The 56,016-nt window shown below is 70.8% G+C and carries 55 protein-coding genes (2 of these 55 only partly in view); 24 read left to right on the top strand and 31 right to left on the bottom strand.

Going from position 1 to position 56,016, the window contains the following annotated elements:
- Nucleotides 1-14 carry the beginning of a thiamine pyrophosphate-binding protein gene (locus BMH31_RS05740; RefSeq protein ID WP_099723673.1) on the bottom strand. The gene continues 1,759 nt to the left of window position 1, outside the view, so 14 of the gene's 1,773 nt are visible here — the first part of the coding sequence; it begins with the start codon at nt 12-14; its stop codon lies off the left edge, out of view.
- Between the two features lie 169 nt (nt 15-183).
- On the bottom strand, nt 184-753 hold the full coding sequence (locus BMH31_RS05735; protein ID WP_099723674.1) for a TetR family transcriptional regulator: 570 nt from the start codon (nt 751-753) through the stop codon (nt 184-186).
- A gap of 169 nt (nt 754-922) precedes the next feature.
- Here BMH31_RS05735 and BMH31_RS05730 point away from each other — a divergent pair, with 169 nt between their 5' ends.
- The 4 genes from BMH31_RS05730 (at nt 923) to BMH31_RS05715 (ending at nt 4,714) form a co-directional block, all read left to right on the top strand.
- A complete protein-coding gene (locus BMH31_RS05730; protein WP_099723675.1) occupies nt 923-1,402 on the top strand; it encodes a DUF3237 domain-containing protein in 480 nt (159 codons plus the stop codon).
- Between the two features lie 34 nt (nt 1,403-1,436).
- Nucleotides 1,437-2,708, top strand: coding sequence for a flavin-dependent oxidoreductase (locus BMH31_RS05725; protein WP_099723676.1), 1,272 nt, complete (start codon nt 1,437-1,439; stop codon nt 2,706-2,708).
- 32 nt (nt 2,709-2,740) lie between these two features.
- A complete protein-coding gene (locus BMH31_RS05720) occupies nt 2,741-3,217 on the top strand; it encodes a DUF3237 domain-containing protein (RefSeq protein WP_158234954.1) in 477 nt (158 codons plus the stop codon).
- Between the two features lie 120 nt (nt 3,218-3,337).
- Nucleotides 3,338-4,714: an MFS transporter gene (locus BMH31_RS05715; RefSeq protein WP_099723678.1), complete on the top strand. Its 1,377-nt coding sequence runs from the start codon at nt 3,338-3,340 to the stop codon at nt 4,712-4,714.
- Nucleotides 4,715-4,739: 25 nt separating this feature from the next.
- Here the strand turns inward: BMH31_RS05715 and BMH31_RS05710 are convergent, their stop codons facing one another.
- Nucleotides 4,740-5,459, bottom strand: a complete 720-nt coding sequence (locus BMH31_RS05710) for an IclR family transcriptional regulator (protein ID WP_099723679.1) — start codon at nt 5,457-5,459, stop codon at nt 4,740-4,742.
- 191 nt (nt 5,460-5,650) lie between these two features.
- On the opposite strand from BMH31_RS05710, the gene BMH31_RS05705 reads away from it, so the two are divergent.
- Nucleotides 5,651-7,558: an FAD-dependent monooxygenase gene (locus tag BMH31_RS05705; RefSeq protein ID WP_099723680.1), complete on the top strand. Its 1,908-nt coding sequence runs from the start codon at nt 5,651-5,653 to the stop codon at nt 7,556-7,558.
- Nucleotides 7,559-7,623: 65 nt separating this feature from the next.
- Here the strand turns inward: BMH31_RS05705 and BMH31_RS05700 are convergent, their stop codons facing one another.
- Nucleotides 7,624-9,312 carry a thiamine pyrophosphate-binding protein gene (locus tag BMH31_RS05700; RefSeq protein WP_099723681.1) on the bottom strand — a complete coding sequence of 563 codons (1,689 nt, stop codon included), beginning with the start codon at nt 9,310-9,312 and terminating at the stop codon, nt 7,624-7,626.
- A 129-nt stretch (nt 9,313-9,441) separates the two neighbouring features.
- Between BMH31_RS05700 and BMH31_RS05695 the strand changes: the two genes are divergently transcribed.
- The 4 genes from BMH31_RS05695 to BMH31_RS05680 all read left to right on the top strand — a co-directional run bounded on the left by BMH31_RS05695 (nt 9,442) and on the right by BMH31_RS05680 (nt 13,825).
- Nucleotides 9,442-10,140, top strand: coding sequence for a GntR family transcriptional regulator (locus tag BMH31_RS05695; RefSeq protein WP_099723682.1), 699 nt, complete (start codon nt 9,442-9,444; stop codon nt 10,138-10,140).
- Nucleotides 10,137-11,675, top strand: coding sequence for an MmgE/PrpD family protein (locus tag BMH31_RS05690; RefSeq protein ID WP_099723683.1), 1,539 nt, complete (start codon nt 10,137-10,139; stop codon nt 11,673-11,675). Before BMH31_RS05695 ends, BMH31_RS05690 begins: the two co-directional genes overlap by 4 nt.
- Complete coding sequence (gene prpB, locus BMH31_RS05685; RefSeq protein ID WP_099723684.1) at nt 11,675-12,586, top strand: methylisocitrate lyase; 912 nt, start codon at nt 11,675-11,677, stop codon at nt 12,584-12,586. The genes BMH31_RS05690 and prpB overlap by 1 nt, the downstream gene beginning before the upstream one ends.
- 108 nt (nt 12,587-12,694) lie before the next feature.
- Nucleotides 12,695-13,825 (top strand): bifunctional 2-methylcitrate synthase/citrate synthase, encoded by a 1,131-nt coding sequence (locus tag BMH31_RS05680; RefSeq protein ID WP_099723685.1) that lies wholly within the window; start codon nt 12,695-12,697, stop codon nt 13,823-13,825.
- A 77-nt stretch (nt 13,826-13,902) separates the two neighbouring features.
- Here BMH31_RS05680 and BMH31_RS05675 read toward each other — a convergent pair whose 3' ends face one another.
- The 5 genes from BMH31_RS05675 to speB all read right to left on the bottom strand — a co-directional run bounded on the left by BMH31_RS05675 (nt 13,903) and on the right by speB (nt 18,976).
- Nucleotides 13,903-15,258: an NAD-dependent succinate-semialdehyde dehydrogenase gene (locus tag BMH31_RS05675; RefSeq protein ID WP_099723686.1), complete on the bottom strand. Its 1,356-nt coding sequence runs from the start codon at nt 15,256-15,258 to the stop codon at nt 13,903-13,905.
- Nucleotides 15,259-15,366: 108 nt separating this feature from the next.
- Complete coding sequence (locus tag BMH31_RS05670; RefSeq protein ID WP_099723687.1) at nt 15,367-16,047, bottom strand: cyclase family protein; 681 nt, start codon at nt 16,045-16,047, stop codon at nt 15,367-15,369.
- A gap of 4 nt (nt 16,048-16,051) precedes the next feature.
- Nucleotides 16,052-17,506 carry a cytosine permease gene (locus BMH31_RS05665; protein WP_099723688.1) on the bottom strand — a complete coding sequence of 485 codons (1,455 nt, stop codon included), beginning with the start codon at nt 17,504-17,506 and terminating at the stop codon, nt 16,052-16,054.
- Entirely contained in the window at nt 17,503-17,925 is a 423-nt protein-coding gene (locus BMH31_RS05660) for a nuclear transport factor 2 family protein (protein WP_099723689.1), read from the bottom strand. Before BMH31_RS05660 ends, BMH31_RS05665 begins: the two co-directional genes overlap by 4 nt.
- Nucleotides 17,926-18,025: 100 nt before the next feature.
- Nucleotides 18,026-18,976, bottom strand: coding sequence for an agmatinase (gene speB / locus BMH31_RS05655; RefSeq protein ID WP_099723690.1), 951 nt, complete (start codon nt 18,974-18,976; stop codon nt 18,026-18,028).
- A gap of 147 nt (nt 18,977-19,123) precedes the next feature.
- Between speB and BMH31_RS05650 the strand changes: the two genes are divergently transcribed.
- The gene (locus BMH31_RS05650) at nt 19,124-19,705 is read left to right on the top strand and encodes a helix-turn-helix transcriptional regulator (RefSeq protein WP_099723691.1); all 582 of its coding nucleotides are present in this window, start codon (nt 19,124-19,126) and stop codon (nt 19,703-19,705) included.
- Nucleotides 19,706-19,780: 75 nt separating this feature from the next.
- Here the strand turns inward: BMH31_RS05650 and BMH31_RS05645 are convergent, their stop codons facing one another.
- Nucleotides 19,781-20,992 (bottom strand): MFS transporter, encoded by a 1,212-nt coding sequence (locus BMH31_RS05645; protein WP_099723692.1) that lies wholly within the window; start codon nt 20,990-20,992, stop codon nt 19,781-19,783.
- A gap of 184 nt (nt 20,993-21,176) precedes the next feature.
- Nucleotides 21,177-21,962, bottom strand: a complete 786-nt coding sequence (locus tag BMH31_RS05640; RefSeq protein ID WP_099723693.1) for an ROK family protein — start codon at nt 21,960-21,962, stop codon at nt 21,177-21,179.
- 266 nt (nt 21,963-22,228) lie between these two features.
- On the opposite strand from BMH31_RS05640, the gene BMH31_RS05635 reads away from it, so the two are divergent.
- Nucleotides 22,229-23,278, top strand: a complete 1,050-nt coding sequence (locus BMH31_RS05635; protein ID WP_099723694.1) for a hypothetical protein — start codon at nt 22,229-22,231, stop codon at nt 23,276-23,278.
- 19 nt (nt 23,279-23,297) lie between these two features.
- Here BMH31_RS05635 and hrpA read toward each other — a convergent pair whose 3' ends face one another.
- Nucleotides 23,298-27,350, bottom strand: a complete 4,053-nt coding sequence (gene hrpA, locus BMH31_RS05630) for an ATP-dependent RNA helicase HrpA (RefSeq protein ID WP_099723695.1) — start codon at nt 27,348-27,350, stop codon at nt 23,298-23,300.
- 54 nt (nt 27,351-27,404) lie between these two features.
- Nucleotides 27,405-28,031 (bottom strand): ankyrin repeat domain-containing protein, encoded by a 627-nt coding sequence (locus tag BMH31_RS05625; protein WP_099723696.1) that lies wholly within the window; start codon nt 28,029-28,031, stop codon nt 27,405-27,407.
- Nucleotides 28,032-28,248: 217 nt separating this feature from the next.
- Between BMH31_RS05625 and BMH31_RS05620 the strand changes: the two genes are divergently transcribed.
- The 3 genes from BMH31_RS05620 (at nt 28,249) to argG (ending at nt 31,640) form a co-directional block, all read left to right on the top strand.
- On the top strand, nt 28,249-29,085 hold the full coding sequence (locus BMH31_RS05620) for an aldo/keto reductase (protein WP_099723697.1): 837 nt from the start codon (nt 28,249-28,251) through the stop codon (nt 29,083-29,085).
- Between the two features lie 96 nt (nt 29,086-29,181).
- Nucleotides 29,182-30,165 carry a malate dehydrogenase gene (locus BMH31_RS05615; RefSeq protein ID WP_099723698.1) on the top strand — a complete coding sequence of 328 codons (984 nt, stop codon included), beginning with the start codon at nt 29,182-29,184 and terminating at the stop codon, nt 30,163-30,165.
- A gap of 53 nt (nt 30,166-30,218) precedes the next feature.
- Nucleotides 30,219-31,640, top strand: a complete 1,422-nt coding sequence (gene argG / locus BMH31_RS05610) for an argininosuccinate synthase (protein WP_099723699.1) — start codon at nt 30,219-30,221, stop codon at nt 31,638-31,640.
- 228 nt (nt 31,641-31,868) lie between these two features.
- Here the strand turns inward: argG and BMH31_RS05605 are convergent, their stop codons facing one another.
- A complete protein-coding gene (locus BMH31_RS05605) occupies nt 31,869-32,117 on the bottom strand; it encodes a WhiB family transcriptional regulator (protein ID WP_046455255.1) in 249 nt (82 codons plus the stop codon).
- Between the two features lie 191 nt (nt 32,118-32,308).
- Between BMH31_RS05605 and BMH31_RS05600 the strand changes: the two genes are divergently transcribed.
- Nucleotides 32,309-32,725 carry a hypothetical protein gene (locus BMH31_RS05600; RefSeq protein ID WP_099723700.1) on the top strand — a complete coding sequence of 139 codons (417 nt, stop codon included), beginning with the start codon at nt 32,309-32,311 and terminating at the stop codon, nt 32,723-32,725.
- Between the two features lie 58 nt (nt 32,726-32,783).
- On the opposite strand, the gene bcp is transcribed toward BMH31_RS05600, so the two are convergent.
- The 3 genes from bcp to aroA are packed head-to-tail and all read right to left on the bottom strand — an operon-like array spanning nt 32,784 to nt 35,831.
- Entirely contained in the window at nt 32,784-33,257 is a 474-nt protein-coding gene (gene bcp / locus BMH31_RS05595) for a thioredoxin-dependent thiol peroxidase (RefSeq protein ID WP_099723701.1), read from the bottom strand.
- Nucleotides 33,258-33,267: 10 nt separating this feature from the next.
- Nucleotides 33,268-34,350 (bottom strand): ribosome small subunit-dependent GTPase A, encoded by a 1,083-nt coding sequence (gene rsgA / locus BMH31_RS05590; RefSeq protein WP_099723702.1) that lies wholly within the window; start codon nt 34,348-34,350, stop codon nt 33,268-33,270.
- Entirely contained in the window at nt 34,347-35,831 is a 1,485-nt protein-coding gene (gene aroA / locus BMH31_RS05585) for a 3-phosphoshikimate 1-carboxyvinyltransferase (protein ID WP_099723703.1), read from the bottom strand. The genes rsgA and aroA overlap by 4 nt, the downstream gene beginning before the upstream one ends.
- 112 nt (nt 35,832-35,943) lie before the next feature.
- Here aroA and BMH31_RS05580 point away from each other — a divergent pair, with 112 nt between their 5' ends.
- Nucleotides 35,944-36,699: a sigma-70 family RNA polymerase sigma factor gene (locus tag BMH31_RS05580; RefSeq protein WP_241898159.1), complete on the top strand. Its 756-nt coding sequence runs from the start codon at nt 35,944-35,946 to the stop codon at nt 36,697-36,699.
- The gene (locus BMH31_RS05575; protein ID WP_046455260.1) at nt 36,696-36,938 is read left to right on the top strand and encodes a zf-HC2 domain-containing protein; all 243 of its coding nucleotides are present in this window, start codon (nt 36,696-36,698) and stop codon (nt 36,936-36,938) included. Before BMH31_RS05580 ends, BMH31_RS05575 begins: the two co-directional genes overlap by 4 nt.
- A gap of 63 nt (nt 36,939-37,001) precedes the next feature.
- Here the strand turns inward: BMH31_RS05575 and BMH31_RS05570 are convergent, their stop codons facing one another.
- The 9 genes from BMH31_RS05570 to BMH31_RS05530 all read right to left on the bottom strand — a co-directional run bounded on the left by BMH31_RS05570 (nt 37,002) and on the right by BMH31_RS05530 (nt 45,407).
- A complete protein-coding gene (locus tag BMH31_RS05570; RefSeq protein WP_099723704.1) occupies nt 37,002-37,808 on the bottom strand; it encodes an ATP-binding cassette domain-containing protein in 807 nt (268 codons plus the stop codon).
- A complete protein-coding gene (locus tag BMH31_RS05565; RefSeq protein ID WP_241898158.1) occupies nt 37,805-38,587 on the bottom strand; it encodes an ATP-binding cassette domain-containing protein in 783 nt (260 codons plus the stop codon). The genes BMH31_RS05570 and BMH31_RS05565 overlap by 4 nt, the downstream gene beginning before the upstream one ends.
- A complete protein-coding gene (locus tag BMH31_RS05560; RefSeq protein WP_199068421.1) occupies nt 38,584-39,456 on the bottom strand; it encodes an ABC transporter permease in 873 nt (290 codons plus the stop codon). Before BMH31_RS05560 ends, BMH31_RS05565 begins: the two co-directional genes overlap by 4 nt.
- Nucleotides 39,453-40,406 (bottom strand): ABC transporter permease, encoded by a 954-nt coding sequence (locus BMH31_RS05555; protein WP_099723705.1) that lies wholly within the window; start codon nt 40,404-40,406, stop codon nt 39,453-39,455. Before BMH31_RS05555 ends, BMH31_RS05560 begins: the two co-directional genes overlap by 4 nt.
- Nucleotides 40,403-41,938, bottom strand: a complete 1,536-nt coding sequence (locus tag BMH31_RS05550; protein WP_099723706.1) for an ABC transporter substrate-binding protein — start codon at nt 41,936-41,938, stop codon at nt 40,403-40,405. The genes BMH31_RS05555 and BMH31_RS05550 overlap by 4 nt, the downstream gene beginning before the upstream one ends.
- Nucleotides 41,939-42,143: 205 nt before the next feature.
- Nucleotides 42,144-43,106, bottom strand: coding sequence for an alpha/beta hydrolase (locus BMH31_RS05545; protein WP_241898157.1), 963 nt, complete (start codon nt 43,104-43,106; stop codon nt 42,144-42,146).
- Nucleotides 43,107-43,154: 48 nt separating this feature from the next.
- Nucleotides 43,155-43,505 (bottom strand): Fe-S oxidoreductase, encoded by a 351-nt coding sequence (locus BMH31_RS05540; RefSeq protein ID WP_241898156.1) that lies wholly within the window; start codon nt 43,503-43,505, stop codon nt 43,155-43,157.
- Entirely contained in the window at nt 43,502-44,398 is an 897-nt protein-coding gene (locus tag BMH31_RS05535) for an arginase family protein (protein WP_099723707.1), read from the bottom strand. The genes BMH31_RS05540 and BMH31_RS05535 overlap by 4 nt, the downstream gene beginning before the upstream one ends.
- 163 nt (nt 44,399-44,561) lie before the next feature.
- Entirely contained in the window at nt 44,562-45,407 is an 846-nt protein-coding gene (locus tag BMH31_RS05530) for a DUF3097 domain-containing protein (RefSeq protein ID WP_099723708.1), read from the bottom strand.
- Between the two features lie 115 nt (nt 45,408-45,522).
- Between BMH31_RS05530 and BMH31_RS05525 the strand changes: the two genes are divergently transcribed.
- Both BMH31_RS05525 and BMH31_RS05520 read left to right on the top strand, forming a co-directional pair.
- The gene (locus tag BMH31_RS05525; protein WP_241898155.1) at nt 45,523-46,851 is read left to right on the top strand and encodes an MFS transporter; all 1,329 of its coding nucleotides are present in this window, start codon (nt 45,523-45,525) and stop codon (nt 46,849-46,851) included.
- A gap of 49 nt (nt 46,852-46,900) precedes the next feature.
- Nucleotides 46,901-48,046 carry an enoyl-CoA hydratase/isomerase family protein gene (locus BMH31_RS05520; RefSeq protein WP_099723709.1) on the top strand — a complete coding sequence of 382 codons (1,146 nt, stop codon included), beginning with the start codon at nt 46,901-46,903 and terminating at the stop codon, nt 48,044-48,046.
- Here the strand turns inward: BMH31_RS05520 and BMH31_RS05515 are convergent.
- Complete coding sequence (locus BMH31_RS05515) at nt 48,043-48,762, bottom strand: helix-turn-helix domain-containing protein (protein ID WP_099723710.1); 720 nt, start codon at nt 48,760-48,762, stop codon at nt 48,043-48,045. The two genes, BMH31_RS05520 and BMH31_RS05515, sit on opposite strands and share 4 nt — an antisense overlap.
- The gene (locus BMH31_RS05510; protein WP_099723711.1) at nt 48,759-50,162 is read right to left on the bottom strand and encodes an aromatic amino acid lyase; all 1,404 of its coding nucleotides are present in this window, start codon (nt 50,160-50,162) and stop codon (nt 48,759-48,761) included. Before BMH31_RS05510 ends, BMH31_RS05515 begins: the two co-directional genes overlap by 4 nt.
- A 162-nt stretch (nt 50,163-50,324) precedes the next feature.
- Here BMH31_RS05510 and BMH31_RS05505 point away from each other — a divergent pair, with 162 nt between their 5' ends.
- Genes BMH31_RS05505 through BMH31_RS05490 form a run of 4 tightly spaced genes read left to right on the top strand, consistent with a single transcriptional unit; the run spans nt 50,325 to nt 53,782 of the window.
- Nucleotides 50,325-51,428, top strand: a complete 1,104-nt coding sequence (locus BMH31_RS05505) for an ATP-binding cassette domain-containing protein (protein ID WP_241898154.1) — start codon at nt 50,325-50,327, stop codon at nt 51,426-51,428.
- Complete coding sequence (locus BMH31_RS05500; RefSeq protein ID WP_241898153.1) at nt 51,425-52,072, top strand: ABC transporter permease subunit; 648 nt, start codon at nt 51,425-51,427, stop codon at nt 52,070-52,072. The genes BMH31_RS05505 and BMH31_RS05500 overlap by 4 nt, the downstream gene beginning before the upstream one ends.
- Nucleotides 52,069-52,815, top strand: a complete 747-nt coding sequence (locus BMH31_RS05495; protein WP_099723712.1) for an ABC transporter permease — start codon at nt 52,069-52,071, stop codon at nt 52,813-52,815. Before BMH31_RS05500 ends, BMH31_RS05495 begins: the two co-directional genes overlap by 4 nt.
- A gap of 58 nt (nt 52,816-52,873) precedes the next feature.
- On the top strand, nt 52,874-53,782 hold the full coding sequence (locus BMH31_RS05490; protein ID WP_099723713.1) for an ABC transporter substrate-binding protein: 909 nt from the start codon (nt 52,874-52,876) through the stop codon (nt 53,780-53,782).
- Nucleotides 53,783-53,833: 51 nt separating this feature from the next.
- Here the strand turns inward: BMH31_RS05490 and BMH31_RS05485 are convergent, their stop codons facing one another.
- A complete protein-coding gene (locus tag BMH31_RS05485; protein WP_099723714.1) occupies nt 53,834-54,187 on the bottom strand; it encodes a VOC family protein in 354 nt (117 codons plus the stop codon).
- Between the two features lie 109 nt (nt 54,188-54,296).
- Between BMH31_RS05485 and BMH31_RS05480 the strand changes: the two genes are divergently transcribed.
- The gene (locus BMH31_RS05480) at nt 54,297-55,232 is read left to right on the top strand and encodes a site-specific DNA-methyltransferase (protein WP_241898152.1); all 936 of its coding nucleotides are present in this window, start codon (nt 54,297-54,299) and stop codon (nt 55,230-55,232) included.
- Here the strand turns inward: BMH31_RS05480 and pdxT are convergent.
- Nucleotides 55,229-55,996, bottom strand: a complete 768-nt coding sequence (gene pdxT / locus BMH31_RS15535; protein WP_241898151.1) for a pyridoxal 5'-phosphate synthase glutaminase subunit PdxT — start codon at nt 55,994-55,996, stop codon at nt 55,229-55,231. The genes BMH31_RS05480 and pdxT overlap by 4 nt on opposite strands.
- Nucleotides 55,993-56,016 carry the final stretch of a pyridoxal 5'-phosphate synthase lyase subunit PdxS gene (gene pdxS, locus BMH31_RS05470; RefSeq protein ID WP_099723715.1) on the bottom strand. 897 nt of this gene lie beyond the right edge of the window, so 24 of the gene's 921 nt are visible here — the last part of the coding sequence; the start codon falls outside the window, past its right edge; it ends in the stop codon at nt 55,993-55,995. The genes pdxT and pdxS overlap by 4 nt, the downstream gene beginning before the upstream one ends.

Genomic DNA, 56,016 nt, shown 5'->3' with positions numbered 1-56,016 from the left:
GCGTGCTGAGACATGCTGAGCTCCGGAACGTCGATGTGCGTGGAACTGTATGTCTCGCCGATGCCGGTTCAGCGCCCCTTTTTCGAGCGCCTTCCGCGGAGACCCGGTCTGCGTCGCCGACCGGTCGCGGATGGACGAGCAGATCATAGCGCCGAATCCGGGCGGATCGCAATGCGCTCGGCGTCAGAGCGTCGATATGAGCGCGTCCGCCGCCTGTCGTGCGCGTGCGGTCCGTGCGGGATCGGGGTCGAAGTCGCCGAGGAACACGTTGCCGAGCGCGGCGGCGAGGACGCCGTCGGCGACCATCGCGCAGGACTCCGACGGCGCGTCGGGACGTGACGCGTGCAGGAGCCGCGCGAGGGCGGCTCGGGTCTCGGAGTACGCCTCCGCGAGGATCCTCGCGATCTCGGGCCGGGTGCGCGAGCTCTCGACGAGGCCCAGCACGACCGCGTTCTCGGCGTCGGCCGTGGTGAATTCGAGCCCGAAGAGGTAGTCGAGCGCGGCGTCGAGGGTCCGGGTGCCCCGCGGCAGGATCGTCGGGTTCCCGTCCTCATCGGAGAACACCTCGCGGGCGGTATCGGCGAGCAGCTGGTCGCGGTTTCCGACGAAATGCCGGACGTGCCCGCGCGACATGCCGGCGGCCTCCGCGATCCGGTCGAGCGTGGCGCCGCTGACGCCGTGCAGCGCCATGGTGCGCTGCGTCGCGTCGAGGATCTGGGCACGGCGCTCGGCGGCGACGGTCGGACGGGCCATCGGATCTCCCCTCGGTCTCCTGCGCAGGATAGCGCGGCGATCGATGCACCGCCTAGTCTAGTCGGACTTGACTAATAACTCGGCGAGACCTAGCCTGGCTCCTGCCGTGCCCGAGGCGCCGCGCGGCACCCGTGCACCACCTCAGAGACGAGCCCGAAGGGGGCACCCCATGACCCGCGCACTCCTCGACCCCGGCTTCGACTACGCCTTCGAACTGCGGGTCGACGTCGAGGACGCGGTGCCGGTCGGCGGTGCCGTTCCCGACGAGGGGCTGCACTTCGCGCCGATCACCGGGGGTGACTTCGACGGTCCCCTGCTGAGCGGTACCGTCCGCTCGGGCGGCGGCGACTGGTGGGTCGGCGCCGGGCCCGTGGCCCGCCTCGATGCGCGGTACCTCATCGAGGCGCGCACGAACGACGGCGTCGCGGCGGTCGACGTGGTGAACCGGGGGTACTGGCGCATCGCCGAGAGCGCGGTCGCGCGCCTCGAAGCGGGGGAGCACGTCGGCGAGGACGAGCTCTACTACCGCACCGCCTTCGTCTTCCAGACCGAGTCCGCCGAACTCCGGTGGCTGACCGAGTCGCAGTTCATCGGATACGCGCGCCCCGAGCCCGGCCGCGTGGTCATCCGAGTCTTCCGCCTGCGCTGAGCGCCGACCCACGAATCGAACCAGAGGAACCACCATGCAGATCATCATCGCCGGGGCCGGAATCGGCGGCCTCATCACCGCGCTCAGCCTCGAAGCCGCAGGATTCCGCGACATCGTCGTCGCGGAACGGAGCCGCGAGATCCGCGGCCTCGGGGTCGGCCTCAACCTGCTGCCGCACGCGGTCCGCGAGCTCACCGAGCTCGGCGTCGCCGATCGGATCGCGGAGCTCGGCGTCGAACCGGGCACGCTCGCCTACTTCAACCGGCACGGTCAACCCATCTGGAGCGAGCCGCGCGGGCGCGAAGCGGGATACGCCTGGCCGCAGCTCTCCGTTCACCGGGGGCGTCTCCAGCTGCTCCTGCGGGATCTGGTCGAGGAGCGGCTCGGCGACGTGATCCGCCTCGGCCGCACGCTGGTCGATCTCGATCCGGGCGACGCCGGACGTCGTGCAGTGGCGATCTTCGAGGTCGAGGGCGGCGGTCGCGAGGAGCTCGCGGGCGACGCGATCATCGCCGCCGACGGCATCCACTCGGTCGCGCGTGCGCTGCGATACCCCGCCGAGGGGGCCCCGCGCTGGGGCGGACTCACGCTCTGGCGGGGGACCGCGGTGGTCGATCCGTTCCTCGACGGGCGCACCATGATCATGGCGGGTGACGCCGAGCAGAAGTTCGTCGCCTACCCGCTGAGCGGGCCGCTCGCCGACGGCAGGATCCGCGTCAACTTCATCGCGGAGCGGCGCGGCGGAGGGCTGCCGAACGCCGACTGGAATCGACAGGTCGAACGCGCACCGATCGCCGAGCTGTTCGCCGACTGGCGCTTCGACTGGCTCGATATCCCGGGAACCATCGCCGACGCCGAGGAACTGCTCGAGTACCCGATGGTCGACCGCGACGCGATCCCGCAGTGGACCTTCGGGCGGACGACCCTGCTCGGCGACGCCGCGCACGCCATGTACCCGAACGGCTCCAACGGCGGATCCCAGGCCACGCTCGACGCGCGCACGCTGGCGTACCGTCTCGCGCTCGCGGGAACCGCCGACGGGGTGCCCGCGGCGCTCGCGGCGTACGAGCGGGACCGGCGTCCCGCGACCGCCCGGCTGCTCGAGCTGACGCGGCAGACCGGACCGGAGCGGGTCATGCAGCTCGCCCGCGAGCGCGCGCCCGAAGGGTTCGCCCACGTGCACGATGTGATCTCGCCGGAGGAGCTCGCGGAGATCGCCGCGGAGTACAAGCGTGCCGCCGGGTTTCATCCGGCAGAGCTCGCGGAGCGCCCCTCGCTGAGCGCCGTGACGGGCAACGCGCAGTGAGCCGCTCGGCCTCGGATGATGGGGCGGCGCCCGTGCACACGCCGGCGTCTGCACCCCCGCTGCGCCCGGTCGCCGAGATCCTCGTCGCGCTCGGCGAGCCGCTCGACTTCGGAGGGACGCGCGACGGGCGTCGCCGGTTCACGCCGATCCTCGGCGGCACGTTCCGCGGTCTGCCCGTCGAGCCCCGCGGCCCGGGCTTCGCCTCGGCCGTCGCCGCGATCGACGCCGAGATCCTGCCGGGCGGCGGGGACCGGCAGCTGCTGCGCTCCGATGGTGCGGTGGAGATCGACGCGAGCTATGCGGCGCGCACCGGGGCGGGGACGCTGATCGGGATCCGCGCGAGGGGGATCCGGGTCCCGCACCCGACGGGAGGGCGACCGTACTTCCGGGTCCACCTGCGCTTCGAGGTCGCGGCGCCCGAGCTCGCGGCGCTGCAGTCGATGCTCTTCGTCGCCGACGGTGTGCGCGAGGCCGACGCGGTGCGGCACACGGTGTTCGCGGTGGGGTGAGCGGAGGTCGGCGCCGAGAGCCGCACCAGGGCGTGTTAGGGTGATGTCGCACGAGTGGTGTTCAAATAACGCACAAGTTATTCATTACTTGGATCGACGACAAAGGAGTCCTCCACAGCCATGTCTTCCGCACCCGCAACAGCGTCCTCGCCGCGCGAACTGCGCAGGGTCGCCGCCGCGACCGTCATCGGGACCACCATCGAGTGGTACGACTTCTTCCTCTACGCCAGCGCGGCCGGCCTCGTCTTCGGCGAGCTCTTCTTCAAGCCCGCCGGCCCGCAGGCCGCGACGATCATCTCGTTCGCGACGGTCGGCGTGAGCTTCCTGTTCCGCCCGCTCGGTGCGTTCCTCGCCGGACACTTCGGCGACCGGGTCGGACGCAAGGCGATGCTCGTCATCACGCTCATCCTCATGGGCGCCGCGACGACGCTCATCGGCGTGCTGCCCACCTACTCGCAGGTCGGCATGCTCGCGCCGGTGCTCCTCATGCTGCTGCGGATCCTGCAGGGGCTGTCGACCGGCGGCGAGTGGGGCGGAGCCGTGCTCATGGCCGTCGAGCACGCGCCGAGCGGCAAGCGCGGCCTGATGGGCGCCTACCCGCAGATCGGGGTGCCGATCGGCCTGCTGCTCGCTTCGGGCGTGCTCGCGCTCATGACGGGCGTCGTCTCGCCCGGTGCGGCGTTCCTCGAGTGGGGCTGGCGCATCCCGTTCCTGCTGAGCTTCGTGCTCGTCGTCGTCGGCATCTTCGTGCGCCGGGCCGTCGAGGAGAGCCCGGTGTTCACCGAGATCTCGGAGCGCAAGGAGCAGACGAAGATCCCGATCGTGCAGCTGTTCAAGAAGCACTGGCTCCTCGTGATCCTCGCGGCCCTCACCTTCGCCGGCAACAACGCCGCGGGCTACATGACCACGGGCGGCTACATCCAGAACTACGCGACGACGCCGGTCGCCGACGGCGGCCTCGTCGGGATGGAACGCACCCCGGTGCTGCTCGCGGTCGCGGGCGCCTCGGTCGTCTGGCTCGCCGTCACCTTCTTCGCGGGCGCCATCTCCGACCGGATCGGGCGACGCAATACGTACATCGCTGGCTGGATCGCGTTCCTCGCGGTGATCTTCGTGCTGTTCCCGCTCGTCAACACGGGCGATGTCTGGCTGCTGTTCCTCGGGCTCGCGCTGTTCGCGATCGGCAACGGGCTCACCTACGGCCCGCAGGCCGCGTACTTCGCCGAGCTGTTCCCGGCCTCCATCCGCTACTCGGGCGTCTCGATCGCCTACGCAATCGGCGCGATCCTCGGCGGCGCATTCGCGCCCATGATCTCGGCCTGGCTCGTCGCCGAGACGGGCACGGCGGTCTCGGTCGCCTTCTACATCGCCGGTGTCATGGTGATCGCGTTCGTCGCGACCCTGCTGCTGCGCGATCGCACCGGGATCCCGCTCGGCCCGGAGCACGAGGAGCTCCAGCAGCGCGGGCACTTCGTGTGGGAGAAGGCCGCCGCCTGATCCGGCGCGGAGCCTGAGCCGCTGCTCAGCCGGCGGCCCGGACGATCCGGGCCGCCGCGCTGCGCATCTCGCGCCCGAGCTGGTCGAGTTCGTCGGGGATCCCGATGTGGACCACGGCGAGAGCGGCGGGCGGCTCGCCCTCGAGCCGCAGCGGCACCGCGATCGAGGTGAGCCCGCGGATCACTTCGTCATGGCTGAGCGCGTATCCGTCGATCCGGCTCTGCTCGGCCCCGTCGCTGAGCGGCGCGCCGGCGAAGACTGCCGCGTGCTCGGCGGGCGAGAGCGACGCCTCGATGGCGTGGCCGGGCGCGCCGGCCGAAGCCGGGTGACGGGTGCCGGGGCGCTGCGCCACGGTCGCGTGGCTGCGGCGCGGCTCGACGCTGACCAGAGTGATGACTTCCGTGCCGTCGAGGACGGTCACGAACGCGGTCATGCCGACGGCGTTCGCGAGCGCGGTGAGCTCGGGGAGCGCGGCCGAGTGCAGCGTCGATGCGGCGCCGCGTCCGAGCGCGGCGAGGCGCGGGCCGAGCCGGATCAGGCCGGCATCGTCACGCAGCACGAAGCGGTGCTCTTCGAGCGTGCGCAGGATCCGGTAGGCGTTCGAACGGTGCACGCCGAGCTCCTCGGCGAGCTCGATGATCGACATGGGGCGCTCGGCGTCGGCGAGCGCTTCGAGCGCGCGGAGACCGCGGTCGAGGGTCTGCGAGCCGGCGGTGCCCGCCGGCGTCTCAGCGGGAGAAGCCATGCGACCATTGTGTCGGATCGGCGGAGTTCGGTGCCGTGCCGCCGCGGGGTGGCGGCGGCGTTGTCATCCGGACCGCGCCGACATATGATGTGTGTGCGATATTCAAACATCGTGTTCATATAGTGAACAAGACTTGGGGAGTGGGCCTCCCGAAACCCGGCCCGGCGTCACAGCGCAGTGAAGGAGAAGCCATGCAGTTCCACCACCACGGGTACGTATCGGGAGACCCGCGGATCGCCCCCGCGGCCGGCGTCGGCCTCGATCGGCCGGAGGAGCTCCCGAGCGAGATCGATGTGCTCATCGTTGGGTCAGGCCCCGCGGGCATCGTCGCGGCCGCGCAGCTGGCCCAGTTCCCGAACGTCGTGACCCGGGTGGTCGAGCGTCGCGACGGACGCCTGGTGCTCGGCCAGGCCGACGGTATCCAGGCGCGCAGCGTCGAGACATTCCAGGCGTTCGGTTTCGCGCAGCAGATCATCCAGGAGGCCTACCAGATCACCGAGACGAGCTTCTGGACCCCCGACCCGGAGCAGCCGAGCAACATCGTCCACAGCTCGACCACGCCCGACGATCCCCACGGCATCAGCGAGTTCCCGCACCTCATCGTCAACCAGGCGCGCGTCATCGACTACTTCGCCGACTACGCCCGCCGGGCGCCGGCTCGCGGCGACATCGACTACGGCACCGAGTTCGTCGACCTCGAGGTGGGCGAGGGGGAGTACCCCGTCACCGTGACGCTGCGCAGGGTCTCCGGCTTCAGCGGGGCCGGCATCAACACCGAGAAGGCGGCGGGCGACGGTGTCGAATCCGAGATCACCGTCCGCGCCAAGTACGTCATCGGCGCCGACGGTGCCCGCTCGGCGGTGCGGCGCTCCATCGGCGGGTCCCTCGCCGGTTCGACCTCGTTGCACGCGTGGGGCGTCATGGACGTGCTCGCGGTCACCGATTTCCCCGACTTCCGCAAGAAGTGCATCATCCACTCCGAGGCGGGGTCGATCCTCCACATCCCGCGCGAGGGCAACCACCTCGCCCGCATCTACGTGGACCTCGGCGAGACCGACGAGAACGACGGCGGGCAGGTGCGCAACACCCCGCTCGACGAGGTCATCGCCCGGGCGAACGCGATCATCCACCCCTACACGCTCGACGTGCGCGACGTGCCGTGGCACAGCGTCTACGAGGTCGCCCACCGGCTCACCGACCGCTTCGACGACGCCGCGAGCTCGCCAGACGGCAAGGGACGCGTGTTCCTGATGGGCGACGCCTGCCACACGCACAGCGCGAAGGCCGGCCAGGGCATGAACGTCTCGATGCAGGACGGCTGGAACCTCGGCTGGAAGCTCGGCTACGTGCTCGAGGGGCGCAGTCCGGAGTCGCTGCTCAAGACATACTCCGACGAGCGGTGGGTCACCTCCAAGAACCTCATCGACTTCGACCGTGAGTGGTCGACGCTCATGGCGAAGAAGCCGGAGGAATTCGACTCGCCGTCCGAGCTGGAGGACTTCTACGTCGCGACCGCCGAATTCCCCGCCGGCTTCATGACCCAGTACACGGAGTCGATGCTGACGGGCAACGCCGAGTACCAGGAGCTCGCCTCGGGCTTCCCGCTGGGCAAGCGCTTCAAGTCGGTCATGACGACGCGGGTCGCCGACGCGGTCCCCGTGCATCTCGGACATCACCATCGCGCCGACGGCCGGTTCCGTGTCTACGCGTTCGCGGATGCGTCCGGCGAGCGTCTGGAGCGCTGGGCTCAGTGGATGCTGGAGGATCCGGCATCGCCCGTGCGTCGCTTCACGCCGGAGGGTGCCGATCTGGACGCGCTGCTCGACGTGAAGGCGGTCTACCAGCAGGCGCACGACCAGGTCGGTCTGGCGGCGGTGCCGAAACTCTTCCTGCCCGCGAGCGGTCCGTTCGGGCTCACCGACTACGAGAAGGTGTACGCCGCGCAGCCGGGCGACGGCGACATCTTCGAACTGCGCGGGATCGATCGCGACGGCGCCGTGGTCGTGGTGCGCCCCGACCACTACGTGGCCGCCGTGCTGCCGCTCGATGCGCCCGAGCTGGTCGCCGACTACTTCGCCGGCGTGCTGCTCGAACGATAGGCGGGCGAGCTCGTCGTGTCCGGCTTCGCAGCCGGACGCGGCCTCGGCTGTCGGCGTTCTTCGATCTAGCGGGTGCGCGGAACGTAGCTCGGCACGGTCGGGGAGACCCGGCAGTCCAGCAGGATCGTGCCGGTGCCGCCGGCCGCGCTCCACTCGGCGAGCGCGTCGAGGTGCGCGAGTTCGGTGACCGACACCCCCTGAGCTCCGAGCGCGTGCGCGAGAGCGGCGAAGTCGGCGGCAGAGGATCCGTCGTTCCAGACGACGATGACGCAGCGCCGGGCGGTGCGGATCGCGGTCTCGACGTCGTCGAGCGCCTGCAGGCCGGGGTCGCTGCCCGTCGACAGCACCGCCGTGGAATCGGGCGCGGCTGCGGCCACTCCCGCGATCGACGCGCAGCCGAGTCCGATCGCGCGGAACGCCGAGCCGACCATGATGGAGCGGGCGGGCGAGGCGACGGGCCAGTACCGGCCGGACCAGGCGATCGCGGAGCCGCCATCGGTGGCGACGTAGCGGTCGGCCGGGAGCAGCTCGGCGAGGCGCGCGGCGACCGAGCGCGGGTCGAGGAGCCCGTCCGCGCAGATGCCCAGCGGGTGCTCGGCGAAGCCGGCGTCGCGCACGCGCAGCGCGCCACCCGGCTCGAGGCCCGGAACCCGCTCGCGCCAGCCGCTCGAAGCGGGACGGGAGAGCGCGAGGGTCTCGCGCAGCTCGCGCAGCACGGTCGTGGCGTCGCCGCGGAGTCGGTGCTGCACGATCTCGTGATCGGCCTCCGGGGCGGGGACGTCGTCCACGTCGATGCGCACCAAGGTGGTGTGCGGGCCGAACAGCGTGCCGCCGGCCGTCGTGAAGGAGTTCAGGCTCGCGCCCACCACGAGCACCGCGTCGGCCTCGGAGATGAGCTGCATCGCCGCGTCCTGGCCGAGCCCGCCGACCACGCCGACGTCGAAGTGCGCTGCGGGGAAGATGCCGCGCGCGAGCGCGGTGGTCGCGGTGATGGCCCCGAGGGCGTCGGCCATGAGACCCAGCTCGGTCGCCGCGCCCGAGAGCCAGGCCCCGCGCCCGGCGATGATCACGGGGCGCATGGCAACCGTCAGCGCCTGCACCGCCGAGGTGCGCTCGACCGGATTGACCCCGGTGGGCGGGTGGGGGATCGCCACCGGACGCGGCGCGGACGCGCTCGGCAGCGTCGCCGCGCTCAGGGAGCGGATGACCGCCGGATCGGACAGGTCGATGCCACGGGAATCGGTGAGCGAGGCGGGCGCGCCGATGATGTCGATGGCGACCGACAGCACGACCGGGCGGCGCGTGCGCAGGGCGGAGTCGACGGCGCGGTCGACGATCGCGTCGATGTTGTCGGCCGTGACGGTGAGGGTGCGCACTCCGAGAGCCGCCGCCAGCATCTCCTGATCGACGTCCCAGGGGCGGTTGCCGGTCGTCGGGGCATCGGCGGCGAGCACGATGAGCGGAACGCGCGCCCGGGTGGTCTCGGCGAGCGCGGTCAGCGCGTTGGTGAAGCCCGGCCCCGTGGTCGTGACCGCGACGGCGAGCGTGCCCGTCGCCCGCGCGAAGGCGTCGGCGGACGCGATCGTGGCCACCTCGTGCCCCACCAGGGTCACGCCGATGCCGTGCTGCTCGAGATCGGTGACCAGGGTGGTGTTGACCCGCGCGATGCGGGCGAAGCCCTGCGCCGTGTGGCGGGCGAGCGCGCCCGCGAGCGCCGCGGAGACGGTGGGGGTGGCGAGGTCGATCTGCGACATGGCCGAAGTCTAGCGAAGGGCACCGACATCGGCGGCTCCGGGCATGCGCAGCGCCCCGATTCTGCATGCAATGCGTGCATCTGAAGCGGAATGCTTGCCCGACGGGGTGCTTGAGTGTATACATAAGGCATGGCGGTGAACACTTCGGGACGGACCACGGCCGTTGACCGCGCCTACTCGGCGCTCCTCGCCGAGATCCAGACCGGCGCGCTCCCGGCCGGCGCGGTGCTCGCCGAGGTCGAGCAATCGGCACGTCTCGGCATCAGCCGCACGCCGCTGCGCGAAGCGCTCGTGCGGCTCGCCGCCGAGGGCTTCGTGGTCCAGCAGTCGCCGCGGGTCACCGTGGTCGCCGGAATCGATGAGAAAGACATCCGCAGCCTCTTCGAGCTGCGGCGCGGGCTCGAGGAGCTCGCCGTCCGGGCCGCGGCGGAGCGCGGCGACGCGGCCGTGTTCACCGCGCTCGCCGAGTCCTTCAGCGCAGCCGCGACCGCGAATCCGGGGCTCGCCGACCCGGCGGCGCACGCGGGCTACTACGCGCTCATCTCCGCCTACGATGCGGCGGTCGGCGACGCGATCCGCAACGACTACCTCGCGTCCGCGCTACGCACCGTGCATACCCATCTCGTCCGGGTCCGCCAGCTCGCGAAGGACAACCCGGAGCGCCTCGTCGTCTCCGCCGGCGAGCACGCGCTGATCGCCGGTGCGATCGCCGAGGGCGACGCGGCTCTCGCCGCGCACGCCACCCATGTCCACCTGCACAACGCGCTCATCTCGATCCTGAGCTCCATCGCGGGCTCGTCCCAGACCTCCACGGAAGGCACGCCATGACCGTCACCCACCATGTCCGGGTCCACACGAGCGAAGAGGAGCTGCCCCGCGAGGGCCAGCTGGCCTGGAAGATCGCGGAGGTCGCGACGGACCCCGTCCCGGTCGACGCAGACGTCGTCGACATGATCATCAATCGTGTGATCGACAACGCCTCGGTCGCCGCGGCATCGCTGAACCGGGGGCCCATCGTCGCCGCACGCGCGCAGGCGCTCGCCCACCCGGTGTCGACCGGCGGCGCCGGCGCTTCGATCTTCGGACTGCCGAGCACGGGCGCGGGCGCCGAGCTGTCGAGTCCCGAGTGGGCGGCATGGGCGAACGGGGTCGCGGTGCGCGAGCTCGACTACCACGACACCTTCCTCGCCGCCGAGTACTCGCACCCCGGCGACAACATCCCTCCGATCCTCGCGGTCGCGCAGCACGTCGGCAGCGATGGCGCAGCGGTGGTTCGGGCGATCGCGACCGGATACGAGATCCAGATGGACCTCGTGCGCGCGATCTGCCTCCACCGGCACAAGATCGACCACGTCGCGCACCTCGGCCCGTCCGCCGCCGCGGGCATCGGCACCCTGCTCGGCCTCGAGACCCCGGTGATCGCGCAGGCGGTCGCCCAAGCGCTCCACACCACCACCGCGACGAGGCAGAGCCGCAAGGGCGAGATCTCGACCTGGAAGGCGCACGCCCCGGCGTTCGCGGGCAAGATGGCGGTCGAGGCCGTCGACCGCGCCATGCGCGGTCAGACCGCTCCGGCGCCGATCTACGAGGGCGAGGACGGCGTCATCGCCTGGATGCTCGACGGCCCCGACGCGTCGTACGACGTGCCCCTGCCCGCCCCGGGCGAGTCGAAGCGCGCGATCCTCGACAGCTACACCAAGGAGCACTCGGCCGAGTACCAGGCGCAGGCCTGGATCGACCTCGCGCGCAAGCTGCACGGCGCGCACCCCGAGACGGCCGACCCCGCGAACGTCGCGTCGATCGTGCTGCACACCAGCCACCACACGCACTACGTGATCGGCTCGGGCGCGAACGATCCGCAGAAGTACGACCCGAAGGCCTCGCGCGAGACGCTCGACCACTCGATCCCGTACATCTTCGCGGTTGCGCTGCAGGACGGCGGCTGGCACCACGTCGACTCCTACGCACCGGAGCGCGCGGGACGCCACGACACGGTCGAGCTGTGGCGCAAGATCACCACCGCTGAGGACGCCGAGTGGACCCGCCGCTACCACTCCGAGGACCCCGACGAGAAGGCGTTCGGCGGTCGCGTCGAGATCACGCTCCTCGACGGTACGACCATCGTCGACCAGATCGCCGTCGCCGACGCCCACCCGCTCGGCGCGCGCCCCTTCGCCCGCGAGAACTACATTGCGAAGTTCCGGGTCCTCGCCGAACCCGTGCTCGAGCCGGCCGAGATCGAGCGGTTCCTCGAGCTCGTGCAGCGCCTGCCCGAATTGACCGCCGACGAGGTGCGCGAGCTCAACATCGTCGCCGCGCCGGGCGTCGTCGACCTGGCCGCCGCCCCGAAGGGACTCTTCTGATGCTGTACGCGAAGACCACCGCCGAACAGAAGCGCCTGGCGCTCCGCGAACGCCTCGCGAGCGGTGAGCTGCTGCGCTTCCCGGGTGCGTTCAACCCGCTCTCCGCACGGCTCATCGAGCGCAAGGGCTTCGACGGCGTCTACATCTCGGGTGCGGTGCTCGCCGCCGACCTGGGGCTGCCCGACATCGGGCTCACGACGCTGAGCGAGGTCGCCGGTCGCGGGGAGCAGATCGCCCGCATGACCGAGCTGCCGGCGATCATCGACGCCGACACCGGGTTCGGCGAGCCGATGAACGTCGCCCGCACGGTCCAGAGCCTCGAGAATGCCGGGATCGCGGGATGCCACATCGAGGATCAGATCAACCCCAAACGGTGCGGGCACCTCGACGGGAAGGCCGTCGTCGACGTCGACACCGCCGCGAAGCGGATCCGCGCGGCGGTCGAGGCGCGCCGCGACCCGAACTTCCTCATCATGGCGCGCACCGACATCCGGGCGACCGCCGACGGTCCGATGGGACTCGATATCGCCGTCGACCGCGCGAAGGCGCTCGTCGACGCGGGCGCCGACGCGATCTTCCCGGAGGCCATGCGCACGCTCGAGGAGTTCGAGACGATGCGGGGCGCGGTCGACGTGCCGCTGCTCGCGAACATGACCGAGTTCGGCAAGAGCGAGCTGTTCAGCGCGCAGCAGCTCGCCGACATCGGCATGAACATCGTGATCTGGCCCGTGTCGATGCTGCGCATCGCGATGGGCGCAACCGGTCGCGCCCTCGACGCGCTGAACGACGAGGGGCACCTGCGCGGCAGCCTCGATCGGATGCAGCACCGGGCGGACCTCTACGATCTGGTCGACTACGAGGGCTACAACCGATTCGATTCCGGGGTGTTCAACTTCGAGGTCGAGCGCTGACGCGATCCTGCGACTCCGACGCATCGCCGGAGTCGCAGGATCCACCGAGCACCGCATGAGATCCTGCGACTGCGCAGGACGAGCCGAGACGCGACGAAGGAGTCGAAGATGACCGACACGGAGATCAAGAAGGGCCTCGCGGGCGTCGTGGTCGACACGACCGCGATCTCGAAGGTTAACCCCGAGAGCAACAGTCTGCTGTACCGCGGATACCCGGTGCAGGAGCTCGCCGCGAGCCAGCCGTTCGAGGCGGTCGCGTACCTGCTCTGGCACGGCGAACTGCCGACCCCCGAGCAACTGGCATCGTTCGAAGCGCTGGAGCGTTCGCTGCGGCCGCTCGATCCCCGCACGCTCGCGCTGCTCGGCACGATCCCGAGCGACGCGCACCCGATGGACATCGTGCGGACGGCCGTGAGCCAGCTCGGCACCTTCGATGAAACGCTCCACCGGCCCGGCGGCTGGACCGACCGCGAGCTCGACCTCGGGCGCTCCGCGTACCTCTTCGCGCAACTGCCGACCATCGTCGCCGCGGTGCAGCGTCGCCGACGCGGGCAGGAACCGATCCCGCCGCGCGACGACCTCGACTACGCACGCAACTTCCTCTGGATGACCTTCGGCGAGCTGCCGTCCGACGCGGCGGTCGACGTGTTCCGCGTCTCGATGGTGCTCTACGCCGAGCACTCCTTCAACGCCTCGACCTTCACCGCTCGCGTGATCGCCTCGACGACCTCCGATCTCTACTCCGCGGTGGTCGGCGCGATCGGGGCGCTGAAGGGGCCGCTGCACGGCGGGGCCAACGAAGCGGTCATGCACATCTTCGACGAGATCGGATCCGCCGACGCGGTCGACGCCTGGCTCGACCGCGCGCTCGCCGAGAAGCGCAAGATCATGGGGTTCGGTCACCGGGTCTACAAGCACGGCGACTCCCGCGTGCCGACCATGGACCGAGCCCTCCGGGTACTGCTCGACGAATCGGGGGACACCGGGCTCTCCGAGCTCTACGAGACGCTCGAGCGTGAGTTCGTCGCGCGCAAGGGCATCTACCCGAACCTCGACTACCCGTCGGGCCCCGCATACCGCCTGCTCGGCTTCGACACCGAGATCTTCACGCCGCTCTTCATCGCCGCTCGCGTGACGGGATGGACCGCGCACATCATGGAGCAGGCGGCGTCGAACGCGCTGATCCGCCCGCTGTCGGCCTATGACGGCGTCGACGAGCGCCACGTGCCGGGCGCCTGACGCTCGGCCGATCCCGCCGGGAACACGCAGAGGGCCCGGGATCCGTCAGGATCCCGGGCCCTCTGCGTGCGAGTGGGTTACTCGGCGAAGCGGAAGAGCTTCTTGTTGGCGAACTCCAGCATGCCGCCCTTGCCGAGCTCGCGGCCGTAGCCCGACTTCTTCACTCCGCCGAAGGGCACGTCCGCGCCCTCGAGGCCGGCGCCGCCGATGAACACCATGCCCACGTCGAGCTGGTTGCCCACGCGCTCGGCGCGCTCGAGATCGTCGGCGATGACCACGGAGCCGAGGCCGTACGGCGACGAGTTGGCGAGGCGGATCGCCTCTTCATCGCTGGACACCTTGTAGAGCTGCGCGACGGGGCCGAAGAGCTCCTGACGGTAGACATCCATCTCGGGGGTCACGCCGCCGATGACGGTCGGGGTGTAGAAGTTGCCCTCGGGAGCGTTGTTGCCCACGAGCACCTCTGCGCCCTGATCGATCGCGCCCTGCACCTGAGCCTTGAGGGTCTCGGTGGCCTTCTCGGACGAAAGGGGGCCGTAGTTGCCCGCCTCGAGCGACTGGCCGGCGATGGCCTCCTCGAACTTCTTCGAGAACTCGTCGTAGACCGTGTCCAGCACGACGATGCGCTTCGAACCGTTGCAGGCCTGGCCGGTGTTCTCCATGCGGCCGCCGACCGCGTGCTCGACCGCGTGGTCGATGTCAGCGGTGTCGAGGACGATGAAGACGTCCGAGCCGCCGAGCTCGAGCACGCACTTCTTGAGGTGCTTGCCAGCCTGCTCGGCGACGATCGAACCCGCGCGCTCCGAGCCGGTGAGCGAGACGCCCTGGGTGCGGTCGTCGGCGATGATGGTCGAGATCTGGTCGTGCGTCGCGAAGACGTTGACGTAGGCGCCCTTGGGGAAGCCCGCGTCGAGGAAGATCTGCTCGAGCGCGAGCGCCGACTCGGGGCACTGCTCGGCGTGCTTCAGGATCACGGTGTTGCCGAGGATCAGGTTCGGGACCGCGAAGCGGGCGACCTGGTAGTACGGGTAGTTCCACGGCATGATGCCGAGGATCACGCCGATTCCCTGGAAGCGGAAGAAGCTCTTCAGGCCGTCCTCGACCTCGAGCTGCTCGTCGGCGAGCCACTTCTCAGCGTTCTTGGCGAACGCCTCGGTGATCGCGCCCGAGAACTCGGCCTCGCCGATCGACTGGTCGAGCGGCTTGCCCATCTCGCGGTTGATGATGGCGCCCAGCTCGTCCTTGCGCTCTTCGAAGAGCTCGGCCGCGCGGTGTGCCAGGGCGGCGCGCTCGGCGACCGTGGTGGTGCGCGACCACTCCTGGTAGGTGCGCTGCGTGCTCTCGAGCGCGCTCTCGATCTCCGCCGCGGTGGCGTCGGGGTACTCCTTGACGGTCTCACCGGTCGCGGGATTGATGACGGCGTACTTGCCCATGGATGACACACTCCTTGTGAACTTCGTCGTTAGCGTGGTTGCAGCCAGTTTGGCACACCCGGACGGGGAGCACTAGCTCCGGATTCCCGCGCGGGTCACCGGTTCTGGCTACGGATCCCGAGGGTTCGGGGGCTGGACGGCTTCGGAAACCGTCGTTTCTGCGATGGCGCGGATCGGGGAACCGTCGCCGCCGAAGATCCGGAGCGGCAAGAGCGAGATCCGCACGTTCGCTGGGAGCTGACCGAGCCCGCGCAGATTCTCGACGATGGCGCCGCCGCGCCCCAGCCAGTGCTCGTGCACGGGCAGCCCCTCGCCGGAGACGGCGCGCGGCGTCGAATCCGGGCTCAGCGTGTCGACGCCGAGCACGCGGGCTCCGGCGGCCCAGAGCTGCTCCGCGAGGTCCGCCGCGGCGAACGGATGGGCGAAGGCGGCGTCGGAGCCGAAGTGCGTGTCCCATCCGGTCGCGATCAGGACCGCCGGCGGCAGGCGCTCGGGGAGGGGCTCCGCGAGATCGTCGATCCCGTACGCGGTGTCGGCACGGGGGTCGGCGACGCGCAGCACCCGCGCGTCGCCGACCAGCCACTCCAGCGGCAGCTCGTCGACCGTCGCTCCGCCGACGATCGAGTGCGCGGGCGCGTCGATGTGGGTGCCGGCGTGCGAACCGAGGTCGAGCCGCGCGACCGCGACGCCGTCCTCGGGCACCGCGAGCGCCGGTTCGATCCGCACTTCGGGGTCGCCGGGGAACACCGGCATCCCGGTCTCGATCGGGTGGCTCAGGTCGACGAGCATCGCGTCACTCCGGCCGCGGGTCGCGCGTCGTGCCGGGATCCTCGAGGCGCAGCGCGCTCGTGGCGTCCGCGCCGTCGAGCAGGTGCCCGGTCGGCTCCGCGTCGCGCGGGTCGCGCAGCCCCAGGCCGCGCACGCCGCCGAGGCCGTACATGAGGCCGAGGTAGAGCAGGAAGCTCAGGATGAATGCCGGGATGTTCGCACCGATCGGGCTCGGGACCACGTACGACATCAGGTACGACGCCGCTGCGCCGATGACCCAGACGATCACGGCCACCCAGTTGACGCCGCCCGAGTACCAGTACCGGCTCTCGCGCCGCTCGTGCAGGATCTGGCGGGAGTAGCCGCGCCGCTTGAGCAGGTAGTAGTCGGCGATCATGATCGCGAACACCGGCACGAAGAAGGCGCTGATGACGAAGAGGAAGTCGGTGAACTGGTTCAGCAGGCCGAGGAACGTGGAGCCGATGACCGAGATGATGCCGAGCACGATCGCGGTCGGCAGGAAGCGCAGATGCCAGCGGGACTGGGCGTTGACCACCGAGGTCACCATGCCGAAGACGACCATGGTGTTGGTCGCCATGACCGACAGGAAGATCGCGATACCGAGCGGCCAGCCGAACTCGCCCACGATGACCGCGGGATCGAATGCGGTGGCGTCCCCTCCGCGCAGCAGCACGGTGCTGAACGCGACGAGTCCGAGCAGCATCGCGATGCAGGTGGACAGGGTGTAGCCGATGCCGGATCCGACGATGCCGGCGGTGCTGCTCTTCGCGTGACGGTTCATGTCGGCCGAGAGGACGGTCCACGAGATGGCGGTCGCGAGCACCATGTCGAGCGTGATGAACGGGGTGCCGCCCAGGCTCGTGTCGACGGGGAGCGCGGCGAACTCGGAGGGGCTGAACGCGCCGAAGGCCGCGGCGAACACGAAGCCCATCACGATGAGGATCAGGAGCGCCAGCCAGGGCTCGACCCGGGAGATGCCCGTGTGGCCGAAGATGGCCAGCACCACGACGATGCCCTGGCAGATGGCGGAGAACAGCGCGGGGTTCGAGAACCCGGTGGCCTCATGGACGAGGTAGTTCACGGTGACGCCGGCCAGCATGGCCTGCACCCAGCTCCAGCCCATCAGGATGATGAGGTTCGCGGCCGCGGGGATGATGCTGCCGCGGATTCCGAACGACCCTCGGGTGAGCGCCATGGTGGGGAGCCCGGTGCGGGTGCCCATGTTGCCGACCAGCACCAGCACGATCACGCCGAGCAGGGTGCCGACGAGGATCATCGCGCTCGCGGTGCCGAACGACACGGCGGGGACGAACAGCGTGCCCGTGAGGAGGGTCGTGACCACCAGGTTGGCGGCCAGCCAGATCATCCCGATCCGGAGCACGCCCTGGGTGCCGCGGACCGGGCCCGCGGACTCGTCCTCGCCGTCGAGGTTGACGGCCATCGTCTCCGGGCTGCTCATGCGTCGGCGCTCGTCTCGGCGCTCGCGTCGGGCACGGTCGAGAGGTGTTCGTGGATCGCGACGAGGCCGCCGTCGGCCTCGGCCCGGAAGATGATGCTCTCGCGCTCGACGTAGGAATCGGGGCCGTCCGCGGAGTCGATGCTCGTGGCGACGGTGTGGCTGAAGACCGCGCCGCCGTCGAACACCTGCACCAGGCGGTCCGTCGAGCTGCAGGAGGTGACCTTCCAGCCGCTCTCGACCCAGCCGGCCCACAGCGCCTCGTACTCGGCGCGCGAGTTCAGTCGAGCGGGCTCGGGGTGGAAGATGAAGCTCGCGTCGGCGGAGAAGCCCGCGAAGTAGGCGGTGGTGTCGGTCGCCGCGAACGCGTCGATGATGGCGTCTGCGGCGTCGAGCACGGCCGCTTCGGTGGGAGTGGGCATGTCGGGTTCTCCTATGAAGGGGTGCTGCGGGAGCTGCTGCGGTGCGGAGGGAGGGAAGCGGAACCGCCGGCCTCGCGGAAGCGGGACCGGCGGTCGGGGATCAGGCCTCGCGGCCCGCCATGGCGCTGACGAGCTCGTAGACCACGTGGCTCGCGGCGACCGCGGTGATCTGCGCGTGATCGTAGGCCGGAGCGACCTCGACCACGTCGGCGCCGACGATGTTGAGGTCGGCGAGACCGCGGATCAGGCGGAGCATCTCGCGGCTGGTGAGGCCGCCGGCTTCGGGGGTGCCGGTGCCGGGCGCGTGGGCCGGATCCAGGACGTCGATGTCGATCGAGATGTAGAGGGGCTTGTCGCCGACGCGGGTGCGGATCCGCTCGAGCGCGGCGGGGACGCCGTTCTCCTCGATGAACTCGGAGGTGACGATCTGGAACCCGAGCATCGCGTCGTCGGCCAGGTCCTGCTTGCCGTACAGGGGGCCGCGGGTGCCGCCGTGCATGGAGGCCGTCATGTCGATGAGGCCCTCCTCGGACGCGCGGCGGAAGGGGGTGCCGTGCGTGGTGGGCGCGCCGAAGTAGGTGTCCCAGGTGTCGAGGTGCGCGTCGAAGTGCAGCACCGCGACCGGGCCGTGCTTCTTGTTGATGGCGCGCAGCAGCGGCAGGGCGATGGTGTGGTCGCCACCGATGGTGACGATCTTGTCGACCTTCTCGCCGAGCTCGGTCGCGGCGGTCTCGACCTGGTCGACGGCCTCGGTCAGGTTGAACGGGTTCGCGACGATGTCGCCGGCGTCGACGACCTGCTTGAGCGCGAACGGCGACACGTCCTGCGCCGGGTTGTAGGGGCGGAGCAGGCGCGAGGCCTCGCGCACGTGCGAGGGGCCGAAGCGGGCGCCCGGGCGGAAGCTCACGCCGGTGTCGAAGGGCACGCCGACCACTGCGATGTCGGCCGAAGGCACGTCCTCGATGCGGGGGAGCTTGGCGAAGGTGGCGATCCCGGCGTAGCGCGGCGTGAGGCTCGCGTCGACGGGACCCTGCGGCGTGTGATCGGTCACGTCGGGTCCTTTCGTGAAATCTGTCTTTCTGTGTTTACCTGTGGTAAACATGTGAAGCGTGGAGGTGAACTCCACCTCGACTATAGGTCCGCGACCGGCGCACGGTCAACGCGAGTCGATTGCGATCACGACACGAAACGAGGCGCCATGCGAGCGGTGAATCCCGAAGCCGGGTCCGGCGACATCAGGATCGGAGCCCAGCTGCGCGCCTGCCGTCTCGCCCAGAACCTCACCCTCGAGCAGCTCGCCGAGGCGACCGGCGTCACCCGCGGGTTCCTCAGCCGGCTCGAACGCGACGCCACCTCGCCGAGCCTCGCCACGCTGCTGCAGATCTGCGAAGCGCTCTCGATCTCGATCGGCAGCCTGTTCGAGCCCCCGGAGGTGCAGCGGATCGCGCTCGACGACGCCCCGCGCATCAACATGGGCGGGCAGGGCGCGCTCGAGCGGCAGGTCACGCCCCGCTCGGAATCGAGGGTGCAACTGATTCGCTCCTCGCTCGCGCCGAACGCCAGCGGGGGCGAAGCGCTCTACACCGTCAACTGCGACCTCGAGGTGCTGCACGTCGTCTCGGGTGCGCTGCACCTGCGGCTATCGGACCGTGAAGAACGGCTCGTCACGGGCGACACGCTGACGTTCCCCGGGCGCTCGCCGCACACCTGGACCACCGGCACCGACGGCGCGGAGGTGCTGTGGGCGTTGATCCCGGCCGCCTGGAGCGGATCGAACTGAACCTGCCGAAGCCCGGTGTCTGGCGTCTGGTGCCCGGTACCCGGTACCCGGCTTTTGCCGGGTACCGGGCAGCGATCAGCTCGCGTCGGGAAGCTGCACCGGCTCGGTGTCGGGCAGCGGGCTCGCGTCGCGACCGCGCAGATCGGGGATCCAGGGCACGCTGATCGCCGCGGTGACCGCGGTCAGCATCAGCAGGATCGCCGATACGAGGATCGCACCGTTCGGCCCCGCCTGGTCGATCGCGATGCCCGCGAACGCGGAACCGAGCGCGACGCCGACGAGCTGCCCGGTGCCGACCCACCCGTAGGCCTCCGCCGACTCCGAGAACTTCACGGTCGAGCTCACGATCGAGAAGATCGCGGTGAACGTCGGCGCCGTGCCGAGGCCGCCGACGAAGAGCACCGCGGCGAGCCACCACGGGTTCAGCGCGACGAGGCAGAGCGCGGTGCCGAGCGCCACGATCAGCACGCGCCAGAACAGCGACCACTTCGAGATGCTGCGGTGACCGATGAGCAGGCCGCCGACAATCGATCCGGCCGAGAAGATCGCGAGCAGCACGCCGGCTTCCACGCCCTCGTGCCCGAACGCGGCCACGATCCCGGCCTCGATCGCGGCGAACGACGCGACGAAGAAGAATCCGGTGACGGTCGCCACGATCACGGTGGGGCGGAACAGGATCGCGCCGAAGCGCCGCCGCGCACGCGGGATCCGCACGCGTCCCACTTCAGGGCTCAGGATGAACCAGAGACCGCCGCCGAGCATGAACGCCGCGGCGGTGAGCAGGCCGAGCGTGGTGTTCAGCTGCGTCGACACGAACACGGCGACGACGGGGCCGATGATCCAGATGATCTCCTGCGCGGAGGCATCCAGCGAGAAGAGCGCGGTCAGCTGCTTGCCCGGCACCATCTTCGGGTAGATGGTGCGGACGGCGGGAGTGACCGGGGGTGTAGTGAGCCCGACGAGCAGCGAGAGCACGGTGACGATGCCGAGCGGCAAGTGGGTCAGCGCGATCACGGTGAGGAACGCCGAGCAGGCGAGCGTCGTGACGGTGAGCACCGGACGCATGCCCCAACGGCCCATGAGACGGCTCGTCAGCGGGCCGGAGACGGCCTGCCCGACGCTCTCGGCGGCGAGGATGACGCCGGCCGACGTGTAGTTGCCGTAGCCCAGTTGAATATGCAGCAGCATGGTGATCGACAGCATCCCGAACGGGAAGCGAGCGGTCAGCTGCGCCATGAGGATGCGGAAGACTCCGGGGCTGCGACTCAGATCACGATAGATGCCCACCAGCAGATTCTAGTGGTGGGGGTGGGGGTCGGCGCCAGAGCGATCTTCGGGTTCTCGCAGAACGTATCGTCCGAGTGAGGCGTATATCGGTGCGGAATCCGCTGCTTCGAAGTGGAAACACCTCGTGATCCGGAGTTCCTCGGTGCGCCCTGGCCGGCCCGCGTCTCTGGGCTCTGGGCCGGTGTCAGTGCGCCTGCGCGGCGAGTCCCGCGGCGCCCACGATGCCCGCGTTGTTGCGGAAGTGCGCGGGCACGACGGGGACGTTCACCTTCGCGAACGGCAGGTACTCGTCGGACGACTTGGAGATGCTGCCACCGATCACGAAGCGGTCGGGCCGAGTGATGAACTCGAGGTGCTCCAACAGGCGCTCCGCGCGTTTCGCCCACTCCTGGATCGTGATGCCCTCGCGCTCGATCGTCTTGGGGGACGCGAAGCGCTCGTACGGGTGATGCCCGTCGAGCTCGATGTGGCCGAGCTCGAAGTTCGGGACGAGGCAGCCGTCGTGGATCAGCGCCACGCCGATGCCGGTGCCGAAGGTCAGCACCATGGTCACGCCGTCGACGCCGTGCGCCGCGCCGAACGCGGTCTCGGCGATGCCCGCCGCATCCGCGTCGTTGACGACGAGGCAGTGGAGCCCGGTCGAGTCCGAGAAGAGGCGGACGGCGTCCGTGCCGATCCAGCTCTTGTCGATGTTGGCGGCGGTGCGCGCGATGCCGTGCTGCACGACCACGGGCAGCGTGATGCCGACCGCGGGCGCCGTCTCGCGGGGGAGCGCACCGTTCGCGGCGAGCTCGTCGCGGATCCCCGAGACCATGACCGCGACGGCCGCCGCGATGTCGCCCGGGTGCCCGCCCTCGGGAGTGGGGACGCGATGGCGGCGGGTCAGCATCTCGCCGGTGGCCGTGTCGATCGCGGCGCCCTTGATGCCGGTGCCGCCGATGTCGATGCCGATCGCTGGGGCCTGCTGCATGCAGAACAGCTTAGCCCGGTTCGGAAGGGCGGTCGGCGCGGCTGTCGAGGAACGGTGCAGCTGTCGGGAGCCCGGGCAGAATCGGCTGAGCCGAGGGCTCTCTCGAGAGCCCCACCGTCCTTCGACAGTTCGGCCGTTCCTCGATGACCACCGGGGACGGGCGGGTTTGCCGCGCACACCGAGTGGTCGTGCGGGGGCGGACGCGTCGGCGCTCGCCAGCCTGTGGACGAGCGGCCGAAACTGTACGACGCTGCGACGCTGCTGACATGAAACTTCGCAATCATCTCGCCGAGACCCGGGTCGAGCTCAGATCGACCGAGCGCCTGTTGCACGAGGGCTGGACCTTCGCATCGTTGCGCCGGGCACGAGTCTCCGGGCACCTGTTCCGGGTGTCGCACGGCGTCTACACCCGACTCGACACTTGGAACAACTGGAGGTCGGAACAGCAACTGCTGGCGCGCGTGTTGGCGCTCGCGCCGAGGCAGGGGCCGAACGCCGTCTGGTCGGGGACTTCTGCGGCGGTCCTCCACGGGCTTCCGCTCTATCGTCCTCCCGACCTTCGAGCCGAGATCATTCTTGCGGGCGCTCGCAGCGCGGAGAACTCATCGCTCCTGCGGCGCAGCCGCGCACGGATCCGCTCCGCCGAGATCATCGAGGTCGAGGGGATCCGGGTGACGACTCTCGATCGCACCGTCACCGACCTCGCTCGCCGGCACCGACCGGAGCTGGCGCTCGCCGCGGCCGACGCTGCTCTCCGCGCTCTCGTCCCCGCCGAGTCTCATTCGGCGCTCGAGCCGGGACCGCACGTTCACGAATGCAGGGAACGGTGGTTGGCGCGGCTCGCGGACAGCATCGACCGCAGAGGCGTCGATCGTGCGGCGAGGCTTCTGCGGATCACCGACTGCGGTGCTGAATCGGTGGCGGAGAGCGTGAGCCGGTACCGCCTGGTCACCCTGGGATACGACGTCCGCACGCAGGTCCGGGTCGCTGCGCCAGGCGGGGGCCACTACCGGGTCGACTTCGAACTGCTCGATGTCGGGGTGCTCGGCGAGGTCGACGGGAGGCAGAAGTACACGGACCCGGACCTGCTCGGTAGCCGGAGCGCGGATGACGCGCTCTACGACGAGAAGCGCCGCGAGGACTGGATCCGTGGCCGTACGACCAAGCGACTCATCCGCTGGAGCCCGAGCGACACCGTCTCCCTCTCGACCTTCGAACGTCGGCTTCGCGCGTTCGGAGTCCCGCCGCCGCCGCTGCGCAACCGGCGGCGATTCTCGTTCTGCGGAGGAGGTGCCCGTCGTGCCGGGGCCGACTGAGCGAGTGCGCTCGCGCGTCCTATCCGTCCCGCAGCACCTTCAGGATCCGTTGAGCGGACACCGGCTCCGACGTGCGCAGGCGCTGCGCGAAGAGGCTGACGCGCAACTCTTCGATCATCCAGCGCACCCGCTCCATGCGTTCCGGAGCGTCGACCGGCAGGGGCAGCATGCCCCCGGCCTCGGCGTACGCGGCGGAGACACGGTCGATGTCGTTCTGCCAGGCCCGGTCGCGTCCCGCGTTCTCGGTCAGGCCCTGCATGCGCAGCACGACCGCCTCGAGGTAGACGGGGAGGCGTTCGAGCTGCGTGAGTCCGGTGCGCGAGACGAAACCGTCGAACACGAGCGCATCCACCTGGGCGGCCGCTCCGGCGACCTGCCCGAGCACCTGGATCGACTTCGCACCGTCGATCGCCTTGCGCGCGAGCCTGGCTCCGTCGAGCACCCGTGCGGTCAGGGCGATGGCCCGGTAGATCTCGTCGATCAGCGCGCGCGAGTAGTCGTCGGCGATCGCTTCGAACGCGGCGGCGCTCCAGACGAGCCCGTCGGGGGCGTGCCTCCGGATCACCCGGTCGGCCACCGCAAGAGAGACATCGGCGATGGCCTGGTCGAGCGTTCGGTAGGGGCCCGCCCCGAGCAGGAGCTTCTCCTGGTTCGAGAGGTGCTCCCGCACATAGCTGGCGGGCGACGGCGAGCTCAGGGCGAGCAGTCGGCGGATTCCGCGTCGCGAGAGCCGGGCCTGCTCCGCGGGGTCCGCGACGAGCTTGAGATCGACCGAGGTGCGGCGATCCACGAGCGCGGGGTAGGCGCGCACCACTCCCGCTCCACGCCCGGAGCCGCGTCCCGCGGCGAAGGCCGTGTCGACATGCTTCGGGATCTCGCCGAACGCCCACGTCGTCGCTCCGCTGCGCTCCAGTTCGCTCTTCGGCAGGGCAGCCTGCGCGACTCGCGCAACACCGGACTCCGCGCGCGAGCGGTGCGCCTGCTGCAGCGCGGCGAGGTCCTTCCCGCTGCCGATCGTGCGGCCCCGGCCGTCGACCACCCGGAAGGTCGGGGTGAGATGCGCGGGCAGGCGGGCCGGGTCGAAGTCGTCGGCCGAAACCCGCACGCTGGTGCGCCGCTGGATCTCGGAGGCGAGCAGCTCGGTCAGCGAACCGGCGTCGGCGCCGGAAGCAGCAGCGCCGTTCCTGCCGTCTCCCGTCGCCGTGCTGTCGAGCCGGGGGCCGATCGCGGCCAGCAGGGTGCGCGCCCAGTCGGCCGCGGGCACCACGTGCTTGCGGATCGCCTTCGGCAGCGTCTTGATCAGTGCCGTCGTGAGCTCTTCGCGCAGGCCGGGGACGAGCCGTTCGAACTCTCCGCCGTCGAGCCGCGGCAGCAGGGGGAGCGGCACGGTCACCGTCACGCCGTCGTCGTCGGCCGTCGGGTCGAAGCGATAGCGCAGGCGCAACGTCTGGTCCCCGCTGCGCCACTCGCGCGGGAACTCGCGCTCGTCCACGCCCGCGGCGTCGGAATCGTCGAGCAGGTCCTCGCGGCGCAGATTGAGCAGCTTCGGCTGATCCCGCTGCGCGCGCTTCCACCAGCCCTCGAAGCTGCGCGTCGAGGTGACCTCGGCCGGGATCCTGGCGTCGTAGAACTCGAAGATCGCCTCGTCGTCGCTCACGATGTCGCGACGTCGCGTGCGCTCCTCGAGCTGTTCGAGCTCGCGACGCAGCTGCCGGTTCGCGCGGTCGAAGGCCTGCGGCGAATCCCAGTCGCCCTCGACGAGCGCGTGCCGGATGAACAGTTCCCGCGCGTGCACCGCGTCGAAGCGTTCGAGCGCGACGCGACGGCGATCCACGATGGGCACGCCGAACAGCGTGACCCGCTCGTACGCGGCGGCAGCGCCGAGCTTGCGCGACCAGTGCGGCTCCGAGAGCTGCCGCTTCGCGAGAGGCCCGGCGAGCTCCTCCGCCCAGGCCGGATCCACGACCGCGTTGGATCGCGCGAAGAGGCGCGAGGTCTCGACGAGCTCGACGCTCATCACGACCTCCGGCGGCTTCTTCGCGAGCACCGATCCGGGATACAGCACGAATCGGGTACCCCGGGAACCCACGTACTCCTGCGCAGGTTTGCGCTTCGCCGATCCCGCGGCACCACGCCCGCGGGCGGGAGCGCTGCGATCCTGGCGATCGTCGCGCACACCGAGCTGCGACAGCAGACCCGCGAGGATCGACCGGTGGATCGGCTCGAACGGCGCGGAAGACGCGAACGCGGCGTCTGCAGACAGCGCGGGGTCGGCGGTGGCCGCAGCCTGCGCTCGGTGCGAGCCCGATTCCAGCTTCGGTGCCTTCGCGATGCGCGAGAGCTGACGGAACAGATCCATCCATTCCCGCACGCGCAGGAAGTTCAGGAACTCGTCGCGGCAGAGCCTGCGGAACGCGCTCGACGACAGTTCCTGCTGCCGCTCTCGCACGTAGTTCCACAGATTGAGCAGTGTCATCAGATCGCCCTGCGGGTCCGCGAAGCGGGCGTGGAGCTGGTCCGCGCGGCCGCGCTGCTCGGTCGGGCGCTCGCGCACGTCCTGGATCGTGAGCCCCGCCACGATCGCGAGCACCTCCGGGACCACGTCGTGCGTGCGGGCCTCGACCACCATGCGCGCGAAGCGCGGCTCGATGGGCAGCCGGGAGAGCTCCCGCCCGATCCGGGTGATGCGGTGCGACCCCTTCGCTCGACCAGCCCCGCGGACGGACTCGCCGCCGCGCCGCGAACCGCGCCCCGCGTCCCGCGTCGAGATCGCCTCGACCGCGCCCAGTTCGGTGAGCAGACCGAGCCCGTCGGCGATGCCGCGCTGATCCGGGGGCGTGAGGAAGGGGAACTTCGCGATATCGCCGAGCCCGAGGGCGAGCATCTGCAGGATCACCGACGCGAGGCCCGTGCGACGGACTTCGGGCTCGGTGAACTCGGGACGCGACTCGAAATCGTCCTGCGAATAGAGGCGGATCGCGATGCCCGCGCTCGTGCGACCCGACCGCCCGGATCGCTGATTCGCGCTCGCCTGCGAGATCGCCTCGATCGGCAGGCGCTGTACCTTGCTGCGCGCCGAGTAGCGCGAGATGCGCGCGGTGCCGGCGTCGACCACGTATCGGATCCCGGGCACCGTCAGCGAGGTCTCGGCGACGTTCGTCGCGAGCACCACCCGTCGCGAGACCGCGCCGGGACGCCGCTCGAAGACGCGGTGCTGCTCCGCCGCGCTCAGGCGGCCGTAGAGCGGGAGGATCTCGGTCGGCTTCGTCCGAGCAGAAGAGCGGAGCCGACCGTTCAGCGCATCGGCAGCATCTCGGATCTCTGCCTCACCAGAAAGGAACACGAGCACATCGCCGGGAGCCTCGCGTCCCAGCTCCTCGACGGCGTCGCCGATCGCGTCGAACAGATCCCGCTCGACCTTCCGGACCCTGGGAGCCCCGCCTTTCGGGTCGGGCGTCTCGATCTCCTCGACCAGCGGCCGATAGCGCAGCTCCACCGGATATGTGCGCCCCGACACCTCGATGATCGGCGCCGGCTTCCCGTCCGCCGAAGCGAAGTGCTCTGCGAACGACTCGGGATCGATGGTCGCCGAGGTGATGATCACCTTCAGATCCGGGCGGCGGGGCAGCAGCGTCTTCAGATACCCGAGCAGGAAGTCGATGTTGAGGGAGCGCTCGTGCGCCTCATCGATGATGATCGTGTCATATGCGCGCAGGTCGCGATCCCGATGGATCGCGTTCAGCAGGATGCCGTCCGTCATCAGACGGATGCGGGTCTCGGACGAGACCTGGTCGGTGAACCGCACCTGGTAGCCGACCAGTCCGCCGAGCTCCGAACCGAGCTCCTCCGCGATGCGCTCCGCGATGGTGCGCGCGGCGATCCGTCGCGGCTGCGTGTGGGCGATGCGCTCGCGGCCGAGCGCCAGCGCGATCTTCGGCAGCTGCGTCGTCTTGCCCGAGCCGGTTTCGCCCGCGACGATCACCACCTGGTGGTCGCGGATCGCCGACTGGATCTCGTCGCGCATCTGCGAGACGGGGAGGTCGGCGGGGAACTCGATGCGCGGTTCAGACATAGCGTCCCCATTATCCCGTGCACGGCACGGATCCCGCACGGGCGATCGAGGGAATCAGGAACGGACCGCGGCATCCTCGAGCAGATCCGCGATCTGCACGTATCCCCGATCCAGCGCGAGCCGCAGCGGCGAGGTGCCGTCGCCGTCGGGCAGCGTCGGATCCGCCCCGCCCGAGAGCAGCGTGCGCACCACCTCGAGGTACCGCCCCGAACCGTCGCCCAGGATGATCGCCTCGTGCAGGCCGGTCCATCCGAGACGGTTGACGTGATTCGGGTCGACCCCCGCGGAGAGCAGCAGCCGGATCGCCGGCAGATGCGCCCGCTCGCACGCGGGGATCAGCGCGGTGCCGCCGAAACGGTTCGTGCTGCGCACGTCAGCGCCGTGATCGAGACACGCCGAGAGCACCTCGACGAAGCCGCCCGCGCCCGCTTCCAGGAACGGCGAGTCGTGGCGCTCGTCGAACGCGTTCGGGTCAGCACCCGCCGCGAGCAAAGCGCGCGCGATCTCGGCGTAGCCGCGGGTCGCGGCCGCGAACAGGGGCGTGCGATCGTGGTGATTGCGCACGTCGACCTCGACCCCGGCCGCGAGCAGTCGCCGCACCGCCGGGAGATCCTCCTGCTTCGCAGCACGGTAGAGATCCGGCGCTTGGCCGGGTACCGCCGCCTCACGAGACCTGCTCATGGTGCATATTGTGGGGGTTCGGCGCGTTTTGCGGTATCGCGACGCGCGGCATTCACACGTAAGTCACCCGAGCGGGGGCCACGATTCGGGCCGGCCGGCCGTCGCGACACCCCGACGCAGGGCTTCTGTCGGCCCACCGATCCCGTCGGCGTAGACTGCGGAACGGCGGAGCCCAGCTCGCCCCGCTCCGCGCCGTGCGACCGAAGGAGACCCAGCGATGACCGCTCTGCAGATCCCCGAGATCAAGCTGAACGACGGGAATCGGATCCCGCAACTCGGACTCGGCGTGTTCAAGGTGGATCCCGGCGAGACGGAGCGGATCGTCACCGACGCGCTCGAGGTCGGTTACCGCCACATCGACACCGCGCGAATCTACGACAACGAGACCGAGACCGGTCGCGCGATCGCCGCCAGCGGGATCCCGCGCGACGAGCTGTTCATCACCACCAAGCTGTGGAACTCCGATCAGGAGAACCCCGTCGCCGCTTTCGAGCAGAGTCTCGAACGCCTCGGCCTCGAGACCGTCGACCTCTATCTTGTGCACTGGCCGGTGCCGGCAGCAGGCACCGCGGTCGGTGCCTGGCGCGGGCTCATCGAGATCATCGGATCGGGTCGCGCTCGTTCCATCGGCGTCTCGAACTTCGAGATCGAGCACCTGCGCGAACTCCTCGACGAGACCGGCGTAGTGCCTGCCGTCAACCAGATCGAACTGCATCCGCTGCACCAGCGCCGCGAGCTCCGCGAGTTCTGCGCCGCCCACGGCATCGCGATCGAGGCCTGGGGGCCGCTTGCGCAGGGCAAGAGCAACCTGTTCGAACGCGATGCGATCACCGCTGCCGCCGCTGCCCACGGCAAGAGCCCGGCGCAGATCGTACTCCGCTGGCACGTGCAGCACGGCACGATCGTGTTCCCCAAGACCACCCGCCGCGAGCGCATGGTCGAGAACGCGGCGATCTTCGACTTCGCGCTCAGCGACGACCAGATGGCGGCGATCGACGCACTCGACGAGCAGCGCAACTTCGGCCCGGACCCCCGCACTTTCGACGCGCGCTGACCGCTGATGCCGGGCGAGGCGTGTGGCTGCACCCCGGCCCCCCGCCCGGCCCGAGCCGATACCCCTCGCCCGATCGCAGCACCAGGAGGAACGACAATGACGCAGACCACCACCATCACGCTGACGGGCGCCGGCGGGCAGATCGGCTATGCGGCGCTCTTCCGCATCGCAGCGGGCGACATGCTCGGCTCGGAACGCCCGGTCGCGCTCCGGCTCCTCGAGATCCCGCAGGGCATGCGCGGGGCCGAAGGAGCGGCGATGGAACTGCTCGACTGCGCGTTCCCCCTGCTCGAGAGCATCGAGATCAGCGACGACCCCGCGGTCGCCTTCGACGGCGCGAACATCGCGCTCCTGGTCGGTTCGCGGCCCCGCGCCACCGGCATGGAGCGGAGCGACCTCCTCGCGGCCAACGGCGCCATCTTCGGGCCGCAGGGCCGCGCCATCGGCGAGCACGCGGCCGACGATGTTCGGGTGGCGGTCGTCGGCAACCCCGCCAACACCAACGCGTTCATCGCGCAGCAGCACGCGAGCGGGCTACCCGCCGAGCGGTTCAGCGCCCTGACGCGTCTCGACCACAACCGAGCCGTGGGGCTGCTCGCCGCCGAGGCGGGAGTCTCGGTGCGCGCGATCGACGGGGTCACCATCTGGGGCAACCACTCCGCCAGCCAGTACGCAGACCTGAGCCACGCCACCGTCGACGGTCGTCCGGCGCTCGACGCGGTCGACCCCGAATGGGCGCGCGGCGCCTACATCGAGCGGGTCGCGAAGCGCGGTGCCGAGATCATCGAGGTGCGGGGCGGATCCTCGGTGGCTTCCGCGGCGAACGCCGCGATCGAGCACGTGCGCGATTGGGTGCTCGGGACGGGCGAGCGGCGCACCAGCGCCGCGGTCGTCTCCCGGGGCGAGTACGGCGTTCCCGAGGGCCTCGTCTCCTCGTTCCCGGTGCGCTCGGACGGCGACGAATGGCGCGTGGTCGAGGGCCTCAGCGTCGACGATTTCTCGCGACAGCGCATCGACGCCTCGGTCTCCGAGCTCGTCGCCGAGCGCGACGCGGTGCGCGAGCTCGGACTGATCCCGTAGCGAGAGCCCGCCCGCGTCGAACGGGCGCCCCCGAGCGCCCTAGTATGGGAAGCATGTCTAAGGTCCTGTCTTCTCTTCCCGTGGGCGAGCGCGTCGGCATCGCCTTCTCCGGCGGTCTCGATACTTCGTGCGCGGTCGCATGGATGCGAGACAAGGGCGCCGTGCCCTGCACCTACACCGCCGACATCGGCCAGTACGACGAGCCCGACATCGACGGCGTCGCCGGTCGAGCGAAGGAGTACGGCGCCGAGATCGCCCGCTTCGTCGACGCGAAGCGCCCCCTCGTCGAGCAGGGCTTCATCGCCCTCGCCACCGGCGCGTTCAACGTTCGCTCGGGTGGCAAGACCTACTTCAACACCACGCCGCTCGGCCGCGCCGTCACCGGCACGCTGCTCGTGCGCGCCATGAAGGAGGACGGCGTCGACATCTGGGGCGACGGCTCCACCTACAAGGGCAACGACATCGAGCGCTTCTACCGCTACGGCCTCATGGCCAACCCGGCGCTGCGCATCTACAAGCCCTGGCTCGACAAGCAGTTCGTCGAGGAGCTGGGCGGCCGCCAGGAGATGAGCGAGTGGCTCGTCGCCCACGGCTACCCCTACCGCGACTCCGCCGAGAAGGCCTACTCGACCGACGCGAACATCTGGGGCGCGACCCACGAGGCCAAGCGCCTCGAGTTCCTTGACACCGGTCTCGACATCGTCGAGCCGATCATGGGCGTCGCCGCCTGGCGCGACGACGTCGAGGTCGCCACCGAGGAGGTCTCGGTGCGCTTCGAGGCCGGCCGTCCCGTCGCCATCAACGGCGTCGAGTTCGACGACCCGGTGGCGCTCGTCTACGCGGCGAACGAGATCGGCGGCCGCCACGGTCTCGGCGTCTCCGACCAGATCGAGAACCGCATCATCGAGGCGAAGTCGCGCGGCATCTACGAGGCGCCCGGCATGGCGCTGCTGCACATCACCTACGAGCGGCTCGTCAACGCGATCCACAACGAGGACACGGTCGCGAGCTACCACAACGAGGGCCGCAAGCTCGGTCGCCTCATGTACGAGGGCCGCTGGTTCGACCCGCAGGCGCTCATGCTCAGCGAATCGCTGCAGCGTTGGGTCGGATCCGCGATCACCGGCGAGGTTACCCTGCGCCTGCGCCGCGGCGACGACTACACGATCCTCAACACCACCGGCCCGAACCTCAGCTACCACCCCGAGAAGCTCTCCATGGAGCGCACCGTGGGCGCGGCCTTCGGCCCCGAGGATCGCATCGGGCAGCTGACCATGCGCAACCTCGACATCGCCGACTCGCGCTCGCGGCTCGAGCAGTACGCGGCGATGGGCCTCGTCGGCGTGACCACCGCCGATGTCGTGGGCCAGCTCGAGGCCGGCGGAGCCGAGCAGATCGCCGACGCCGTCACCGGTATCGACGAGGACGCCGACGAGCTCGGCCTGTCGGCCGCATTCGACGCCGGCACCGACTGATCCGGGGGACGCACCCGAACGCGCGAGGGCGCCCATCCTGACCGGATGGGCGCCCTCGCGCGTTGCCGCTCCGGCGCGCGCTCCCGTGTGCTCGTTCCCGGGGTACCGGTTCCCCTGCGTGCATCTTCGTGGCATGCGTGTCCGGGGCGAGCCCGCCCCGGACACGCATGCCACGAAGATACGCGAACGGCCCCGGGGGAGTACCCCGGGGCCGTTCGTGGAAAATCTTTAGGAGGCGCGGCGCGCGCGAGCGGCGCGGCGCTTCAGCGCGCGGCGCTCGTCCTCGCTGAGACCGCCCCAGACGCCGGAGTCCTGGCTGGTGTCCATCGCGTACTGGAGGCACATCTCGGTGACGGTGCAGCGGGCGCACACGGCCTTGGCACGCTCGATCTGGTCGACGGCGGGGCCGGTGTTGCCGACCGGGAAGAAGAGCTCGGGGTCTACGGTGAGGCAGGCCGCCTGTTCGCGCCAATCCATGGGTGTCCTCCTTGGTGCTGCGCACACGCGAAACACCCATGGGTTCGGGTGGTGTTGCTCTCGCGCGTGTCCTGAATACGTGGCTTGAGAATGCTCACGTCGGTGTGCGCGAAACTCGACGGAATATATAGTTTCATGGACGCAGACGCAAATCAATAGTCTGCTGGCAAACTTTTCGAAGGGATCCCGTGATGCCCAGCTCACCTACCGTTCACCCGCGCTCTCGAGGCGGTTGGGCGGTGCTGACCGGCCTGCTCCTCATCGAGGCGTTCTTCGGGATCGTGGTGGTGTTCTTCTCGATCCTCGGAGCCATGAACTCCGCGGGCACGCTCGGGCAGAACCTCAGCCTCGTCCTCGCCGCCGCGATCTCCTGGATCTGGGTGGTCGTGACCCTCGTCGGGGCCCTGCGCGGGCGTCCGAGCTGGGCGCGCGGCTCCGCGCTCACGATCCACGTGCTGCTGTTCGCAGCGGGCACGGGGATCCTGCAGTTGCAGCTCCTCGCGTGGCAGTTCGGGTTCGCCATCGTCGCGGTCGGCGTGGTCGGCTTCGTCGCCGCGATGCTGGCGCGCCCGGCGGATCGTCCGACGCTCGAGGGCGACGAGGACTGATCCGGAGCGTGGGCGCGGACGGGCGCATCGCCCGACCGCGCCCACGGCACGGCGGTCGTTAGACCCCGAGGAGCTTGGTGACGCGCGCCACGTGGCCGGTCGCCTTGATGTTGTAGAGCGCGTGCTCGATCTTGCCATCGGCGTCGATCACGAAGGTGGATCGGATGACGCCCTCGATGATCCGGCCGTAGCTGTTCTTCGTGCCGAACGCGCCGTACGCTCGGTGAACGGCGGTGTCGGGGTCGCTGAGCAGCGGATACTCGAGGGAATCGCGGTCGGCGAAGCGGCGCAGCCGCTCGACGGCGTCGCGCGAGACGCCGAGCACGCGGTATCCGGCGGCTTCGAGGGGCGCCGACGACTCCTGGAACTCGCAGGCCTCCTTGGTGCAGGCCGGGGTCATCGCCTCGGGATAGAAGAACAGCACGACCTTCTGGCCGCGGTAGTCGGCGAGCGAGCGCTCGACCCCGTCCTGATCGGGCAGGGTGAAGCTGGGGGCGGGCATTCCGGGTTCGAGGATCACGCGTTCGGTCATGCCGTCCAGCCTAGTGAAGCAGGCGTCGCAGCGACTCGACGCGGCCGGCGCCCGTCGCGTCGAGCCGACCGTCGGCGATCGCGGCGTCGAGCTCGCAGTCCGGCGCATCTTCGAGGTGGGTGCAGCCGCGCGGGCACTCGTCGAGCAGCGGCGCCAGGTCGGTGAATCCGCGCAGGATCCCCTCGCTCGTGACGTGGCCCAGACCGAAAGAGCGCACTCCGGGGGTGTCGATGACCCAGCCGGAATCTCCGTCCGCGGCGCCCGGTGTGCGGGCGCGCAGCGCGACGGACGACGACGAGGTGTGGCGGCCGCGCCCGGTCACTGCGTTCACGTGCCCGGTCGCGCGCTCGGCCTCGGGCACGAGCGCGTTGATGAGGGTCGACTTGCCGACGCCGGAGTGGCCGACGAACACGGTGGTCTTGCCGGCGAGCGCCTCTCGGATCCGCGCGAGCACGCCGCCGGGGGAGTCGTCCTCCCAGTCGCCGGGCTGCGAGCGGAACACCGGCACTTCGAGCGCGGCGAAGTTCGCGAGGAACGGCTCGGGATCGGCGAGGTCGGTCTTCGTGATGCAGATGAGGGGCGAGATGCCCGCGTCGTAGGCGGCGACCAGGTAGCGGTCGACGAGACGGACGCGGGGCTCGGGGTTCGCGGCCGCGACGACGATCAGCATCTGGTCCGCGTTCGCGACCATGACGCGCTCGACGCGGTCGCTGTCGTCGGCGCTGCGGCGGAGCAGCGTGCGGCGGTCCTCGATGCCGACGATGCGGGCGAGGGATCCCTCGGCCCCGCTCGTATCGCCGACGAGCTGCGCCCGGTCGCCGATCACGATCGGGGTGTTGCGCAGCTCGCGGGCGCGGGCGGCGGTGATCTCGCGCTCGTCGGGGTCATCCGGGTCGGCGTCCGCAGCGATGAGCGCCGCGTAGCGGCCGCGATCCACGCCCGTGACCATGCCGATCACCGCGTCGGAGTGCTCGGGGCGCCGCTTGGTGCGCGGCCGGTTCGCCTTGGGATTCGGCCGCTGCCGGACCGCGTGGTCGGCGTACTCGCCGTAGGGGACGTCGTCGTCATCGTCGTCGGGGATCAGCCAGCTCATGCGCGCCCGAAGCCGCCGAGCAGGCCGGAGAGGATGTCGGCAGCCGCGGTCAGGCCGTTGCCGGCGACGTCGGCGCCGTCGAGCTTCTCGTCAGAGGTTCCGCTGCCGAGCATGCGCTCCCAGAGCTGCGTGAACTGCGGCAGCGTCTTCGACGTGGAGTCGATGTCGTCGACCTGCACGCCCGGCACGAGGATCCCGATCAGGGCTCCGGTGGTGGCCATGCGGTGGTCGGCGTAGGCGTGCCAGAGGCCGGCCTGCAGCGCGGCCGGGCGCACGACGATGCCGTCCTCGAGCTCGTCGGCATCGCCGCCGAGCCCGCGGATCTCGGCGACGAGCGCCGCGATGCGGTCGGTCTCGTGGTGCCGGATGTGGCCGATGCCGGTGATGGTGCTGGGTTCGCCGGGGGTGCCGTCGGGGCGGGGCATCGCCGCGAGCGCCGCGAGACCGACGAGGGTCGGGGCGAGCTCCCCGGCCTCGGGGACGTGCAGCTCGACGCCGCGCAGGACACCGTCGCCCGAGACGGTGAGCCGATCGCCGTCGAGCGAGACCTCGCCTCCGAACGCGGGCAGGAGTTCGCGCAGCTGGTCGCCGACCTGCGTGGTCAATGCGGGCCAGCCGGGCACGGTCACCCGGCCGCCGACCGCGAGCGCCGCCGCGAGGAACGGGGCGGCGTTCGAGAGGTCGGGCTCGATCTCGACTTCGTGCGCGGCGATGGGCCCGGGGGCGACCCGCCACTCGCCGGAGGCGGGGGAATCAGCCTCGACGCCGCGAGCCCGCAGCACGTCGAGGGTCATCTCGATGTGCGGCACGCTCGGCAGACGGTCGCCGGTGTGCACCACGTGCACGCCCTCGTCGAAGCGGGCCGCCGAGAGCAGCAGACCCGAGACGAACTGGCTCGACAGCGAGGCGTCGAGCTCGACCCGTCCGCCGCGCAGCGATCCGGTGCCGTGCACCGTGAAGGGCAGCGCGCCGCGGCCGTCGTCGGCGATGTCGGCGCCGAGCGCGCGCAGCGCGTCGAGCACCGGGCGCATGGGGCGCTTGCGGGCGTAAGGGTCGCCGTCGAAGGCGGTGGGCCCGAGCGCGAGCGCGGCGACGGGCGGGACGAAGCGCATCACCGTGCCGGCGAGACCGCAGTCGATGCTCGTGGATCCGGACAGCTCGGTCGCGGGGGCGATGCGGAGGTCGTCGTCGCGGCCGTCGCTGCGCGGCTCGGCCGCGATACCGGTGCCGAGCGAGCGGAGCGCCTCGGTCATGAGCTCGGCGTCGCGCGAGCGGAGCGGAGCCCGCAGCACACCCGGTCCGTCGGCGAGCGCCGACAGGATCAGTTCGCGGCCGGTGAGCGACTTGGAACCCGGCAGGGGCACGACCGCGTCGAGCGTCCCTTCGGGCACGGGTGCCTCCCACGCGACGGCAGCGTCGTCGTCGACCTCGCCGATGCCGGTCGGGTCGTCATTGCCTCGGGAATGTTTTGCGATGAACATCGGTTACTCACTCTACCGGCGCAACCCCGCGATCCGGTGGGATCGCCCTCCGGGGCCGCCGAGACGGCGGAGTCGAGGGCGGCCGCGGAACCCGTTCGAGAGGAAGGCCGCAGTGAGCTCGATCGCAGTGCACGAGGCGCCGACGCTCCGCATGCCGCGCTTCGGATCCGCGGTCGGGACCGGTCGTGCCGCGGTGCGGCGCGCGGCCCGCGCAGCCCGCGACCAGCGCGTCCGCGTAGGATCGGAGACTGTGACCCCCACCGAGACGACCGCGAACGAGCTGGAGCAGCGCTTCACGCGAGACGCACTCCCGTACCTCGACCAGCTGTACGGCGCGGCGATGAAGATGACCCGCAATCCGGCGGACGCCCAGGACCTGGTCCAGGAGACCTTCCTGAAGGCTTTCCAGGCGTTCCACACGTTCACCGAGGGCACGAACCTCAAGGCGTGGCTGTACCGGATCATGACCAACAGCTACATCAACACCTACCGCAAGCGTCAGCGTCAGCCGCTGATGGGCGCGGTCGAGGACCTCGAGGATTGGCAGATGGGCGGCGCCGAGTCGACCACCGCCGCTTCTTCACGTTCGGCCGAGGCGGAGGCGATCGACCGCACGCCCTCGACGGTGGTGACCGAGGCGCTGAACGCGCTTCCCGAAGACTTCCGAATGGTCGTGTACCTCGCCGACGTCGAGGGATTCGCGTACCAGGAGATCGCGGACATCATGGAGACCCCGATCGGCACGGTCATGAGCCGGCTGCACCGGGGTCGTGCGCGGCTGCGTCAGTCGCTGGGCAGCTACGCGCGCGAACAGGGGATCGGCGGCGCCGAGGCCCCCGAGCAGACGGCGGGAGGTGAACGACGATGAGCGGATGCGATTGCCAGACCGCGCGCGACAACCTCGAGGAGCTGCTGCGCGGCGAACTGAGCGAGGGTGCCTGCGGCCCGATCCGCGAGCACCTGGCGAACTGCCCGGACTGCCGCGATGAGCAGCAGGTCTTCGAGCACCTCACGATCGCGGTGAAGCGGGCCTGCGAAGAGGAAGCGCCGCCGAGCCTGCGCGACGCCGTGCTGCGCGGGCTGCGCGAGCTCGACCAGCACGCCTAGGCAGCTGACTCGGCAGCACCGAGGTGCCGGCCCGGCCGGCGCGTCGCCGCTGCGGCAGCCTCGTCAGCGTCCGCTCCAAGTGCCCGGAGGCAGCATGGGACGCGACGCGACGAGTTCGCGGGTATAGGGCTCGCGCGGATCCTCGAGGATCCGCGCGACCGGCCCCGATTCCACGATCCGGCCGCGCCGCATCACGACGACCCGGTCCGCGATGGTCGGCACGATCGCGAGATCGTGCGTGACCGTGAGCATCGTGAGCCCGAGGTCCCGCCGCAGCTCGGCGAGCAGCTCGAGGATCCTGCGACGCACCAGCACGTCGAGCGCGCTCACCGGCTCGTCCCCGACGAGCAGTTCGGGGTCGTGCACCAGGGCCCGCGCGATGGCGATGCGCTGGCGCTGGCCGCCCGAGAATTCGCGCGGGAGGCGCTGCGCCGTGTCCGCGGGCAGCCCGAGCCGGTCGAGGATCGCGTCGACGCGGGTTGCGGCGTCCGCGGTCTCGCCGATCGCCTCGAGCGGCTCGGCGACGGTCTGCCCGATCGTGCGTCTCGGATTGAACGAGGCGTAGGGATCCTGGAAGACGAGGCCGGTGCGGCGCCGCAGCCAGAGCATCCGGTCGCGCGGGTCCGCCACGACGGGGCGCCCGTCGAACCGTACCGTGCCCGCGTCCAGGTGCCCGAGTCCGAGGAGCGCGCGCAGCAGTGTCGACTTCCCCGAGCCGGACTCGCCCACGATCGCGACGCTCTCTCCCGTCTCGATGCGCAGTTCGACCCCGTCGAGCGCCGCGACGCTGCCCGCGCGCTCGAACAGTCGCCGGGGCGGGGTGCGGAAGCGGGTGACGAGGCCCTCGGCTTCGACGAGCGCTGCGGTCATGCGCGGCTCCCGTCGGGCAGCGCCTCGATGAGCGCGCGGGTGACCCGGTGCTCGGGTGCGGCGAGGATCCGGTCCACGGGACCGTGCTCGACCACGAGCCCGTCGTCGAGCACGACGACCCGGTCGGCGACGGAGGCGAGCACTGCGAGATCGTGCGTGATGAAGACGAGCGAGCAGGCGTCGCCTTCGGTCACGGCCCGGAACAGCTCCAGGATCCCGCGCTGCACCGTAACGTCGAGCGCCGTGGTCGGTTCGTCCGCGAGCAGCAGCCCGGGCCCCGCCGACAGCGCCGCGGCGATGGCGGCGCGCTGCCGTTGACCGCCCGACACCTCGTGCGGGTAGGCGCGCACGATGCGCTCGGGGTCGTCGAGCCCGACGCGACGGGCGAGCCGCAGCGCGGCATCGCGTCGCTCGGTGCGATCCAGGTCGTAGTGCTGCGCGAGGGCCTCGGTCATCTGCCGTCCGAGGCGCCGCACCGGGTTGAGCGCGGTCCCCGGCTCCTGGAACACCATCCCGATCAGATCGCCGCGGATCTCGGACAGTGCCCGATCCGATGCTCCGACGAGCTCCCGCTCGCCGAGCCGGACCGACCCGCTCGTCTCGGCGTCGTCGGGGAGGAGCCCGGCGATCGCCAGGGCGGTCAGGGTCTTGCCCGATCCCGAGCCGCCGATCAGGCCGAGCCGGTCGCCGGGAGCGAGTGCGAACGAGACGCCGCGCAGCAGTTCCGTTCCTCGGATCGCGACGCGCAGATCCGAGACGACGAGCGGCAGAGCGGTCACGGGTGGACCTCCGATCCGGGGACGGGACGGCTGCCAGGACTGCGGCGCTCGACACCGGGGTCGAGGGCATCGCGCAGGGCGTCGCCCAGCAGATAGCAGGCGAGCGCGACCGAGGTGATCGCGAGTCCCGGCCACAGCGCGGCGAGGGGGTGCACCTGGATCACACGCTGCGCCTCCGCGAGCATGAGGCCCCAGGACGGCACCTCGGGCGGAGCCCCGAAACCCAGGTAGCTGAGGCTCGCCTCGGCGAGCACCGACAGCCCCATGGCGAGCGAGAGCTGCACGAGGAGCACCGGTCGGACACCGGGCAGCAGGTGCCGGCGCAGGATCGTCGCCCGCGGGAGGCCGACCGCGCGGGCCGCGAGGACGTAGTCGAGCTCGGAGACCTGCCGGAACTCGGAGCGAAGTACCCGGCCGATGCCGACGCCGAACGCGACGCCCAGCGCCGCGATCACGATGGGGATCCCGCTGCCGAACACCGCCGCGAGCATCATGGCGAGGAGCACGGTGGGGAACGCCACCAGCACGTCGATCGCGACCGCGACCGTCTCGCGCAGGCGGCGCGGACCGAGGCCGCCGAGCAGCGCGAGTGCGAGCCCGATGACCGCGGCGAGGGCGCCGGTGCCGAGCAGCACGGCCACCGTCACGCGCGTCCCGGCCATGAGCCGCGCCGCGACGTCGCGGCCGCTGCCGTCGGTGCCGAGCGGGTGTGCGGGCGAGGGGTCGAGCCACAGCCGCTGCGCGCTCGCCGCATTCGGATCCGCGGGCAGCCACGCGAGGCTCAGCAGCGCGACGAGCACGAGCACGGCGAGGATCGCCGCGGCGGCGACGCCGCCCGGCGCGAGTCGTTTCGGGGCTCGAGCGCTCACGATGCGGTGCTCCGGAGCCGGGGGTCGATCGCCCGGTGGATCACGTCGACGAGCGCTCCGATCAGCAGGATGACCCCCGTGAGCACGAGCAGGGTGCTCTGCACCTTCGGCAGGTCGCGATTCCCGACATCGCCGACGAGCATGCGCCCCAGCCCGGGCAGCGAGAACAGCTGCTCGACCACGACGGCGCCGACGATCAGCGCCGCGATCTGCAGGCCGAGCACCGAGACGATCGAGAGACCGACTCCGGGAAGGCCGTGCTCGAGCAGCGCGCGCGGGCGCGTCAGCCCCTGCGCTCGGGCGGTGCGCACATGGTCGGCATCGAGGGCGGTCAAGGTGGCGCTCCGCACGAACCGGAACAGCACGGCGCCCTCGACGAGACCGATGGTGAGTGCGGGCAGCACGAGGGCGCGCAGCGCGCGGAGCGGATCCTGCCAGCCGTCGCGGGGGAATCCCTGCGCGGGGAGCCAGCCCAGCCAGCCGGCGCCGACGAGGATCGCGAGCAGACCGATCGCGACCGTCGGCACCGCCGCGGTGAGCAGCGCGCCCGCCGAGATCGCCCGGCTCGACGCCCGGCCGCTGCGGTACGCCGCGAAGACCCCGGTCGGCACCGCGACGACCAGCAGTACGAGCAGCGACATCAGGGTGAGCGGGATCGTCACCTGCGCCTTCTGCGCGAGCTCCGCCGCGACGGGGGTGCCGGTCAGCGCGGACGTGCCGAGGTCGCCGGTGAAGAAGCCGCCGATCCAGTCGAGGTACTGGACCGCGACGGGGCGATCCAGTCCGAGCTGCTCGCGCAGTTCGGCGAGCCGGGCGGGTGAGGCCTGGACGCCGCCGATCACCTGCGCGACGTCGCCGGGCAGCAACCGGAGCGTCGCGAAGACGAGCAGACTCGCCGCGATCCACGCGATGACGAGCAGCCCGAGGCGCGTCAGGACGAAACGGGTCACCCGTGAATACTGACACCTTCGAGGTTCAGACGCGAGTTGGTGTTCGCACGGGGAAATCCGGTGACCTTCGTGCTGATCACGTTGGTCGGGGTGTAGTTGTAGAGCCACTTCGCGGGAGCGTCGGCGGCGACCTGCTTCTCGGCGGCCGAGAGCAGCTCGTTCGCGGTCGTGGGATCCGTCGCGCGCAGCGACTCGGCGTAGAGCCGCTGCACCTTCGCACTGTCGTAGCCGAAGTAGTACCCGGGGTTCGCGTAGTTGCCGAAGTCCCGGGCCTCCGCGTGGTCGACGTAGCTGAGCTGGTAGTCGTGGTTCGTGTACACCTGCTCGAGCCAGGTCGCGAACTCGACGCGCTTGACCTTCACGCTCACCCCGACGTCGGCGAGCTGGGTCGAGATGAGGTCGATCGTCGACTGGTCGTAGAAGTTCGGTGCGGTGAGGGTCAGGCTGAGGTTCTGCTGCCCGGCGTCGGCGAGGAGCTTCCGCGCGGCCGCGGGATCGTACGCGTTGACCGCGCTGAGGTCCTGGTAGCCGGGCTCGAGCCGAGTGATCGGTCCGCCGATCTGCTTGCCGTCGCCGTGCTGGGTCGCGATGAGGGCCTTCGTGTCGATGGCGCGGCTCAACGCCTCGCGCACGCGCAGGTCGTTCAACGGTGGCTTCGCCGAGTTGAACGCGAGCGTGAAGACATCGGTGCCGTCGGCGCGCTCGAGGCGGAAGTCGTGGTTGCCGTCGAACTCGGAGCGCAGCGAGGGCAGCAGAGCGGCGTGCACGTCGAGGTCGCCCTCCTTGAGCGCGCTCACGGCGGCCCGGCCGTCGGGGATGAAGCGGAACACGACCGTCTTGAGGCTCGCGGCGTCGCCCCAGTAGTCGTCGTTGCGCACGAGGGTGAGGCTGTCGCCCTGCTTCCACTGCTCGAAGCGGAAGGGGCCGGTACCGTTCGCGGAATTGCTGAGCCGGTTCTTGGCCTTGGCCTCGAGGACCAGACCGGGGCGGTTCGCGAGCAGCCACAGCAGCTGGCTGTTCGGTTCCGCGAGCACGACGCGGACGGAGTGCGCGTCGGGCGCGGTGACGGTCGCGGCGCCGCCGACGACCTCGGGAGTCAGCGCGGCGGTGAGCGAGGCGACGGCGTCCTGCGCCGTCAGCTTCGCGCCGTCGTGGAACACGACCCCCTCGCGCAGCGCGAAATCGTAGGTCCGGCCGTCGGACGACACCTCGGGCATCCGCTCGGCGAGCACGGGGACGATCTGGTCGACGGTGCCGGGCTTCAGCCCGACGAGGCCCTGATAGACGTTGTCGATGAGGATCTGGTCGAGGGCGACGCCCGCGGTGCTGCGGATATCGAGGTTCTGCGGCTCGTTCACCAGGCCGATCGAGATCTCCTCCTTCGCGGCGGAGGCGGTGCTCGACACCGAGAGGGCGATCGCGGTCGCGACGATCGCGACGACCAGCACGATGCCGCCGATGACGAACGGCATCTTGGACCGTTTGCGCTTGCGGTACGCGGGTGCCGGTGCGTCGATGACGGGAACGGTCACGGGGTCTCCCAGGGTCGTGCGGGGCCGGGACGGCGGCCGCGGTTCGGTGTCTCACTGCTGTGAGCGTGCGCGCGGCGGTGCACGGACGTCGATAGGAGAGGCTACGCTCCGGCAAGCGCGACCCGAGCGTTCGAGCCAGGGTTGTTAACCTCTTGTGATCAGTCGGTAGATACGATTTTGGTTCGAATCCGTGTCGCGGGGCGGCTCAGGCCGAGCCGATGAGCTCCTCGAGCGCCGACGCGAGTTCCCGCGGCGCGGCCTCGTGCAGGTTGTGCGGTCCCGTGATCGTGCGCACGGGCGAACCCGGCAGGCGATCCCGCCACTCGTCGGCCAGCCGGGCATCGACCATCCCGGCATCCGCGCGGATCAGGGCGACCGGGAGCCCCGCAGCGTGCAGCGCCTCCAGCGGCAGCCAGAGCCGGGCCAGCGAGGACTCGGCGCCGGCACCCGCGGGATCCGGACCGTCCGTGGGCTCCGGCCCGCCCGTGGCGAGACCGTCGAGGTGCGCCAGGTGGTGCGTCCACTCCCAACGGCCGTCGGGCCTTCGGCGTGTGTTCAGCGCGATACCGCGGGCGAGCGACTCCCGACTCGACCCGATGCCGAACGCGATCGCACGATCGATGATCTCCTCGTGGTCGGCGTAGCTGCGCTGCCCCGTGATGAACTCGGTCACTGAACCGGCGTCCCGAGCGGGGACCACCCCGGGGGTGATGTCGACGAGGACGAGCGCACGGGTGCGGCCGGCCCGCGCGGAGGCGGTCAGGATCGCCGTGAGACCGCCGAGCGAGTGGCCGACGAGCGCCGTCGTTTTGGGGGCGAGGGCGTCGAGCGCGCGGGCGACGTCGGGCGCGAGCAGGTCCGGTCGGTAGTCGGCGTCCTCCCGCCAGCCGCTGCGTCCGTGCCCCGGCAGGTCGATCGCCAGCGCCGGACGGCCGAGCGCCAGCAGCGTCGGATCGAAGCCGTGCGCGTTCAGGCCGGCGCCGTGCAGCAGCACCAGCTCGGGCGCACGGTCCGGCTCGAACGAGAGCCCGCTGAGCCGGCGGCCCTGCGACACCGGCGCATCGACCCGCCGTACCTCCGGCAGCGGCGCGTCGCGGGACACCCGCGCAGCGTCGCCCGCCAGGAAGCGGAACTCGTCGTCGATCGGGGACTCCGGCATCGTTCGCATGCGCAGGAGTCTAGGGGGAATCGCGGGACGGAGACCGCGGCTCCGAAACTAGCGGTAGCCGCCGTCTTCGAGGCCGGCCTCGATCTCGAACCGGTTGCGCAGCGGATCGCGTCCGGCGAGGAAGTAGAGGAACGGCATGGCGAGCCCGTACCGGCGCCACTGCTCCTGGTGCACGCGCTCGTGCTTCAGCACCCGTGGGCCGTCGTTGCGGTCGGTCAGGTAGCAGCCGCCGACGCAGCTCCCGCCGCGACCGAAGGTCCACTTCGGCATGCCGCGGAACACCCAGAGGCCGTCGACGCGTTCGATCCGCCCCGTGCTCCAGAGCGCGCCCCACGCGAAGCCGACGGCGGTGGCGTAGGCGTATCCGAAGCGGGCCAGGGGGAGCGGGCGCCGGATCACGCGCCGTCGTTCCGGCTGCGCGCCGTCAGCGCCGCGAGCACGCGCAGCACGGTCGGGAGATCCTCGTCCGCCGCGGCCCGGTCGGCCGGCGCGAACTCGCACACCGCAGCGCCCGCGAGCGAGACGGTCTCGGTCGCGGCGCGGATCGCCGCGGTGAGCTGCGCGACGCTGAGGCCGAAGGGGACCGGGGCGTGCACCGCGGCGAACTCCGAGGGGTCGAGCACATCGAGGTCGACGTGGACGTAGACGTGGGAGACCCCGTGGTCGCGCACGAGATCCTCGAGCCGGTCGCGCACGGCGGCCGCGAGGGGTGCGGGATCGGGCTCGGCATCGACCGTCGCGTCGAAGACGTGGCCGATACGGTGCAGCTCGCGCCGCTCCAGCTCGATGTCCTCCTCGTCGTCGATCGCGCGCGAACCCACCAGCGTCACGTGGGTCGCCCCCACGGGATTCGGGAACGCGAGGTCGTCGATGCCGTCGCCGAGCGCGTGCCGCAGCGCCATTCCCGAGACCGCGCCCGACGGCGAGGTGCTCGGGTGCTGCAGGTCGGGGTGCGCGTCGAACCAGAGCACGGCGACGCGTTCGGCGCTGTGCCGCTCCACGACGCGTTCGAGCCCGGGAAGGGTCGAGGCGCAGTCGCCGCCGAGCGTGATCGCGGGCCCCTCGAGTTCGCGCAGGATCTCGAGCGCCGAGGCGCGAGCGCGGAGCAGGCTGCTCAGGCGGGCGGCCGGGGTGCCGAGCGCGTCGCCGGCCTCGAGCGGCACCGGGACTTCGCGCCTGGCCGACTCGGGCAGGTCCTCCTTGATCGCGGCGGCCCCGTCGATCAGCTGCATCGCGCGCGACGACGGCGACCCCTGCCACTGCGGCATCACCAGGAACACGGGTCCGGTCATCGCGGTCCCTCCGACTCTGTGCACTTCATGCGCCCGGTTCGAGCGCCCATGCCCCAATGGTACGCCCGGAGCGCTCCGCCGATGCGGCCGGCGGACCCGCCGTTCGCGGCGCTCGCAGCGCGTTCCCAGTGCGCGCTGCGCGTGCTCAGCGGGCTGCGCGTGCTCAGTGCGCGTCGTGCCCGATCGTCACGAAGTCGATGAGCTGCTCGACCCGGCCGACGAGCGCGGGATCCAGGTCGCGGAAACTGCGGACGCGCCCGCGGATCCGCGACCAGGCCTCGGCGATGTCCGCCGGCTCGTCGCCCGGCCAGCCGAGCGCACGGCAGATGCCGGTCTTCCACTCGATGCTGCGGGGGATCTCGGGCCACCTGGAGAGGCCGACGCGCTCGGGCTTCACCGCGGCCCAGATGTCGACGAACGGGTGGCCGACGATCAGCACGTGCGCGCCGTGCGGGCCGCGCTCGATCGCCTGCGCGATGCGCGATTCCTTGCTGCCCGCGACGAGGTGGTCGAGCAGCACGCCCGCGCGCCGGTCGGGGCCCGGCCCGAAGTCACGCAGCACGTCGTCCAGGTTGTCGGCGCCCTGCAGCAGCTCGACGACGACGCCCTCGACCCGCAGGTCGTCGCCCCAGACCTGCTCGACGAGTTCGGCATCGTGCTTGCCCTCGACGAAGATCCGGCTCGGCATGGCCACCTTCGCCCGTTCCTGGGCGACCGCGAACGAACCCGAGGCGGTGCGTCGCCGCGCCGCCTGCTTCTGCGGCAGCAGGAGCGAGACCGGTTTGCCGTCGATGAGGAAGGCGTCGTTCAGCGGGAAGGATCGGACCTTGCCGCGGAAGTCCTCGAGCTGCACGAGGCCCTCGCGCACACCCACCACGGCGCCGCACCACTCGGACTCGGTGTGCTCGACCACGAGCCCGCGCGCGAGTGTCACCGGGGTGCGCTGAACCGGGCCGCGCCGGGGCTTCATATCGGCGAGGACGTCGCGGTCGTAACGGTCGTCGAACATGCCTGCGAGCCTAGTGCGTCGCGGTGACATCGCCCGCGGGCATGCCCGGACGCGGGCGCGATCCTGCAGCCGGAGCTCCCGATCCACCGTGGAGCCCCCGTGATAGCGTGCACGAGTGAGCGACGCAGACGAACCCGGCAGCAGATCGAGCCGGAAGCTGCGGAGTCTGCTCGTCGACATCACGCCGCTGCGCGAGAGCCCCGCGTTCGCCAGGCTCTGGATCGGTACGTCCGTCGCCCAGATCGGCGCCCAGGTGACCATCGTCGCAGTCGGGCTGCACGTCTACGCGCTGACCCACTCGACGCTCGCCGTCTCCATGGTCGCCGTCTGGGCGCTCGGCCCCATGATCCTCGCGGGGCTGTTCGGCGGCGCCCTCGCCGACCGCTACGACCGGCGGCTCGTCGCGCTCGTCACCGCGATCATCGCCTGGATCTGCATCGGCGCGCTCACCACGATCGCGTTCCTCGACGTCGAGACCCTGTGGCTCTACTACGCGCTCGCGGCGGGCAACGCGGCCGCCGCGACGATCATGGGCGCCGCGCGCGGCGCGATCCTGCCGAAGCTCCTGCCGAACCACCTGCTGCCGGCCGCCGCCGCGCTCGGCGGGATCACCATGGGCCTCGCGGTCACCGTCGGTCCGGCGGTCGCCGGCATCACCGTCGCCGCGTGGGGGTACCCGTGGACATACCTGCTCGACGCGGTCCTGTTCACGGCCGCGTTCGTGGGGATCTTCGGTCTGCCGCAGCTCCGCCCCGACGTCGCGGTCACCGGATTCGGCCTGTCCTCGGTCGCGGACAGCCTGCGGTTCCTGCGACGCGCACCGAACATCCGCGCGACCTTCGTGTTCGACCTCGTCGCGATGATCTTCGGCACGCCGCGCGTCGTCTATCCGGCCGCCGGTGCCGTACTGCTGGGCGGGGGATCGGTGACGGTGGGCGCGCTCACCGCGTCCTTCGCCGTCGGAGCTCTGCTCAGCGGACTGCTCTCGGGGCCGCTCGGCCAGGTGCGCCGTCAGGGCCGCGCGGTCACGCTCGCGATCCTCGCGTTCGGAGCGAGCACCGCGCTCTTCGGCGTCGTGCTCCTGGTCACCACGATCACGCACGGCACCGAGCCGGGGCGCGGGCCCATCGTGCCGGCGATCGTCCTCGGCGGGATCGCGCTCGCGGGAGCCGGGGCGAGCGACAACGTCAGCGCGGTGTTCCGCACCACGATCCTGCAGGCCGCCGCACCGGACGAGGTGCGCGGGCGCATGCAGGGCCTCTTCTCGGTGGTCGTCGCGGGGGGCCCACGGGTCGGCGATCTGGTCGCGGGCCTCATCGCGACCGCCCTCGCGCTCTGGGCGCCTGCCCTGGTCGGCGGGCTCGTGATCATGGCCATCATGCTGGCCTTCCTGCGCGTGTACCGTGGGTTCCAGCAGTACGACGCGGTGCATCCGACTCCCTGACCGGGATCGCGGAGCGCCGGATCAGCATCGAGCCCCGAAGGGATCGCACGTGACCGAAGACCTCCGTACCGGGGCCGAACCGCCCGTGATCGTCCGGCACGACGGCGCCCTGCTGCGCATCACGCTGAACCGACCGCGGGCGATCAATGCGCTGACCCGTCGCATGGCCGAACTGGTGCGCGATGCGATTCGAGGGGCGGCGGAGACACCCGGTATCGCAGCGATCTGGCTCGACGGCGCCGGCGAGCGCGGGTTCTGCGGCGGCGGCGACGTGAAGGCGATGTCGAGCGACGGGCTCGCCGGTGCGCTCGCGTTCCTCGCGGCCGAGTATCGGGCGGATCTTTCGACCGCGCGATCCGAGCTGCCGGTGATCGGGGTCATGGACGGGATCACGATGGGCGGCGGGATCGGCCTGACGGGGCACAGCGCGCTGCGGATCGTGACCGAGCGCAGCCGGCTGGCGATGCCCGAGACGCGGATCGGGATCGTGCCGGACGTCGGCGGGCACCTCCTGCTGGCGCGGGCACCGGGACGCCTGGGCGAGATGCTCGCGATCTCGTCGGGATCGATGGGCGCGGGGGACGCGCTGATGCTGGGCTTCGCCGATCATTTCGTGCCGAGCGACCGGCTTGCCGACCTCGCCGGGAGGGTCGCCGCGGGTGACGATCCCGAGAGCGCCGCCCGGGCGATCGCCGCTGAGAGCCTCGACGGCTCGACCGGGGCCGCGCCCGTCGTCGAGACCCCCGTGCTCGACGCGCGGGTCTGGTTCGATCCGATCGCCGATGCCGCTCTGGGGCAAGCGGATCGCGCGGGCGCCGACGGCGTGCTCGCGGACCCCGTGGGCGCCGCGGAGCGGCTCGTGCGCGGCCTCGAGACCTCGGAGCATCCGCGGGCCCGTGCGCTGGGGGACCAGGTGCGCGAGCTCTGCCCGACCTCCGTCGCGGTGACGCTGGCCCAGCTCGCGCGCACCCGCCGCGACGGGCTCGGCCTCGACGAGGTGCTGGCGGACGACTACCGCGTGCTCGGGCGACTGCTCGCGCGTCCCGACTTCACCGAGGGCGTGCGGGCGCAGCTCATCGACAAGGACGGCAGCCCGCGATGGGCCCCGGACTCGATCGAGGGGCTCGACCGCGCCGAGATCGCGCGCATCCTCGCCCCGCACGCGGACGGCGAGGAGCCGCTCGACCTCGATTAGGGATCGGACCGCAGCGCCGCAGTGAGTTCGATCGAGGCGTTCGCGACGAGAGGACCGAGCCCCGCGACGTGTTCGGAACCCATGCGGAAGCTGGGCCCGACGATGCTGATCGAGGCGACGATGTCACCTGCGGGATCGAGCACCGGAGCCGCGACGACCGTCGCATCGGGTGCGGACAGCGCTTCGAGCACGAGGAATCCGGAGCTCGGCGTCAGCCCGTCGAACACCGCCCCGACCGCCGAACCGTCCATCGGTGCGGTCCGTCCGGCCCAGCCGGAGAAACCGACGTGCCGGATCGGTTGGTCGCTCTGCACCTCGCGCAGGTAGATGCAGGTGCGTCCGGGGCCGCGGACCGCGAGATAGCTGGACTCTCCGCTGAGCTCGGTGAGCCGTTGCAGGACGTCGGCCGATCGCTCGAAGAGATGCTCGGCGGAGCTCGGCTCGGCGTCGAAGCGCGATCGGGCGAATCGATGCCCCGCCTCGTAGCCGCCGTCATCGGTCCGCGCGATGTACCCCCAGTGCTCGAGCGCGCGGAGCGACCGGAGCGTCGTGCTGGTCGGCAGGCCGCTCGCGCGGGCGAGATCGCTGAGCGGCTGGGGGCCGGAGTCGACGATGAGCGTGAGGAGTTCCAGCGCCCGATGCACCGCGCGGGGGCCGGCCCCGGAGTCGATCCCGTCGGCCCCTTCGGCGGAGGTCTCGGGGGTGCTCGGGGTCATCGGGACTCCTTCGTGCTCTGCGGCGGCTGCTCGAACCGAATCCTATCGAGCGCGTTCACGGCGTCGAGCAGTTCGACGCTCAGGTCGCGATCCTCGAGCCCTCCGTGCGCCGGTGGAAGCCCGGAGACGCCGTCGAACGCTCCGGGGAGCCTGCGGAGCGCGATCGTGAAGCAGGCGAGCATGATCCGATAGCTCCGGACAGCGCGATCCAGCCGGCGCACCGCCTGCGGGGTGAACGGCGCGTGCTCCTCGGCACCCAGCGAAAGGTGGATGCCGTGCCCGCCGTGCGCGCTCGCGAGATCCCGGATCTGCGCGAGAGCATCGGCTGCCGCGTACTCGAGCATCATCGCCCCAGTCGCATCGGCGCTGCCGTCGCCGAGGAATTCGGCTGCTCCCGTGTACCGGGGATCCATGAGGAGTCCGAGGCGGGCGAGCAGCAGGCTCGCGTCCTGGGCGAGCGCCCGGATCATGGTGCCGACGGCCAGCTCGATCTCGACGGTGTAGAAGTTGCCGGTGTGCGCGATCCGCTGCTCCTCGATGAAGACCCTCGGGTTCTCGTGAGCTCCGTTCACGTCCTGCAGGACCGCGTCACGGCAGCGCTCCCAGACGAGACGCAGCGCGCCGAGCGACTGCGGGAGCAGCCGCATGGAGAACGGGTCCTGCACGCGCGTGCCGGAACCGGATGCGGGCGGTGCGAGGCGTGACGCGGCTCTCCGAACCGGGGGCTGGCGATGCGCGAACGCCTCGGCGGCGAAGTGCTCGACCGTGGTCCCGAGCGCGCGGGCGGTCGCCGCCGCCAGCACCGTCGCGGCGTCGAGGGTGCGATCGAGGTCGTCGAGGGTGAGCGTCGCATCTGCGAGGGTGAGTGCGCTGCTGCTCATGAACGGAAGGCCGTCGGAAGGCGCGAAACCGCCGTCCGCCCCGTCGCCGGTGAGCTGCAGCGCGGTCGAAGCGAGGGCCCCGAGATCGCCCGTGCCCAGCGCCCCGCCGAAACGGACCCGGGGGAGTCGGCCCGGTTCGCTCGCTCGGATCAGGGCTTCGGCCAGGGCCGGGCTCACGCCGGAACCTCCCCGTGCGATCTGGTGGGCACGGACGAGGAGCATCGCCCGGACTCTCGTCGAGTCGACCTCTCCGCCGAACTGCAGCGCGTGACTGCGCCAGAGGCGGAGGCACGAATCGCGGGTGCGCTCGACCGGGACGGAGCGCCGGGCACCCACCCCGGTGGAGAGCCCGTAGACGGGACGCGTGGCGGCGAGGCGAAGCAGGGTCTCGTGCGCATCGGCGATGGTTCGAACCCCCGCCGGGGAGTACGCGATCCGGCCTCGGCCTCGGGCGAAGCTCACGATGTCGTCGATGGTGATCGGGCGGTCGCCGAGGAGCAGTGGCTGCGCGTCGTTCATGGGGCTCCTTCCGAGCGGCGCGCCTCTGCGCCGGGGCCGTGCGGGTCTTGACAGGTGCGATGTTCCTCGTGTTTCATTGTATGAACATCTTAAATTTCATTCTATGGCAAAGGAGCGCGGGATGGAACGGCGAATCGAAGACGAACGCCAGGCGGCGGCGCGATGAGCAACATGATCGAATTCCGGGACATCGAGAAGCGCTACCCCGACGGCACCGTCGCGGTCCGCTCGCTCTCGCTCGACGTCGCCGAAGGCCAGACCACCGTGTTCGTCGGCCCGAGCGGCTGCGGCAAGACGACCAGCCTGCGCATGATCAACCGCATGATCGAACCGACCGCGGGCCGCATCAGCATCGGCGGAATCGACGCGGCCGCGCTCGCGAAAGCCGAGCTCCGGCGCGGCATCGGCTACGTCATTCAGAACGCCGGCCTGTTCCCGCACCGCACGGTCGTGCAGAACATCGCGACCGTACCCCGCCTGAACGGCGTTCCCGCATCGAAGGCCCGCGACCGTGCCATGCAGCTGCTCGAACTGGTCGGCCTCCCGCCGGAATTCGCGGGCCGGTACCCCTCGCAGCTCTCGGGCGGCCAGCAGCAGCGCGTCGGCGTCGCGCGGGCGCTCGCCGCAGAGCCCCGGGTGATCCTCATGGACGAGCCGTTCTCGGCCCTCGATCCGGTGGTGCGCGCCGAACTGCAGGAGGAGTTCTCACGGCTCGGACCCGAACTCGGCACCACGATCGTGTTCGTGACCCACGACATCGACGAGGCGATCCGTCTCGGCGACCGCATCGCGGTGTTCGAACCGGGCGGCGTGCTCGCGCAGTACGCGGCGCCCGAAGAACTGCTGGAGACGCCGGCGAGCGAGTTCGTGGCGCAGTTCGTCGGACGCGATCGCGGATACCGGGCGCTCTCCTTCGAGAACTTCGACGCCGAGGCCTTCGATGCGCTGGGCCCGCTCGACGTCGTCGTGGTCGGCGAGCGCGAAACCGGATTGGCCGGACGCTGGAGCGGACTCGTTGACGCCGCCGGCGCCTTCCTCGGCTGGATCGATGACGGTCGCGGCGACGAAGCGTCGATCCGCTCCCGGGCGGGTGCCGTGCGGCCGGGCGACAATATGCGCAGCGCGATGGACGCGGTCCTGACGAGCCCGAGCGGGCGCGCGGCGGTCCTGGGCGCTGGCGACCGGGTGCTGGGGACGATCGGCCTGGCGGAACTCGCTGCGGCCGGCGTCGGCGCGCAGCGCGGCGGAGCCGGAGCACGACCGTGATCGATTGGCTCATCGACAACGGCTCCCGGGTGCTCGGCCTCGCCGGGCTCCACGTGGTGCTCGCGCTCGCCTCCACCCTGCTCGGCCTGCTCGTCGCGCTGCTCGCGGGCATGCTCGTGGCTCGGGCGCCGCGTGTCTCCGGACCGGCGCTCGCCATCAGCGGGATCCTGTTCACGATCCCGTCGCTGACGCTCTTCATCTTCATCCCGATCCTCTTCGGTACCCGGATCCTCGACCCGGTGAACATCGTGATCGCCCTCTCGGTCTATGCGTTCGCGCTGATCTTCGGCGGTGTGGTCGAAGCCTTGAGGGCGGTGCCGGTGGAGACGCGGCAGGCTGCGGAGGCCATGGGGATCGGCCGGTTCCGCATGCTGTTCACGGTCGAGCTCCCGCTCGCGATCCCCGTGATCGGTGCGACGCTCCGCGTCGCCGCGGTATCGAACGTCAGCCTGGTCTCGGTCGGGGCGCTGATCGGGGTCGGCGGGCTCGGCGATCTCTTCACCGAGGGGTTCCAGCGCAACTACCTCGTGCCGATCGTCTGGGGGATCCTGCTGAGCGTGCTTCTCGCCCTCATCGTCGATCTCTGCATCGTGTGGGGCGAGCGGGCCGCCACGCCCTGGATCCGAGCGGGGGAACGACGATGATCTTCCAACAGATACTGGCATTCTTCTCGGACCCGACCAATTGGTCAGGACCCGACGGGATCCCGGTGCGCGTCGGCGAGCACCTGCTCTACACCCTCGTCGTCATCGCGATCGCGGCGGCCATCGCGCTGCCGGCCGGTGCGATCATCGGGCACACCCGCAGGGGATCCTGGATCGTCATCAACATCGCGAATGCGTCGCGCGCGCTGCCGACCCTCGGCCTCCTGACGCTGATGGTGCTGCTGCTCGGGCTCGGCTTCGCGCCGGCCGCGATCGTGCTCGTCATCCTCGCGATCCCATCGATCCTCACTGCGGCCTATGCCGGTGTGAAGGGCGTCGACCCCGGAGTCGTGGACGCGGCACGCGGGATCGGGATGCCCGAGTGGCGGATCCTGCTCGGCGTCGAGCTGCCGATCGCCGCGAAGGTGATCCTCGGCGGATTCCGTTCGGCTGTGCTCCAGGTCATCGCCACCGCGACCGTCGCGGCGTACATCGCACTCGGTGGCCTCGGGCGATTCCTGCTCGACGGTCTGGCGCTGCGCGACTACGGCCAGATGGCCGCCGGCGCGATCCTCGTCGCGCTGCTCGCGCTCGTCGCGGACGGGATCTTCGCGATCGCCGGTCGATTCGTCGGCCGGCATCAGCGGCGCACGATGCCTCGGCGGCCGCTGCGGCAGGCGGCCGCTGCGGACGAGACGACGACCCGGGTGATCCGCGTCGGGGGCGCGGACGGGGACGCGTGAAGCAGTGCCTGCACGAACAGACCGAACGACCGCTCATGCGGCGAAGAAAGGGAAAGCGATGAAGAAACGACACCTCATCCTCGCGGCGGGAGCAGCGGCGCTCCTGGCGCTCAGCGGATGCGCGAGCGGTGACTCGCTCGGCGGGTCCGGCGGTTCGGGCGGTTCGAAGGACTCGAACTCCATCACCGTCGGCTCGGCGAACTTCTCGGAGAACGTGCTGCTGGCCAATATCTACGCGGAGGCGCTCTCGGACGCCGGTTTCACCACGACGGTGAAGCCGAACATCGGCAGCCGCGAGGTCGTGATCCCGGCGCTGAAGGACGGATCGATCGACCTGGTTCCCGAGTACAGCGGTGCGCTGCTGTCGTATCTGGAGCCGAAGTCGCAGGTGTTCTCTTCGGAGGACGTCACGGCAGCGCTGAAGAAGGCACTGCCGAAGGACCTGGCCATGCTCACAGCGTCCCCGGCCGAGGACAAGGACACGCTCGTCGTGACGAAGGCCACCGCCGACAAGCACGGGCTCACCGCCATCGGCGACCTGAAGCCGATCGCGAGCGGAATGGTGCTCGGCGGGCCGCCCGAGAACAAGGATCGCCGTGCGGGGGTGACCGGTTTGAAGGAGCTCTACGGGCTCGGGTTCACGGAGTTCAAGGCGGTGGATCTCGGCGGTCCGCTGACCATCGCGGGCCTCAAGAACGGCGACCTCGACGTGGCGTTCATGTTCACCACGCAGTCGGCGATCGCGGAGAACGGCTTCGTCGCTCTCGAGGATCCCGAGCACATGGCGCTCGCCGAGAACATCGTGCCGGTGCTGCGCGCCGACCGCACGGATCCCCAGATCGAGAAGGCCCTTGACCGGGTCTCGGCAGCGCTCACCACTGAGAAGCTGATCGAGATGAACGCCAAGATCGAGATCGAGAAGCAGGACCCGCAGAAGGTCGCGCGAGCGTTCGTCGATTCCCTCTAGTCGGATCCCGGGGTCGTGCCGATGATCGGCACGACCCCGGAGACGGGCCGCCTAGTGCGGGTCGCCGATGCAGAACTCGTTGCCGTCGATGTCGGCGAAGGTGTCCCACTGGAACCCGGCCTCACCGCGGGTGCCGAGGTGCTCGGCGCCCGCCGCGACGTAAGCCGCGATGATCTCGTCGCGGCTCGCGGTGCCGCGGTCGAAGTCGAGGTGCAGGCGGTTCTTGCCCGGTGTCGGGTCTTCGACCAGCTGGAAGCCGAGCGCCACTGCGACCTCCGGGGCCCGCACGACGCAGAAGTAGCCCTCGTGGTCCTGCACGATCTCGCCGCCGAGGCGTTCGGCCCACCACGCGGCCAGTTCACGCGGCCTGCCGGTGTCGAGGGTCACCATGCCGAGAGAGGTCATCTTCGTGCTCCGTTTCGTCGGGGATGCGATGGGGTCACGCTAGCGGGCGCCGCCGACATCCGGGTTGCCGCCGCGGCATTCGCGCGCGGACGCCGGTAGGCTGATCCGGATGGAGATCGGGAACAGCATGCGCCAGGTGATCGACTGGACCCCTGCGAGTCCCGACCTCGTGCTCGCGGGCGACAACCTGCCGCTGATGCGGGCGCTGCCCCGCGAGTCCTTCACCGTGGCCTACTGCGATCCGCCCTTCAACACCGGGCGCGCGCGCCAGTACGAACGGGTGCGCGGTACGCGCATCGAGCCGAAGACCGACCCCGATACCGCGGGTGCGAATACGGGCGAGAGCCCCGAAGCGGAGGAGGGCGGTCGCCTGGGCTTCCGCGGGCTCTCCTACGAAGTGGTCCGGGAGCGCACGCTGCGCTTCGACGACCGCTTCGTCGAGTACTGGGAGTTCCTCGAGCCCCGTCTCGCCGAGACCTGGCGTCTGCTCGCGCCCGACGGCACGCTCTACCTCCACCTCGACTATCGCGAGGCGCACTACGCGAAGGTGCTGCTCGACGGGCTGTTCGGACGCGACTGCTTCATCAACGAGATCATCTGGGCCTACGACTTCGGCGCCCGCACCAAGCGGCGCTGGCCGACGAAGCACGACACGATCCTCATGTACGTGAAGGATCCCGACCGGTACTATTTCGACGCCGAGGCCGTCGACCGGGAGCCCTACATGGCTCCCGGCCTCGTGACCGCCGAGAAGGCCGCGAAGGGCAAGCTGCCCACCGATACCTGGTGGCACACGATCGTCTCGCCCACGGGCAAGGAGCGCGTCGGCTACCCGACGCAGAAGCCCGTCGGCGTGGTGCGCCGCATGATCCAGGCCTCGAGCCGCCCGGGGGACTGGGTCATCGATCCGTTCGCGGGCAGCGGCACGGCCGGCGCCGCCGCGGCGGAGCTGAAGCGCAAGTTCGTGCTCATGGACGACAATCCCGAATCGATCGCGGTCATGGCTCAGCGCCTCGCCTCCACCGGGGCGGTCGTCGGCCTCTAGCCCGCGGCGAGCCGTACGTCCGCGTCGGCTCGATCGGGATCCGCGGCGAGTTCGAGGAGCGCGCGGTGCACCGCGGGATCGCCCGAGAGCTCGGGATGGAACGAGATCCCGGTCACCGTGCCGAGCCTGAGCGAGGATCCGCCGCCCGGGGTGCCCGAGCGGCCCAAGCGGCCTGCGCCGGATGCGCCCGCGCCGGAGACGTCCGCACCTGAGCCGGACCCGCTCGCGGCCACCGAAGTCGCGCCGAGGATCCGGCCGTCGGCCCGGGCGATCGCGCGAGCGCCCGCGCCGACCGACACGATCTCGGGAGTGCGGATCAGCGCTCCGCGCACCGCCCCCTCCGCGCCGGTTCCCGAGACGCCCGCGGCATCGACCGCGAACTCGGCCTCCGTCGAGGCCAGCTGGGCGCCGAACGCGTTGCGGCGAACGGCGATATCGAGGAACCCGAGCGACTGCTGGCCCGGAGCGGGATCGAGCACGTCGCGCGCGAGCAGGATCAGGCCGGCGCAGGTGCCGAGCGTCGGAAGTCCCGCCGCGATCGCGGCGCGCAGGGGACTCGCCAGTTCGAGCAGTCGCAGCAGGCGATCCTGCGTGCTCGACTCGCCTCCGGGCAGTACGAGCGCGTCGAGGCGGGTTCCGTCGGGCCCCGCGAGGTCTCGCTCGCGGCGCACGAGGACCACCTCGACGCCGAGCCGCTCGAGCACGCGCGCGTGCTCGGCGACGCCGCCCTGGAGCGCGAGCACCCCCGCGCGCACTCGGCTCACCAGCCGCGCTCGGCGAGGCG

Origin of the sequence: Leucobacter sp. OLIS6, from assembly GCF_002752355.1 — a bacterium.
Lineage (GTDB): Bacteria > Actinomycetota > Actinomycetes > Actinomycetales > Microbacteriaceae > Leucobacter.
The sequence above is the reverse complement of the archived record's forward strand: the minus strand, read 5'-3'. Positions and strand labels throughout refer to the sequence as shown.

Bases quoted from the DNA above. Each gene is read 5' to 3' on its own strand.
- hrpA (WP_099723695.1), bottom strand. From the start codon at position 27,350: ATGTCTGAACCGCGCATCGAGTTCCCCGCCGACCTCCCCGTCTCGCAG.
- BMH31_RS05490 (WP_099723713.1), top strand. From the start codon at position 52,874: ATGAAGAAACGACACCTCATCCTCGCGGCGGGAGCAGCGGCGCTCCTG.
- BMH31_RS05575 (WP_046455260.1), top strand. From the start codon at position 36,696: ATGAGCGGATGCGATTGCCAGACCGCGCGCGACAACCTCGAGGAGCTG.
- BMH31_RS05710 (WP_099723679.1), bottom strand. From the start codon at position 5,459: ATGGCTTCTCCCGCTGAGACGCCGGCGGGCACCGCCGGCTCGCAGACC.
- BMH31_RS05485 (WP_099723714.1), bottom strand. From the start codon at position 54,187: ATGACCTCTCTCGGCATGGTGACCCTCGACACCGGCAGGCCGCGTGAA.
- BMH31_RS05675 (WP_099723686.1), bottom strand. From the start codon at position 15,258: ATGGGCAAGTACGCCGTCATCAATCCCGCGACCGGTGAGACCGTCAAG.
- BMH31_RS05700 (WP_099723681.1), bottom strand. From the start codon at position 9,312: ATGTCGCAGATCGACCTCGCCACCCCCACCGTCTCCGCGGCGCTCGCG.
- BMH31_RS05730 (WP_099723675.1), top strand. From the start codon at position 923: ATGACCCGCGCACTCCTCGACCCCGGCTTCGACTACGCCTTCGAACTG.
- BMH31_RS05605 (WP_046455255.1), bottom strand. From the start codon at position 32,117: ATGGATTGGCGCGAACAGGCGGCCTGCCTCACCGTAGACCCCGAGCTC.
- BMH31_RS05620 (WP_099723697.1), top strand. From the start codon at position 28,249: ATGACCGCTCTGCAGATCCCCGAGATCAAGCTGAACGACGGGAATCGG.
- BMH31_RS05625 (WP_099723696.1), bottom strand. From the start codon at position 28,031: ATGAGCAGGTCTCGTGAGGCGGCGGTACCCGGCCAAGCGCCGGATCTC.
- BMH31_RS05735 (WP_099723674.1), bottom strand. From the start codon at position 753: ATGGCCCGTCCGACCGTCGCCGCCGAGCGCCGTGCCCAGATCCTCGAC.
- BMH31_RS05570 (WP_099723704.1), bottom strand. From the start codon at position 37,808: ATGACCGCAGCGCTCGTCGAAGCCGAGGGCCTCGTCACCCGCTTCCGC.
- aroA (WP_099723703.1), bottom strand. From the start codon at position 35,831: ATGTTCATCGCAAAACATTCCCGAGGCAATGACGACCCGACCGGCATC.
- rsgA (WP_099723702.1), bottom strand. From the start codon at position 34,350: ATGAGCTGGCTGATCCCCGACGACGATGACGACGACGTCCCCTACGGC.
- BMH31_RS05715 (WP_099723678.1), top strand. From the start codon at position 3,338: ATGTCTTCCGCACCCGCAACAGCGTCCTCGCCGCGCGAACTGCGCAGG.
- argG (WP_099723699.1), top strand. From the start codon at position 30,219: ATGTCTAAGGTCCTGTCTTCTCTTCCCGTGGGCGAGCGCGTCGGCATC.
- BMH31_RS05725 (WP_099723676.1), top strand. From the start codon at position 1,437: ATGCAGATCATCATCGCCGGGGCCGGAATCGGCGGCCTCATCACCGCG.
- BMH31_RS05615 (WP_099723698.1), top strand. From the start codon at position 29,182: ATGACGCAGACCACCACCATCACGCTGACGGGCGCCGGCGGGCAGATC.
- BMH31_RS05640 (WP_099723693.1), bottom strand. From the start codon at position 21,962: ATGCAGCAGGCCCCAGCGATCGGCATCGACATCGGCGGCACCGGCATC.
- BMH31_RS05635 (WP_099723694.1), top strand. From the start codon at position 22,229: ATGAAACTTCGCAATCATCTCGCCGAGACCCGGGTCGAGCTCAGATCG.
- BMH31_RS05690 (WP_099723683.1), top strand. From the start codon at position 10,137: ATGACCGTCACCCACCATGTCCGGGTCCACACGAGCGAAGAGGAGCTG.
- BMH31_RS05545 (WP_241898157.1), bottom strand. From the start codon at position 43,106: ATGCGAACGATGCCGGAGTCCCCGATCGACGACGAGTTCCGCTTCCTG.
- BMH31_RS05505 (WP_241898154.1), top strand. From the start codon at position 50,325: ATGAGCAACATGATCGAATTCCGGGACATCGAGAAGCGCTACCCCGAC.
- BMH31_RS05705 (WP_099723680.1), top strand. From the start codon at position 5,651: ATGCAGTTCCACCACCACGGGTACGTATCGGGAGACCCGCGGATCGCC.
- BMH31_RS05480 (WP_241898152.1), top strand. From the start codon at position 54,297: ATGGAGATCGGGAACAGCATGCGCCAGGTGATCGACTGGACCCCTGCG.
- BMH31_RS05530 (WP_099723708.1), bottom strand. From the start codon at position 45,407: ATGTTCGACGACCGTTACGACCGCGACGTCCTCGCCGATATGAAGCCC.
- BMH31_RS05660 (WP_099723689.1), bottom strand. From the start codon at position 17,925: ATGCCCACTCCCACCGAAGCGGCCGTGCTCGACGCCGCAGACGCCATC.
- BMH31_RS05680 (WP_099723685.1), top strand. From the start codon at position 12,695: ATGACCGACACGGAGATCAAGAAGGGCCTCGCGGGCGTCGTGGTCGAC.
- bcp (WP_099723701.1), bottom strand. From the start codon at position 33,257: ATGACCGAACGCGTGATCCTCGAACCCGGAATGCCCGCCCCCAGCTTC.
- BMH31_RS05535 (WP_099723707.1), bottom strand. From the start codon at position 44,398: ATGACCGGACCCGTGTTCCTGGTGATGCCGCAGTGGCAGGGGTCGCCG.
- BMH31_RS05670 (WP_099723687.1), bottom strand. From the start codon at position 16,047: ATGCTCGTCGACCTGAGCCACCCGATCGAGACCGGGATGCCGGTGTTC.
- BMH31_RS05650 (WP_099723691.1), top strand. From the start codon at position 19,124: ATGCGAGCGGTGAATCCCGAAGCCGGGTCCGGCGACATCAGGATCGGA.
- BMH31_RS05695 (WP_099723682.1), top strand. From the start codon at position 9,442: ATGGCGGTGAACACTTCGGGACGGACCACGGCCGTTGACCGCGCCTAC.
- BMH31_RS05515 (WP_099723710.1), bottom strand. From the start codon at position 48,762: ATGACCCCGAGCACCCCCGAGACCTCCGCCGAAGGGGCCGACGGGATC.
- BMH31_RS05495 (WP_099723712.1), top strand. From the start codon at position 52,069: ATGATCTTCCAACAGATACTGGCATTCTTCTCGGACCCGACCAATTGG.
- BMH31_RS05510 (WP_099723711.1), bottom strand. From the start codon at position 50,162: ATGAACGACGCGCAGCCACTGCTCCTCGGCGACCGCCCGATCACCATC.
- BMH31_RS05665 (WP_099723688.1), bottom strand. From the start codon at position 17,506: ATGAGCAGCCCGGAGACGATGGCCGTCAACCTCGACGGCGAGGACGAG.
- BMH31_RS05600 (WP_099723700.1), top strand. From the start codon at position 32,309: ATGCCCAGCTCACCTACCGTTCACCCGCGCTCTCGAGGCGGTTGGGCG.
- prpB (WP_099723684.1), top strand. From the start codon at position 11,675: ATGCTGTACGCGAAGACCACCGCCGAACAGAAGCGCCTGGCGCTCCGC.